At 71.6% G+C, this 57,671-nt stretch carries 52 protein-coding genes (2 of these 52 cut by a window edge); 33 read left to right on the forward strand and 19 right to left on the reverse strand.

All coding sequences use genetic code 11. The features are described from left to right. Positions 1–1,182 carry the 5' portion of an extracellular solute-binding protein gene (locus AMK18_RS04045; RefSeq protein WP_073861661.1) on the reverse strand. It extends 426 nt beyond the left edge of the window, so only the first 1,182 of its 1,608 coding nucleotides appear in the window; the start codon lies at positions 1,180–1,182; the stop codon falls past the left edge of the window. Positions 1,183–1,630: 448 nt separating this feature from the next. Between AMK18_RS04045 and AMK18_RS04050 the strand changes: the two genes are divergently transcribed. Both AMK18_RS04050 and yicI read left to right on the forward strand, forming a co-directional pair. Then, on the forward strand, positions 1,631–4,492 hold the full coding sequence (locus AMK18_RS04050) for a glycoside hydrolase family 3 C-terminal domain-containing protein (RefSeq protein WP_073861662.1): 2,862 nt from the start codon (positions 1,631–1,633) through the stop codon (positions 4,490–4,492). Between the two features lie 52 nt (positions 4,493–4,544). Beyond that, on the forward strand, positions 4,545–6,815 hold the full coding sequence (gene yicI / locus AMK18_RS04055) for an alpha-xylosidase (protein WP_073861663.1): 2,271 nt from the start codon (positions 4,545–4,547) through the stop codon (positions 6,813–6,815). A gap of 38 nt (positions 6,816–6,853) precedes the next feature. On the opposite strand, the gene AMK18_RS04060 is transcribed toward yicI, so the two are convergent. Further along, positions 6,854–7,360 carry a DUF4232 domain-containing protein gene (locus AMK18_RS04060; RefSeq protein ID WP_073861664.1) on the reverse strand — a complete coding sequence of 169 codons (507 nt, stop codon included), beginning with the start codon at positions 7,358–7,360 and terminating at the stop codon, positions 6,854–6,856. A gap of 193 nt (positions 7,361–7,553) precedes the next feature. Between AMK18_RS04060 and AMK18_RS04065 the strand changes: the two genes are divergently transcribed. Genes AMK18_RS04065 through AMK18_RS04075 form a run of 3 tightly spaced genes read left to right on the forward strand, consistent with a single transcriptional unit; the run spans position 7,554 to position 10,135 of the window. Beyond that, positions 7,554–8,132 (forward strand): TetR/AcrR family transcriptional regulator, encoded by a 579-nt coding sequence (locus AMK18_RS04065; protein WP_018100249.1) that lies wholly within the window; start codon positions 7,554–7,556, stop codon positions 8,130–8,132. Positions 8,133–8,157: 25 nt separating this feature from the next. Next, a complete protein-coding gene (locus tag AMK18_RS04070; RefSeq protein ID WP_073861665.1) occupies positions 8,158–9,345 on the forward strand; it encodes a GDSL-type esterase/lipase family protein in 1,188 nt (395 codons plus the stop codon). Between the two features lie 55 nt (positions 9,346–9,400). After that, positions 9,401–10,135: a GNAT family N-acetyltransferase gene (locus AMK18_RS04075; RefSeq protein ID WP_073861666.1), complete on the forward strand. Its 735-nt coding sequence runs from the start codon at positions 9,401–9,403 to the stop codon at positions 10,133–10,135. A 52-nt stretch (positions 10,136–10,187) separates the two neighbouring features. On the opposite strand, the gene AMK18_RS04080 is transcribed toward AMK18_RS04075, so the two are convergent. From AMK18_RS04080 to xylB, 3 genes are all read right to left on the reverse strand, one after another. Next, positions 10,188–11,027 carry a hypothetical protein gene (locus AMK18_RS04080; RefSeq protein ID WP_073861667.1) on the reverse strand — a complete coding sequence of 280 codons (840 nt, stop codon included), beginning with the start codon at positions 11,025–11,027 and terminating at the stop codon, positions 10,188–10,190. Beyond that, positions 11,027–12,292 (reverse strand): VWA domain-containing protein, encoded by a 1,266-nt coding sequence (locus AMK18_RS04085; protein ID WP_158071798.1) that lies wholly within the window; start codon positions 12,290–12,292, stop codon positions 11,027–11,029. Before AMK18_RS04085 ends, AMK18_RS04080 begins: the two co-directional genes overlap by 1 nt. A gap of 83 nt (positions 12,293–12,375) precedes the next feature. Next, entirely contained in the window at positions 12,376–13,866 is a 1,491-nt protein-coding gene (gene xylB / locus AMK18_RS04090; RefSeq protein WP_073861669.1) for a xylulokinase, read from the reverse strand. 229 nt (positions 13,867–14,095) lie between these two features. Here xylB and xylA point away from each other — a divergent pair, with 229 nt between their 5' ends. After that, on the forward strand, positions 14,096–15,265 hold the full coding sequence (xylA, locus tag AMK18_RS04095; RefSeq protein WP_018100243.1) for a xylose isomerase: 1,170 nt from the start codon (positions 14,096–14,098) through the stop codon (positions 15,263–15,265). A 64-nt stretch (positions 15,266–15,329) separates the two neighbouring features. Here the strand turns inward: xylA and AMK18_RS04100 are convergent, their stop codons facing one another. The 4 genes from AMK18_RS04100 to AMK18_RS04115 all read right to left on the reverse strand — a co-directional run bounded on the left by AMK18_RS04100 (position 15,330) and on the right by AMK18_RS04115 (position 18,460). Beyond that, the gene (locus tag AMK18_RS04100; RefSeq protein WP_018100242.1) at positions 15,330–16,571 is read right to left on the reverse strand and encodes an ROK family protein; all 1,242 of its coding nucleotides are present in this window, start codon (positions 16,569–16,571) and stop codon (positions 15,330–15,332) included. Between the two features lie 76 nt (positions 16,572–16,647). Next, a complete protein-coding gene (locus AMK18_RS04105) occupies positions 16,648–17,298 on the reverse strand; it encodes a DUF305 domain-containing protein (protein ID WP_018100241.1) in 651 nt (216 codons plus the stop codon). Further along, positions 17,295–17,945 carry a DUF3105 domain-containing protein gene (locus AMK18_RS04110; protein ID WP_073861670.1) on the reverse strand — a complete coding sequence of 217 codons (651 nt, stop codon included), beginning with the start codon at positions 17,943–17,945 and terminating at the stop codon, positions 17,295–17,297. Before AMK18_RS04110 ends, AMK18_RS04105 begins: the two co-directional genes overlap by 4 nt. 95 nt (positions 17,946–18,040) lie before the next feature. Then, on the reverse strand, positions 18,041–18,460 hold the full coding sequence (locus AMK18_RS04115) for a hypothetical protein (RefSeq protein WP_073861671.1): 420 nt from the start codon (positions 18,458–18,460) through the stop codon (positions 18,041–18,043). Positions 18,461–18,576: 116 nt separating this feature from the next. Between AMK18_RS04115 and AMK18_RS04120 the strand changes: the two genes are divergently transcribed. From AMK18_RS04120 to AMK18_RS04160, 9 genes are all read left to right on the forward strand, one after another. Further along, positions 18,577–19,425: a phospholipid scramblase-related protein gene (locus AMK18_RS04120; RefSeq protein WP_018100238.1), complete on the forward strand. Its 849-nt coding sequence runs from the start codon at positions 18,577–18,579 to the stop codon at positions 19,423–19,425. 147 nt (positions 19,426–19,572) lie between these two features. Beyond that, on the forward strand, positions 19,573–21,249 hold the full coding sequence (locus AMK18_RS04125; protein ID WP_073861672.1) for an FUSC family protein: 1,677 nt from the start codon (positions 19,573–19,575) through the stop codon (positions 21,247–21,249). After that, positions 21,246–21,752: a MarR family winged helix-turn-helix transcriptional regulator gene (locus AMK18_RS04130; protein ID WP_018100236.1), complete on the forward strand. Its 507-nt coding sequence runs from the start codon at positions 21,246–21,248 to the stop codon at positions 21,750–21,752. Before AMK18_RS04125 ends, AMK18_RS04130 begins: the two co-directional genes overlap by 4 nt. Before the next feature lie 307 nt (positions 21,753–22,059). Next, entirely contained in the window at positions 22,060–23,679 is a 1,620-nt protein-coding gene (locus AMK18_RS04135; RefSeq protein ID WP_026171154.1) for a sensor histidine kinase, read from the forward strand. Then, a complete protein-coding gene (locus tag AMK18_RS04140) occupies positions 23,676–24,083 on the forward strand; it encodes a roadblock/LC7 domain-containing protein (protein ID WP_018100234.1) in 408 nt (135 codons plus the stop codon). The genes AMK18_RS04135 and AMK18_RS04140 overlap by 4 nt, the downstream gene beginning before the upstream one ends. Beyond that, the gene (locus AMK18_RS04145; RefSeq protein WP_018100233.1) at positions 24,080–24,451 is read left to right on the forward strand and encodes a DUF742 domain-containing protein; all 372 of its coding nucleotides are present in this window, start codon (positions 24,080–24,082) and stop codon (positions 24,449–24,451) included. The genes AMK18_RS04140 and AMK18_RS04145 overlap by 4 nt, the downstream gene beginning before the upstream one ends. Further along, complete coding sequence (locus AMK18_RS04150) at positions 24,432–25,046, forward strand: GTP-binding protein (RefSeq protein WP_018100232.1); 615 nt, start codon at positions 24,432–24,434, stop codon at positions 25,044–25,046. Before AMK18_RS04145 ends, AMK18_RS04150 begins: the two co-directional genes overlap by 20 nt. Before the next feature lie 85 nt (positions 25,047–25,131). After that, positions 25,132–26,673 carry a cytochrome P450 gene (locus AMK18_RS04155; protein ID WP_018100231.1) on the forward strand — a complete coding sequence of 514 codons (1,542 nt, stop codon included), beginning with the start codon at positions 25,132–25,134 and terminating at the stop codon, positions 26,671–26,673. 84 nt (positions 26,674–26,757) lie between these two features. Further along, a complete protein-coding gene (locus AMK18_RS04160) occupies positions 26,758–28,110 on the forward strand; it encodes a 6-phospho-beta-glucosidase (RefSeq protein ID WP_073861673.1) in 1,353 nt (450 codons plus the stop codon). On the opposite strand, the gene AMK18_RS04165 is transcribed toward AMK18_RS04160, so the two are convergent. The 3 genes from AMK18_RS04165 to AMK18_RS04175 all read right to left on the reverse strand — a co-directional run bounded on the left by AMK18_RS04165 (position 28,105) and on the right by AMK18_RS04175 (position 32,504). Further along, positions 28,105–31,479 carry a DUF4132 domain-containing protein gene (locus tag AMK18_RS04165; RefSeq protein ID WP_073861674.1) on the reverse strand — a complete coding sequence of 1,125 codons (3,375 nt, stop codon included), beginning with the start codon at positions 31,477–31,479 and terminating at the stop codon, positions 28,105–28,107. The two genes, AMK18_RS04160 and AMK18_RS04165, sit on opposite strands and share 6 nt — an antisense overlap. A 135-nt stretch (positions 31,480–31,614) precedes the next feature. After that, positions 31,615–32,052: a hypothetical protein gene (locus tag AMK18_RS04170; RefSeq protein WP_026171152.1), complete on the reverse strand. Its 438-nt coding sequence runs from the start codon at positions 32,050–32,052 to the stop codon at positions 31,615–31,617. Further along, the gene (locus tag AMK18_RS04175) at positions 32,046–32,504 is read right to left on the reverse strand and encodes an ATP-binding protein (protein WP_073861675.1); all 459 of its coding nucleotides are present in this window, start codon (positions 32,502–32,504) and stop codon (positions 32,046–32,048) included. The genes AMK18_RS04170 and AMK18_RS04175 overlap by 7 nt, the downstream gene beginning before the upstream one ends. 208 nt (positions 32,505–32,712) lie before the next feature. On the opposite strand from AMK18_RS04175, the gene AMK18_RS04180 reads away from it, so the two are divergent. The 3 genes from AMK18_RS04180 to AMK18_RS04190 are packed head-to-tail and all read left to right on the forward strand — an operon-like array spanning position 32,713 to position 34,321. Further along, the gene (locus tag AMK18_RS04180; protein WP_018100226.1) at positions 32,713–33,573 is read left to right on the forward strand and encodes a helix-turn-helix domain-containing protein; all 861 of its coding nucleotides are present in this window, start codon (positions 32,713–32,715) and stop codon (positions 33,571–33,573) included. After that, the gene (locus tag AMK18_RS04185; protein ID WP_018100225.1) at positions 33,573–33,809 is read left to right on the forward strand and encodes a DUF397 domain-containing protein; all 237 of its coding nucleotides are present in this window, start codon (positions 33,573–33,575) and stop codon (positions 33,807–33,809) included. The genes AMK18_RS04180 and AMK18_RS04185 overlap by 1 nt, the downstream gene beginning before the upstream one ends. A 56-nt stretch (positions 33,810–33,865) precedes the next feature. Then, on the forward strand, positions 33,866–34,321 hold the full coding sequence (locus tag AMK18_RS04190; protein ID WP_018100224.1) for a YchJ family protein: 456 nt from the start codon (positions 33,866–33,868) through the stop codon (positions 34,319–34,321). 15 nt (positions 34,322–34,336) lie between these two features. Here the strand turns inward: AMK18_RS04190 and AMK18_RS04195 are convergent, their stop codons facing one another. The 6 genes from AMK18_RS04195 to AMK18_RS04220 form a co-directional block, all read right to left on the reverse strand. Next, a complete protein-coding gene (locus tag AMK18_RS04195; RefSeq protein ID WP_073861676.1) occupies positions 34,337–36,409 on the reverse strand; it encodes an MDR family MFS transporter in 2,073 nt (690 codons plus the stop codon). A gap of 217 nt (positions 36,410–36,626) precedes the next feature. After that, positions 36,627–37,454, reverse strand: a complete 828-nt coding sequence (locus AMK18_RS04200; RefSeq protein ID WP_073861677.1) for a hypothetical protein — start codon at positions 37,452–37,454, stop codon at positions 36,627–36,629. Between the two features lie 82 nt (positions 37,455–37,536). Next, positions 37,537–38,751: an acyl-CoA dehydrogenase family protein gene (locus AMK18_RS04205; RefSeq protein ID WP_073861678.1), complete on the reverse strand. Its 1,215-nt coding sequence runs from the start codon at positions 38,749–38,751 to the stop codon at positions 37,537–37,539. 4 nt (positions 38,752–38,755) lie between these two features. Continuing rightward, positions 38,756–39,229: an SCP2 sterol-binding domain-containing protein gene (locus AMK18_RS04210; RefSeq protein WP_073861679.1), complete on the reverse strand. Its 474-nt coding sequence runs from the start codon at positions 39,227–39,229 to the stop codon at positions 38,756–38,758. Positions 39,230–39,322: 93 nt separating this feature from the next. Then, complete coding sequence (locus tag AMK18_RS04215) at positions 39,323–39,586, reverse strand: hypothetical protein (protein ID WP_073862291.1); 264 nt, start codon at positions 39,584–39,586, stop codon at positions 39,323–39,325. A 217-nt stretch (positions 39,587–39,803) separates the two neighbouring features. Then, positions 39,804–41,018, reverse strand: a complete 1,215-nt coding sequence (locus AMK18_RS04220; RefSeq protein WP_018100218.1) for a helix-turn-helix domain-containing protein — start codon at positions 41,016–41,018, stop codon at positions 39,804–39,806. A gap of 747 nt (positions 41,019–41,765) precedes the next feature. Here AMK18_RS04220 and AMK18_RS35125 point away from each other — a divergent pair. The 3 genes from AMK18_RS35125 (at position 41,766) to AMK18_RS04240 (ending at position 44,606) form a co-directional block, all read left to right on the forward strand. Then, positions 41,766–42,383 carry a hypothetical protein gene (locus AMK18_RS35125; RefSeq protein ID WP_241836444.1) on the forward strand — a complete coding sequence of 206 codons (618 nt, stop codon included), beginning with the start codon at positions 41,766–41,768 and terminating at the stop codon, positions 42,381–42,383. A 112-nt stretch (positions 42,384–42,495) separates the two neighbouring features. After that, entirely contained in the window at positions 42,496–43,044 is a 549-nt protein-coding gene (locus AMK18_RS04235) for a hypothetical protein (protein WP_143202253.1), read from the forward strand. Between the two features lie 50 nt (positions 43,045–43,094). Next, positions 43,095–44,606: a DUF6801 domain-containing protein gene (locus AMK18_RS04240; protein WP_073861682.1), complete on the forward strand. Its 1,512-nt coding sequence runs from the start codon at positions 43,095–43,097 to the stop codon at positions 44,604–44,606. A 72-nt stretch (positions 44,607–44,678) separates the two neighbouring features. On the opposite strand, the gene AMK18_RS04245 is transcribed toward AMK18_RS04240, so the two are convergent. Then, entirely contained in the window at positions 44,679–45,590 is a 912-nt protein-coding gene (locus AMK18_RS04245; protein WP_018100213.1) for a hypothetical protein, read from the reverse strand. A gap of 801 nt (positions 45,591–46,391) precedes the next feature. Between AMK18_RS04245 and AMK18_RS04250 the strand changes: the two genes are divergently transcribed. The 12 genes from AMK18_RS04250 to AMK18_RS04305 all read left to right on the forward strand — a co-directional run. Beyond that, complete coding sequence (locus tag AMK18_RS04250; protein ID WP_026171149.1) at positions 46,392–47,387, forward strand: ABC transporter ATP-binding protein; 996 nt, start codon at positions 46,392–46,394, stop codon at positions 47,385–47,387. After that, on the forward strand, positions 47,384–48,244 hold the full coding sequence (locus AMK18_RS04255; protein ID WP_018100211.1) for an MlaE family ABC transporter permease: 861 nt from the start codon (positions 47,384–47,386) through the stop codon (positions 48,242–48,244). Before AMK18_RS04250 ends, AMK18_RS04255 begins: the two co-directional genes overlap by 4 nt. 3 nt (positions 48,245–48,247) lie before the next feature. Then, entirely contained in the window at positions 48,248–49,051 is an 804-nt protein-coding gene (locus AMK18_RS04260) for an MlaE family ABC transporter permease (protein WP_073861683.1), read from the forward strand. Beyond that, on the forward strand, positions 49,051–50,355 hold the full coding sequence (locus AMK18_RS04265) for an MCE family protein (RefSeq protein ID WP_073861684.1): 1,305 nt from the start codon (positions 49,051–49,053) through the stop codon (positions 50,353–50,355). Before AMK18_RS04260 ends, AMK18_RS04265 begins: the two co-directional genes overlap by 1 nt. Then, positions 50,352–51,383: an MCE family protein gene (locus tag AMK18_RS04270; RefSeq protein ID WP_073861685.1), complete on the forward strand. Its 1,032-nt coding sequence runs from the start codon at positions 50,352–50,354 to the stop codon at positions 51,381–51,383. Before AMK18_RS04265 ends, AMK18_RS04270 begins: the two co-directional genes overlap by 4 nt. Further along, positions 51,380–52,396, forward strand: a complete 1,017-nt coding sequence (locus AMK18_RS04275; protein WP_073861686.1) for an MCE family protein — start codon at positions 51,380–51,382, stop codon at positions 52,394–52,396. Before AMK18_RS04270 ends, AMK18_RS04275 begins: the two co-directional genes overlap by 4 nt. A gap of 1 nt (position 52,397) precedes the next feature. After that, on the forward strand, positions 52,398–53,546 hold the full coding sequence (locus tag AMK18_RS04280) for an MCE family protein (protein ID WP_073861687.1): 1,149 nt from the start codon (positions 52,398–52,400) through the stop codon (positions 53,544–53,546). Next, on the forward strand, positions 53,543–54,712 hold the full coding sequence (locus AMK18_RS04285) for an MCE family protein (protein WP_073861688.1): 1,170 nt from the start codon (positions 53,543–53,545) through the stop codon (positions 54,710–54,712). Before AMK18_RS04280 ends, AMK18_RS04285 begins: the two co-directional genes overlap by 4 nt. Next, entirely contained in the window at positions 54,712–55,974 is a 1,263-nt protein-coding gene (locus AMK18_RS04290; RefSeq protein WP_073861689.1) for an MCE family protein, read from the forward strand. Before AMK18_RS04285 ends, AMK18_RS04290 begins: the two co-directional genes overlap by 1 nt. Further along, positions 55,971–56,492, forward strand: a complete 522-nt coding sequence (locus tag AMK18_RS04295; RefSeq protein WP_018100203.1) for a hypothetical protein — start codon at positions 55,971–55,973, stop codon at positions 56,490–56,492. Before AMK18_RS04290 ends, AMK18_RS04295 begins: the two co-directional genes overlap by 4 nt. After that, positions 56,489–57,073, forward strand: coding sequence for a hypothetical protein (locus AMK18_RS04300; protein ID WP_073861690.1), 585 nt, complete (start codon positions 56,489–56,491; stop codon positions 57,071–57,073). The genes AMK18_RS04295 and AMK18_RS04300 overlap by 4 nt, the downstream gene beginning before the upstream one ends. A gap of 75 nt (positions 57,074–57,148) precedes the next feature. Beyond that, positions 57,149–57,671, forward strand: the 5' portion of a protein-coding gene (locus AMK18_RS04305) for a hypothetical protein (RefSeq protein ID WP_037785548.1). Its footprint extends 8 nt past the window's final position; the window shows 523 of its 531 coding nt (coding positions 1–523); its start codon is at positions 57,149–57,151; its stop codon lies off the right edge, out of view.

Genomic DNA, 57,671 nt, shown 5'->3' on the forward strand with positions numbered 1-57,671 from the left:
GCCGAACGGCGCGGCCGCGTAGTCGGCGATCGCGAGGAACTCCTGGATCTTGTCCTTGGAGAGGTTCTTGCTGAGGAAGGTGAAGATGCCCGCCGGGTCGTCCTGCCACAGCACCGGGTCGCCGCCGTCGTGGCCGAAGAAGTCCAGCGCCTGCATGTCGAACTTCGGGTTGGCGGCGGCCTGTTCGGTGACCATGCCCTTCCAGCCGCCGGTGCCGTCGTTGTACATGACGACGTGTCCGCTGGTGAAGCGGATCTTCGCGTCGGCGTCCTTGTTGGCCTCGGCGTCCGGGTGGACGTACCCGCCGTCGTGGAGCTTGCGGGCGAAGGCCAGCGCCTCCCGGTACGCCTGCGTCTCGATCTTGTGGACCAGCTTGCCGTTCTCCAGCTGCCAGTAGTGCGGCGCGTCCGGGAGCAGCCCGAATATCTTCTGGATGCACGTCCACAGGTCGTCGAAGGCCCACACCTTCTTCTTGGGGGCCGTGTACTCCTTGCCGAAGGCCAGCAGGTCGTCCGCGCTCGCCGGGACGGCGCCGGAGCCGATGAGGTCCTTGCGGTAGAAGATCGCGTTGCCGATGACCGGCGTCGGCATGGGCAGCCCGCGCAGCTTGCCGCCGAAGACCGAGTACTGCCAGGCACCCGTGGGGATGTTGGCGAGGTTGGGGTACTTCTTGACGGCGTCACCCGCGAGATACGGGGAGAGGTCGGCGAACTTCGCGGTGATGGCGTTGCGGATCTGCCCCTGCATGTTCCAGCCGGGGATCGTCATGACGTCCGGGATGTCCGAGCCGGCGAGGACCGCGCCGATCTTGTCCTGGTACGTGTTGCCGTCCTGCGGGTCGAAGTTGAGCGTCGCCCCGACCGCCTTGTTCACGGCCGTGTAGTACGGGTTGTTCTTCTTCGGCACCGTGCCCCACAGCGGGGTCATGACCCGGAACTGCGAGCCCTTGCCCGGCACCGACTTGACCGAGACCACCAGCGGGTCGGGGAGCTTGGTGAAGCCCGGGCTCGAACCGTTCACGCCGGGGACGTCGGGCTGGACCAGGTTCAGCGGGGCGTAGCTCGGCACGACCTTCTGCAGGGCCTTGCCCGTGGTCGTGCCCTCCTTGCTCCCGGCACCGGAGCCGGAACCGCCGCACGCGGCGAGCAGCGGCACCCCGCCGGCCACGGCGACGGCCGCCACCGCGCCCGAGGCGAGGAAGCTTCTCCGGCTCGGGGCGGAGGCGGAGGGGGAGGAATTCGGCGTCATTGCGTCAACCCTTCGAGGCGAACCAGGTGCGGCGGTTCAACGGGGAGGCGTCCTACGGTGTCGCCGTCCCGGGGAATCAGGGGCGGGGGCGCCCCTTCGCAAGTCTGTCGAAGCTCTGTCGAAGCGCTTCGATGTTGCAGCGAGGTTAAGTGAAGGGTCCCGGCCGCACAAGAGTCCGTTTCCAGATTCCTCCGACCTGTTTTCCGACGGCCCTTGGTGCAGCGAAAGCCCACAGGTGGGAGAGGTCGAGGACGCACCCTTGACACGCGCGGGGTCGGCCGTTGAGCATCGAAGCGCTTCGAAAGATCGTCCGAGGCTGCCCAGTGGCCCGCACGACGCGCCGGCACCGCCATACCTCCCACCTTTGACGAAGGACCCGCACGTGACGGAACAACCGCAGCCCTTCCGCGACCCGCGACTGCCCTTCGCGGAGCGCGTCGACGACCTGCTCCGGCGGCTGACCCCCGACGAGCGCGTCGCGATGCTGCACCAGTTCGCCCCGGCGGTCGACCGGCTCGGGCTCGCCGCCTTCCGCACCGGCCAGGAGGCCCTGCACGGCGTCGCCTGGATGGGCCGGGCCACGGTCTTCCCGCAGGCCGTCGGGCTCGGCGCCACCTGGAACGACGACCTGGTCCGCCGCGTCGGCGAGGCCGTCGGCGACGAGGTCCGCACCAAGCGCGCCCACGACGACCGGGTCGGGCTCAACGTCTGGGCCCCCACCGTCAACCTGCTGCGCCACCCGCTCTGGGGGCGCGGCGAGGAGGGGTACAGCGAGGACGCCGGGCTCACCTCCGCCATCGCCGTCGCGTACACCCGGGGCCTGCGCGGGGACCACCCGCACTACTGGCGCACCGCCCCCGTCCTCAAGCACTGGCTCGCCCACAACAACGAGACCGACCGCGACACCTCGTCCTCCTCGGTCCGCCCGAGGGTGCTGCACGAATACGACCTCAGGGCCTTCCGCGACGCCGTCCGCGCGGGCGCGGTGGCCGGGGTGATGCCCGCGTACAACCTGGTCAACGGGCGCCCCAACCATGTGTCGCCGCTGCTCTCCCGGCACCTGCGGAGCTGGACCGAGCAGCCCCTGGCCGTCTGCTCCGACGCGGGCGCACCCACCAACCTGGTCGACTCCGAGCACTACTTCGACACCCACGAGGAGGCGACCGCCGCCGCCCTGCGCGCCGGTGTCGACAGCTTCACCGACCACGGCCAGGACTCCTCCGTCATGACCGCCCGCATCCAGGGCGCCCTGAAACGCGGCCTCCTGGACGAGCAGGACATCGACACCGCCGTCCGCCGCCTGCTCCACATGCGCTTCGCCTTCGGCGAGTTCGACCCCGGGCTGGACCCGTACGCGGACACCGACGCGCTCGACACCGAGGAACACCGGGCGCTCGCCCGGGAGGCCGCCGAGCAGGCCGTGGTGCTCCTGAAGAACGACGGGCTGCTGCCGCTCGCCCCGGACGCCGGCCGGACCGTCGCCGTCGTCGGGCTCCTCGCGGACGCCTGCAAGCTCGACTGGTACAGCGGCACCCTGATCCACCGCTCCACCCCGCTCGACGGACTCCGCGAACGCTTCGGCGCCGAGCACGTGATCCACGCCGAGGGCGCCGACCTGGTCCGCGTCAAGTGCGCGGACGGCTGGCTGCACATCCCCGAGGCGGACCCGGCCGGTGACGCGGCGCCGGGCCCGGAGGGCGCCCTCGACCCGGCGCTGCTCGCGGGCCGGACCGACCTGCCCCCGCTGACCTGCGCCGACACCCCGTCCGAGCTGGCGCTCGTGGACTGGGGCGGCGGTGTGATCACCCTGCGGGAGCCGGACGGCCGCTACCTCTCGGTCGCCGAGGACGGCCGGGTACGCGCCTCCGCGGACGAGCCGGGCGGCTGGATCGTCCAGGAGACCTTCCGGTGGGAGGCGGTGGAAGGGCATGCGGGCGGTCACCGCCTTCTGCACATCGGAACGGGTGGGTATGTCTCAGTCGCCGCCGACGGCGTAAAGGTTGCCGCCCCGGACGAGAAAAATCCGGCCGCCGCCACCGTCTTCGAGACCGAGGTGACCGAGCGCGGCGAGGACGCCGTCGCCCGCGCCGCCGCTGCCGCCGACACCGTGATCGTGGTCGTCGGCAACGACCCGCACATCAACGGCCGCGAGACCGAGGACCGCGCCACGCTCGATCTGCCCGTCCAGCAGGAACGCCTCTGGCGCGCCGCCCACGCCGCCAACCCGCGCACCGTCCTGGCGGTCACCTCCGCCTACCCGTACGCCCTGGCCGAGGCCGCCGCCACGCTGCCCGCGCTGCTGTGGACCGCGCACGGCGGCCAGGCGGCGGGCACCGCGCTGGCCCGCGTCCTCGCCGGAGACGTCTCCCCGGCCGGGCGGCTCCCGCAGACCTGGTACGCCTCCGACGCGGAGCTGCCCGGCCTGCTGGACTACGACATCATCGGCTCGCGGCAGACCTACCTCTACTACGAGGGCACCCCGCTCTATCCGTTCGGCCACGGGCTCACCTACAGCGACTTCACGTACAGCGACCTGACCGCCGTACGCGAGGGCGAGCTGCTGCACGTCTCGCTGAACGTCACCAACACGGGCGCCGTCGCCTCCGACGAGGTCGCCCAGCTGTACGTACGGGCCGTGGCCCCGTCCGTACCCCGGCCGCTGCGTCAGCTCGTGGGGCACCGCAGGCTGCACCTGGCACCCGGGGCGGCCGAGCGCCTCGCGTTCACCGTGCCGGTCGAGGAGCTGGGCCACTGGGACGTGGCGCACGGCCGCTGGACCGTCGAGCCCGGCGCGTACGAGTTCCGGGCGGGCGCCTCCAGCACGGACATCCGGAGCGTCGCGGTCGTCACCGTCGACGGCGAACCGGCCGGGCCGCGCCCGGTCCTGGTCCGGGGGCTGGAGGCGGCCGACTACGACGAGCAACTGGGCACCGCGATCGTGGACCGGGCGAAGACGGACGGCGACGCGGTCACCGCCACCGCCGAGACCAACGAACTCCTGTACCACCGCTGCGACTTCGGCGCCGGTGCGAGCGGCGTCGAGGTCCTGGCCTCCGGCGAGGGGGCCGTCCTGATCACCGTCGGCGGCTCCACCGTCACCGTCCCCGTGCCCGCCACGGACGGACCGTACGACCACCGCACCCATCGCGCCGGTCTGACCGCCTCCGGCACCGGCGACCTGCGCATCTCCCTGCGCGGCACGGTCCGGCTGGCCCGGCTCGGCTTCACCGGGGGCGGCGCGTGAGACCCCGCAGCCTCCCCGTTCCCCCTCCCGATGCCCCCGGCAAGGAGTCCGCATGAAGTTCACCGACGGCTTCTGGCTCATGCGTGAGGGCGTAAGCGCCTCCTACGCGACCGAGATCCGCGATCTGCGCGTCAGAGCCGACCAGTTCACCGCGTACGCGGCGGTGAAACGGGTCGCCGCGCGCGGTGACACCCTCAACACCCCGCTCATCACCGTCGACTGCTTCTCCCCGGCCGAGGGGATCATCGGCGTCCGCACCACGCACCACGCCGGAAGGGCCCGCCGGGGACCGGACTTCGCCTTCCCCGGGCTCGACCCGGCCGGCTCCGGCGCCCGCACCCGGCAGGACGGCGGTGTCATCGAACTCACCAGCGGTCCGCTGACCCTGCGGCTGGACCGCGACGGCCCGTACGGTCCGGTCTTTCTCGACACGGACGGCCGCCGCCTGACCGGCGTCGACACCAAGGGCACCGCCTTCGCCACCACCCCCGACGGCGCGCACCACATGGTCGCCCAACTCGCCCTGGACGTCGGCGAGAACATCTACGGACTCGGTGAACGCTTCACCCCGTACGTGAAGAACGGCCAGAGCGTCGACATCTGGCAGGCGGACGGCGGCACCAGCAGCGAACTCGCCTACAAGAACATCCCGTTCTACCTCTCCTCGCGCGGCTACGGCGTCTTCGTCAACCACCCCGGCAAGGTCTCCTTCGAGGTCGGCTCGGAGTCGGTCGGCCAGGTGCAGTTCAGCGTCGAGGACCAGTCGCTGGAGTACTACATCGTCGCCGGTCCGACGCCCAAGGAGGTGCTGGCCCGCTACACCGCGCTGACCGGCCGCCCGGCGCTCCCGCCGGCCTGGTCGTTCGGCCTGTGGCTGACGACGTCCTTCTGCACCTCGTACGACGAGGAGACCGTCACCTCGTTCGTGGAGGGCATGGCCGAGCGCGACATCCCGCTCTCCGTCTTCCACTTCGACTGCTTCTGGATGCGCGAGTACCAGTGGTCGGACTTCCTCTGGGACCCGGACGTCTTCCCCGACCCGGAGGGCATGCTCGCCCGGCTCAAGGAACGCGGGCTGCGCATCAGCATGTGGATCAACCCGTACATCGCCCAGAAGTCGGCGCTGTTCGCCGAGGGCGCCGAACTCGGCCATCTGGTCCGCCGCCCCAACGGTGACGTCTGGCAGTGGGACCTGTGGCAGCCCGGCATGGCCCTGGTCGACTTCACCAGCCCCGCCGCCCGCGAGTGGTACACCGGCAAGCTGCGACTGCTGCTCGACCAAGGCGTCGACTGCTTCAAGACGGACTTCGGCGAGCGCGTTCCGACCGACGTCGTCTGGCACGACGGCTCGGACCCCGAGCGGATGCACAACTACTACGCGCAGATCTACAACAGGACGGTCTTCGAACTCCTGGAGAAGGAGCGCGGCCACGGCGAGGCGGTCCTCTTCGCCCGCTCGGCCACGGCCGGCGGCCAGCAGTTCCCCGTCCACTGGGGCGGCGACTGCTTCGCCTCGTTCACGGCCATGGCCGAGTCCCTGCGCGGCGGCCTGTCCCTGTCGCTCTCCGGCTTCGGCTTCTGGAGCCACGACATCGGCGGCTTCGAGGGCACCCCGGACCCGGCGGTCTTCAAGCGCTGGCTCGCCTTCGGCCTGCTCTCCTCGCACAGCCGGCTGCACGGCAACGTCTCCTATCGGGTGCCGTGGGAGTTCGGCGAGGAAGCGGTGGACGTCGCCCGGAAGTTCACCCTCCTCAAGCACCGCCTCATGCCGTACCTCTACGGTGCCGCCGCCACCGCCCACCGCACCGGCATCCCCGTGATGCGGCCCATGCTGCTCGAATTCCCGGACGACCCCGCCACCCGCACCCTGGACCGGCAGTACATGCTCGGCCCCGACCTGCTGGTCGCCCCGGTCTTCACGGAGGACGGGCAGGTCGAGTACTACGTCCCCGAGGGCACCTGGACCCACCTGCTCACCGGCGAGACGGTCACCGGTCCCGCCTGGCGCCACGAGACCCACGGCTTCGACAGCCTCCCGGTCCTCGTCCGCCCCGGCGCGGTCCTGCCCTGGGGCGGCGACGACCGGCGCCCGGACGGCGACTGGCTGGACGGGCTCACGCTGCGGGTGTTCGGTGAGGCGGACGGTACGGAGGTGACCGTGCCGGACCACGCGGGTGCCGCCGCCACCACCTTCCGGGTGACCCGCGACGGCGACACCCTGACCGTCACCTCCGCACGCATCGACCGCCCGTACCACGTGGTCGCCGAGGCCACGGGCGCGACGGGGGAGGGGAGGGGGACGGTGACCGTGCGGGGCGCGTGAGCGACGGCGGGGCGGTCCGCGGGGAGCGCCCCGCCTCCTCAGTCCGTGCCCGCCGACAGCGCCCGGTCCGCCGCGCCCCGCGAGGCGTGCCAGAGCGTCGTCACCGGCTCCCAGACCCGGACGCCGTCCGCCATGCCGACGGCCGACGCCGCGAACGTCACCCCGTAGTGCGCCGGGTCCGCCGCGACGGACAGGCTGCGCACGACATGGCCCTCGGTCGTCCCCGGCGCGGCCGTGCGCACGGCCGCGTACCCGCGCTCGCCCGGCGACAGCACGTACGGCCCGCTCGTCGACGGCGGTACGGGCTGCGCCGAGCCGTCCAGGCCCCGGAACGTGACCGTCGGGATGCGGTCCACGGCACAGGCCCGGCCGCCCTCGTTGACCACGGAGATCCGGGCGGTGTTCTGCGCGCCGCCGGGCCCGGCGGAGACGCGGAGGTCCTTCTCCTGGCAGGGGGCGGTCGTGGCCGAGGCCGCGGGGGCGGTCAGGGCGGTGGCGGCGGCAGCGGTGACGGCAGCGGTGGTGAGGGCGGTGCGCAGACGCATGGTGTTTCTCCCCTGGAAGCCGGTGGGCGACTGTCTCTGACAGTCTGAGCTGTTTGCCGGAATCGCGGCGATAAAACCGACATATCGATCCGGCAACGTGTCGCGAGCGAGGAGGAATGCCTTGAGGCCTTTTGCATTTGCCTAAACCCCTTAGGCAGGCGCATGATGGCCGTCCCCGGACGAGGAGGCGACCATGGTGCGCGCGGGTCTCACCGCCGAACGCCTGACCAGAGCGGGCGCCGAGCTGGCCGACGAGGTCGGCTTCGACCAGGTGACCGTCTCGGCGCTGGCGCGGCAGTTCGACGTCAAGGTGGCGAGCCTCTACTCGCACCTGAAGAACTCCCACGACCTCAAGACCCGGATCGCCCTGCTCGCCCTGGAGGAGATGGCTGACCGGGGCGCCGCCGCCCTCGTCGGGCGGGCCGGCAAGGACGCGCTGAGCGCCCTCGGCGACATGTACCGGGACTACGCCCGCGAGCACCCCGGCCGTTACGCCGCGGCCCAGATGACGCTCGACCCCGAAACGGCGGCCGCCAGTGCCGGTCTGCGGCACTCCCGGATGACCCGGGCCATCCTGCGCGGCTACGACCTGACCGAGCCGGACCAGACGCATGCCGTACGGCTCCTGGGCAGCGTGTTCCACGGATTCACCACCCTGGAGGCCCAGGGCGGGTTCAGCCACAGCGCCCCCGACTCGCAGGAGTCCTGGTCCCGCACCCTGGACGCGCTGGACGCCCTCCTGCGCAACTGGCCCGCACCCCGGGTCCCGTGACCCAGCGACCTCAGCGAGTGGAGCCATGAACACCGACGCAGCCACACCCCTCCCGTTCACCACCCCCGTCACGCCCGCCCTCCTGCGCGGCGCGCTCGACGTGGAGCGCACCGATGCCGGGCTGCTCCCGCACCGGCTGCCCGCCGCCGCCCGCGCCCAGGCCCCGGACGGCCAGATCGCCCTGGCCGAGGCCCAGCCCTCCGGCGTCCGGCTCGTCTTCCGGACCCGGGCCACGGTGGTCGAGCTGGAGGCCCGGCGCACCCGGACCGTCTACGCGGGCGTCCCGCCGAGGCCCGGTGGGGTGTACGACCTGCTGGTGGACGGCGCCCTCGCGGCGCAGGGTTCCGCGAGCGGCGGCAACGTCCTGGATGTCGACATGACGACCGGGCAGACCCGGTTCCGTGCCGGGCCGGTCGGGTCCGTGCGGTTCGACGGGCTCGCGGACCGCGAGAAGGACGTCGAGGTCTGGCTGCCGTACAACGAACGCACCGAGGTCGTCGCCCTGCACACCGACGCGCCCGTCACGCCCGCCCCGGCCTCCGGCCGCAAGGTGTGGCTGCATCACGGCAGTTCGATCAGCCACGGCTCCGACGCGGCGAGCCCCACGACCACCTGGCCCGCGCGTGCGGCGCTGCTCGGCGGCGTCGAACTGGTCAACCTCGGCCTCGGCGGCAGCGCCCTGCTCGACCCGTTCACGGCCCGCGCGATGCGGGACACCCCCGCGGACCTGATCAGCGTCAAGATCGGTATCAACCTCGTCAACGCCGACGTGATGCGGGTGCGCGCCTTCGCCCCGGCGGTGCACGGCTTCCTCGACACCCTCCGCGAGGGCCACCCGGACACCCCGCTCCTGGTGGTGTCGTCCGTGCTGTGCCCCATCCACGAGGACACCCCGGGCCCCAGCGTCCCCGACTTCAGCCGCCTCGGCGAGGGCAGGGTCCGCTTCGCGGCGATGGGCGACCCGGAAGGCCCCGCCACCGGCAAGCTGACGCTCCACGTCATCCGAGACGAACTGGCCGCCCTGGTGGACCAACGCTCCGCCGAGGACCCGCAGTTGCACTACCTGGACGGCCGTGAGCTGTACGGCGAGGCGGATGCGGAGGAGCTTCCCCTCCCCGACGCGCTCCACCCCGACGCCGCCACGCACCTGCGCATGGGCGACCGCTTCGCGGCCCTGGCCTTCGGGGAGGGCGGCGCGTTCGCCGGGACGTAACCAGCGGCCGCGAAAAGGAGTACGCCGCACCGCCCGTTCGGGGGAGGATGCGGCGATGAACGACGATCCGCTGATGGCCAGGGCCCGCCGCCTGTGGGAGACGCTGGCCGGTGTCCCCGTCCCCTCCGCCCCGGACGGCGGCCCGGTCGTCGTCACGGCGCCCGCGTCCGCGCTGTGCCCGCCGGCCTGGGTGGGCACGGTGCTCCTCGGTGACACGGCGCTCGTCACGGCGCCCACCGACGCGGCGGCGGATGTGGTGCGCCGCGCGCTGAAGGCCGTACCGACCCGGGAACTCGCCGAACCGGACGCGATCCGGAGCGAGTTGCCGGTCGCCGAGGTGCTGGGCCCGGCCACCCTCGCCTATCTGACGGCCGACGCCTTCCGGCCGTACGAGCCCCCGGACGTCACCGTCACCACCCTGCCCGCCGACGACCCGGAGCTGCTGAGGCTGCTCGCGTCGGTGAGCGAGGAGGACGCGGGGGAGTGCGGGCTGGACGAGATCACCTCCCCGGCCTTCGTCGTACGCGAGGACGCCACCGGGCTCGTCGCGGCGGCCGGGTACGAGGACTGGCCCGGGGAGACCGCCCACCTCTGTGTGCTGACCGCGCCGGGCGCCCGGGGCCGGGGCCTGGCCCGCGCGGTGGCCTCCGCCGCGACGCGCCACGCCCTCGCGGCGGACCGGCTGCCCCAGTGGCGGGCGCGGCCGGAGGCGTCACGGCGTGTGGCGAGGGCGCTCGGATACCGGGAACTGGGCAGCCAGTTGAGCGTGCGGCTGCACGGACCCGCGTAACGCCGCCGGACCGGCCCCCGGAGCAGGGACCGGTCCGGCGACGGGCACACCGTCAGGCGCCCGGCGGCACGTGGGTCGGGCGGCCCCGGCCCCGGGTCACCGTGTAGCCGAAGACGCCCGCGAGGGCGGCGAGCAGTCCGCCACCGGCCGTCCACAGCCAGCGGCTGGTCCACCAGCCGGAGGACCAGCCGTCCTCGGGCTCACCGGCCGACGCGACCGGCTGGGCGGAGGCGTCGGTGCCGTCCGCGTCGTCCGAAGCCTGCTCGGCCGAGGAGACCCCCGGGACCAGCGGCTTCGACAGGCCGCCGTCCACGTCGGCGGACCCGCCCTGGTCCTTCGAGCCGACCTTCACCTCGGTGTGCACCGGCAGACCGAGGTCCGCCTGCGCCAGGTCCACGACCGTGAGGCGGACGTAGTAGCTGCCCGGCAGCGGGTCGTTGGCCCACTGCTCGGCGTTGGCGCGGACGGTACGCAGCACACAGGTCAGCTCGACCGTGGCGGCGTCGGCCGCGGCGGTGCCGGTCTGCTTGCCGTACATGCACGCCTGGCGGCGGCGCAGCCCGTCGTACACATCGACCTGCCAGGTCTGCGCCCCGTGCCGGGCGGCGCTCTCGGGCAGCGTGACCTTCGCCGTCACCGTGGCGCGCTGCCCGGCGTCGGCCGGGAAGACCCAGTACAGGTAGTCGCCGGTCGAGGCCCCGGCGGTGGCGGTCTCGCCCTGCTGGAGGGCCGTGGCGGTCCGGAAGGTGGTGCCGGCCTCCGTGGGGCCGGAGCCGTCACCGGAGGCGCTGGGGCTCGGCGACGGGTCGTCGGCCGCGGCGGCGCCCGCCCCGGTCAGCACGGCCAGGCCGGTCAGCAGCGCGCCCGCGAGCACACGTCTCGTACGGGACATCAGCGGGTCCTCCAGACAGCGATGCGCCAGCGTGAGATCCAGCCGAAGAGCAGACCCACGATCAATCCGGTCAGGGTGAGCAGGCCCAGCAGCCACCAGCCGTGGCCCAGACCGAAGGCGGCGACGTCCGCCGCCTCGTCGGGCGCGTCCACCACGTCGACGGTCAGCTCCAGAGGCATGCCGGGGGTGGTCTTCACCGAGGCCGGGGCCGAGAACGAGTTGCTGACCTGGAGGCACACGGTCTCCGGGGTCTGCTCGTCCTCGTCCTGCTCGGGCTTCGGGTAGCGCAGCCCGGACGAGATGGCGTCGGTGCGCCCGGTCCCGGACTCGGAGCCCCGGACGATCTCACGGCCGTGCGTGGTCACCGCGCGCAGCAGCATCCCGTAGTCGTTGTTGACGGCGCGGTCGGCGAACACGCTGACCGAGGCGCGCAGTTCCTGACCGGGCTTCACCTCGACCTTGTACCAGCGGTGCTCGGCGAACTTCTCGCGGTCGGTGTAGAGGCCCGGCTTCAGCTCGGGTGCGTCCGTGCAGCTGTCGGTGCCCTTCGTGGCGACCGGGGTGACCACGGGCTCCGCCGCCCGGTCCACCAACTGCTTCACTCGGCCGGACAGTTCGTCGGTGTGCTGGACGGCCGTGTAGGTGCCGCCGGTGGCCTCGGCGATGCAGGTCAGCTGCTGGCGGATCTTCGCGTTGGGCACCAGGCCCAGCGTGTCGATGACCAGGTGGATGCCGCGCGCCGCGATGTCGCGGGCGACCTCGCACGGGTCGAGCGGGCCGCAGGTGTCCTCGCCGTCGCTGATCAGCACGATCCGGCGGGTGGAGTCGCCGCCCTCCAGATCGTCGGCGGCGCCCAGCAGCGCGGGGCCGATCGGGGTCCAGCCGGTGGGGGCGAGCGTGGCCACGGCGGTCTTCGCCTCGGTGCGGTCCAGCGGGCCGACCGGGTACAGCTGCTTGGTGTCCTTGCAGCCCACCTTGCGGTCGTCGCCCGGATAGTCGGCGCCGAGGGTGCGGATGCCGAGCTGCACCTGCTCCGGCACCGCGTCCAGCACCTCGTTGAACGCCTGCTTCGCCGCGCTCATCCGGGACTGGCCGTCGATGTCGCGGGTCCGCATGGAACCGCTGACGTCCAGGACCAGTTCGACCTTGGGGGAGGCTTGGGTGGGGGTTTCGTCGGCCGATGCGGGCAGCGCCGAGCCGAGCCCGGCGGTCAGGGTGGCGAGCAGGATGCCCACCCCGACCGTCAGCCTTCTTCTTATGATCATCGCCGGATAGTAGTGAACATCAGTTCGCTATCCAAAACGGCTGGTGGCCGCCGTGCGGGCGCACAGCGGCCCTTGACGGCCGGTCAGCCGTCGCGGTCCCCGCCGAGCAGCGGCCCGGCCGCCCTTTCCAGTACGGAGCCGACCCGCTTCCACGCCGTCAGATCCCGTTCCACCGCCTCCAGGAGCACGTCCTCACCGGTGTCCCAGCCCGCCGCGACCGCGACCGGGTCCGCCCCCGTCGCCGCCGAAGCGGCGAGCGCCGCCGCCCCGAGCGCCACCAGCTCCCCGGCCCCCGGCACGATCACCGGCCGCCCGGACAGCCGTCGTACGGTCTCCACCCACACGCGTCCCTGCGCCCCGCCGCCGATCAGCCGCAGCGGACGGGCCACCACCTCGGGGTCCGCCGGGTCGAGACCGCAGGCCCGCGACAGCTCGTCGAGCGCCCGCAGCACGGTCACCACCGCGCCCTCGTAGGCGGCGCCGAGCAGTTGCTGCGGGGTCGTGTCGTGCCGCAGTCCGGTGAGGAGACCGGCCGCCGTCGGCAGGTCCGGGGTGCGCTCCCCGTCCAGGTACGGCAGCAGCACCGCCTCGCCGCCGGGCACGGCGTCATTGCGGTCCAGGCCCAGCAGGGCGGCCACCTTGTCCACGGCGAGCGTGCAGTTGAGGGTGCAGGCCAGCGGCAGATACGTGCCGTCCGCCGCCGCGAAACCGGAGAGCGCCGCCGACCCCGGCCGGGTCCGGGACGCCGCGAAGACCGTGCCCGAGGTGCCCAGGCTCAGCACCGGGTGGTCGAGGAGCCCCGCACCGCCCAGGCCCAGCCCGACGGCGGCGCTCATGTTGTCCCCGGTGCCCGCCGCGACGGCGATCCCGGCGGGCAGCCCCAGCGCCTCGGCGGCCGCGTCCGTCAGCGAACCGACGCGTGCCCCGCCGCTCGGCGCCACCTCGGGGAGCAGCGCCGGGTCGAGGCCGATGAGCTCCAGCAGCTCCGGGTCGTAGGCGCCGGTCGCGGTGGAGTACCAGCAGGTGCCCGAGGCGTCGCCCGGGTCGGTGACGGCCCGGCCGGACAGCCGCTCGGTCAGGAAGTCGTGCGGGAGGCGCACGGCGGCGGCCGCCCCGGCGGTCTCCGGCTCGTTCTCCCGCAGCCACTGCCACTTCGACGCGGTCATCGCGGCCACCGGGACGGAACCGGTGCGCGCGGTCCAGGCGTCCGGTCCGCCGAGTGCGGCGGTGAGCGCGGCGGCCTGCGGGGCGGACCGGGTGTCGTTCCACAGCAGGGCCGGGCGCAGCGGACGGCCCTCGGCGTCCAGGACGACCATGCCGTGCTGCTGGCCGGCGACCGCGATGCCGATCACGTCCGCCGGGGCGGTCCCGGACTCCTTCAGCCCGGCCGCGACTGCGTCGCACAGGGCCTGCCACCAGACCTCGGGGTCGCTCTCGCGCGCACCGCCCTCGCCGGTGACCACGTGCGGGGCGCGGCCGACGGCGAGCAGCCGGCCGGTGGCGGTGTCGGTGAACGCCGCCTTGGTGGACTGGGTGGAGCTGTCCACACCGATGACGACGGTATGCGGCGGCATGGCTGACCTCATTCGCTGATGTATTTGATCGTACGCAAAACAAATTACGTGATCGAACCCGTCCGGAACAGGCCCCGTTCCGGGTTCGCGACGGCGGTGCGCGGACGTCTCCGCTCCAGGGGCTTTACGCCGCCCGGGCTGCCCGTGCATGATTAGTCATGACAGTGAACAAATTGAGGTTCGGCCGCCCGACCGGCTGCGGACCCACGGCCCCGAAGGCGGCACCACCATGACGGAACGCTTCGCACCGACCCCCGAGGACAAGTTCACCTTCGGCCTGTGGACCGTGGGCTGGCAGGGCCGCGACCCCTTCGGTGACGCGACGCGCGCCGCGATCGACCCGGTCGACTCCGTCCAGCGCCTCGCCGAGCTGGGCGCGTACGGCGTCACCTTCCACGACGACGACCTGATCCCCTTCGGCTCCTCGGACACCGAGCGCGAGGGCATCGTCAAGCGCTTCCGCCAGGCGCTCGACGCGGCCGGTCTCGTCGTCCCCATGGCCACGACGAACCTCTTCACGCACCCCGTCTTCAAGGACGGCGCGTTCACCGCCAACGACCGCGACGTCCGCCGCTACGCCCTGCGCAAGACCCTGCGCAACATCGACCTGGCCGTCGAGCTGGGCGCCACCACCTACGTCGCCTGGGGCGGCCGGGAGGGCTCCGAGTCCGGCGCCGCCAAGGACATCCGCGTCGCGCTCGACCGCATGAAGGAGGCCTTCGACCTCCTGGGCGACTACGTCACCGAGCAGGGCTACGACCTGAAGTTCGCCATCGAGCCCAAGCCGAACGAGCCCCGCGGCGACATCCTCCTCCCCACCATCGGCCACGCCCTCGCCTTCATCGAGCGCCTGGAGCGCCCCGAGATGGTCGGCGTCAACCCCGAGGTCGGGCACGAGCAGATGGCCGGGCTGAACTTCCCGCACGGCATCGCCCAGGCCCTGTGGGCGGGCAAGCTCTTCCACATCGACCTCAACGGCCAGTCCGGCATCAAGTACGACCAGGACCTCCGCTTCGGCGCCGGTGACCTGCGCCAGGCGTTCTGGCTGGTCGACCTCCTGGAGAACTCCGACTACGCCGGTCCGCGCCACTTCGACTTCAAGCCGCCGCGCACCGAGGACTACGACGGCGTCTGGGCGTCCGCCGCCGGCTGCATGCGCAACTACCTCATCCTCAAGGAGCGCGCCGCCGCCTTCCGCGCCGACCCGGCCGTCCAGGACGCCCTGCGCGCCTCCCGCCTGGACGAGCTGGCCCAGCGCACCGCCGAGGACGGCGTGGCCGGACTGCTCGCCGACCGTTCCGCGTTCGAGGAGTTCGACGTGGACGCGGCGGCCGAGCGCGGCATGGCCTTCGAGGCCCTGGACCAGCTGGCGATGGACCACCTGCTCGGCGTCCGCTGACACACGGGCAAGGGGAGAGGGGGCGGACGCACAGCGCGTCCGCCCCCTCTCCCTTGTGTACGTCTCAGGCCGGTGCCGGACGCGCGTACGCCACCGGGTCGGCCAGCACATCCGTCATCACCAGCGCCGCCGCACCCCGCGCCGCGTCCCCCGCGACCGACGACGCGCGCAGCCGGCCCGCACCGGGCGCCCAGAGCCCGGACACCACGCGGCCCGTCAGCTCCTCGTCCGCCGGAGCGGCCAGCCAGGGCATCAGGTTCCGGTAGATCCCGCCGAGCACCACCGCGTCCGGGTCCAGCAGATTGACCGCCCCCGACAGCACCCGGCCCAGCATCCGCCCGGCCTCCGCCACCGCGCCGACCGCCCGCTCGTCGCCCGCCCGCACCCGCTTCTCCAGCTCCGCGACCCCGAGCCCGCCACCCCCGTCGACCCCGGCCGCCCGCAGCAGCGCCGCCTGTCCCGCGTACTGCTCCAGGCAGCCGCGCGAACCGCACCGGCACTGCGGACCGCTCGGGTCCACCACCACATGGCCGATCTCCCCGGCGAAGCCGTGCGCCCCGCGCAGCAGCTCGCCGTCGATGACCAGCGCACCGCCCACGCCGATCTCGCCGGTCAGGTAGAGGAAGCTGCGGATGCGCTCCAGGCCGCCGAACCACAGCTCGGCCAGAGCCGCCAGATTCGCCTCGTTCTCCGAGCGGACCGGCAGCTCCTGGTGGCCCGGGTGCTCCGAGGCCAGCGCGGCGGCGAACAGCTCCTCGGCCGGGACCTGGTTCCAGCCCAGGTTCGGCGCCTGGCGCACCGCGCCGCCCGAGACCAGGCCCGGCAGCGCCAGGGCCACGCCGACCGGATACAGCTCCTGCTCCCGCGCCGAGTCCAGGGTGCGCGCGGCGATCCCGGCCGCCCTGGCCAGCACCTCGGCGGGCGGGGTGCCCCGGTTGTCCAGGTGCTCGGTGAGGCGGACCCGGCCGGTCCCGGCGAGGTCGACCACGCACACCGACACGTAGTCGATGTTGACCTCGACCCCGAGCCCGGCCGGCCCGGTGCGCGCCGTCTTGAGCGCGGTCCCGGGGCGGCCGGCCTGCCCGCTGAACGTCTTGCCGGACTCGGTCAGGAACCCGGTTTCGAGCAGCTGCTCGACCAGCGAGGACACGGCGGCCCGGGTCAGTCCCACGCGCGCGGCGACCCCGGCCCGGGTCGCCTCGCCCTCGCCCTCGTCGCGGACGGCCCGCAGCACGAGGCTCAGATTGCTGCGCCGGACGGTGTCCTTGTCGGCCTTGGGCCCCAGCGGTGTGAGGTTGCTCTTCATATCGGTCCCGAGCCTATGCGATTCCGTACGCCAGTACGGGCGTGCCGGGGCCGGGGTCATCCGGCCCCGGCACGCCTCAGGACGCGGACGCCCCGCGCTCCTTGAGCATGTCCGCCATGAGCGCGATCTCCGACTTCTGGGCCAGGGCCATGCCCGACGCCAGATTCCGGATCTCCTCGGTCTTCGCCGCGGAGGCCGCCGCCTGAGCCATCTCGGCGCCGGACTTGTGGTGCGCGGTCATCAGCTTCAGGAAGAGGATCTCGGCGTCCCTGCCCTTGGCCGCCCGCAGCTTGTCGAGTTCGGCGTCGGTGGCCATGCCGGGCATCAGCGCGCCGTCACCGCGCGGGGTGAAGGTGTGCCCCATCCACGCCATGGGCGGCCCGGGGGAGCTCTTCGCCCGGCCCCACATCTCCAGCCAGCCGAGCAGCATGCCGCGCTGGTTGGCCTGGGTGTTGATGATGTCGAATGCCAGCCGTCGCACCGCCTCGTCCGCGGTGCGGTCCCGGACGATGAACGCCATCTCGACCGCCTGCTGGTGGTGGACCGCCATGTCGCGCGCGAACCCCACGTCCGCCGAGGACTCGGCCGGTGCGGAGGCGGAGGCCGCCGCCGCGGGCGCCGACGTCGAAGGGCGTACGAGCGTCAGCGCGATCAGCGCGAGCGCCAGCAGCAGCACCGCGCCGCCGGCCAGCACCAGGGGCCGCGAGGTGCGCGGCGCGGCCGTCACTTGGCGATCCCGCCGGTGCAGGCGGCGCCCGGCTCCGGGGTCTGCGGGCCCTGCACGTACTTCGTGAAGAACTGCGCGACGCGGGCGTCCGTGGCGCTCTTCACCGTGAGCTGCTTCCCCCAGGCGCTGAGCATCAGCGGCGCCGCCTGGTCCTCGACCGGGCTCATCAGCGAGTACGGCGTGTCCGCCACCCGCTCGTTCAGCTTCTTGATGTCGGCGGGCTTCGCCTTGCTGGTGTACGTGACCCACACCGCGCCGTGCTCAAGGGAGTGGACGGCGTTCTCCTTCGGTATGGCCTGGGTGTAGACGTCACCGTCGCAGTTCATCCAGACCGGGTTGTGGTCGCCGCCGACCGGCGGGTTCATCGGGTAGTCGACCGACTTCTCCACATGGTTCTGCGTGAGCTTGTCCCAGCTCTTCTCGCCGGTGACGGGCGAGGTCTTGGCCTGGGCCTCGGCCTTGTCCTGCTCATCGGCCGCGTTCATCAGGTAGCCGCCCCCGACGACGAGCCCGGCGACCACCAGCACGCCGACGGAGAGCGTGATGATGCGGGAGCGGCGCTCACGGGCCCGCTCCTGGCGGCGGGCCTCCTCCAGCTTGGCGCGACGGGCGGCGGAGGCGTTGTTCTGCTTGTTGGCGGTGGCCATGAGAGGTCCTTCGGTTCAGCGGATCGTGAGGCGGAGTGCGTACGGCAGGGGGAGCCGCCGCACCCGGGAACGGGTACGGGGCATCCCCGGCCGTCCTAGGTCCGCTGAACCTGGAGGCGCAGGGGGTCGACCTGGCCGACCGCGTCGTTGGAGGGCCCCCGGATGGACGCGCCGCCGGTCAGAGGGCGGTGCGGGAGCAGCGCCACGGTCGCCGAGGGGACCGCCGCCGGGCCCGGCTGGGCGCGCAGCACGACGGGCGGCGCATGATCCGAGGCGTCGTGGCAGGAATCCCCCACGCCCCGGTCGCGGGGGGTGTCGGCCACCACGACCCGGACCACCGTGAGGTCGGTCAGCTTCGCGAGGGCCGAGGCGGGGGCGTACTCGGGGGAGGAGTGGGGGCGTACGGACTGGGGCGCACAGCACGAGACGAGCGCGACCAGGACGAACAGCCAGGCGAGCACGACCGGCGCACCGGTGCCGCGCAGCCGCTCCGCCCCCTTGCTCACCCTGTTCATCCCGCACATCGTACGCGGTGCGTTGAAGATTCAAGCAGTGCGCCGGAGGAAGCGGTGAAGCTGTGGATCCACGGGCGGCAGGACCGATTTCGGCCATGGCGAGATAGTGTGCCCCGGTGACCACGCACTCGAACGTATCTGCGGGCTGGTATCCGGATCCGCACGGCGCCCCTCAGCTGCTGCGCTACTGGGACGGTTCCCAGTGGACGGAGCACACCCACTCCGCGGACGGCCAGGCCCCGGCCCAGGCTCCCGCGCAGCAGCAGCCGACGCCGCCGCAGCAGCCGCAGGCCCAGGTGCCGCAGCAGCCCGCGGCCGTCCCGCAGCAGGGTGCCCCGCAGCACCCGCAGGGCGGCGCCCCCGGCGGCTCGCTCTTCAACCAGCAGGTCCTGGTCGTGAACCAGAAGGCCAAGCTGATCGAGGTGACGAACGAGTACAGCGTCTTCGACCAGCACGGCAACACCATCGGCTCGGTTGTTCAGGTCGGCCAGGGCGCCCTGCGCAAGGTGCTGCGGTTCCTGACCAGCATCGACCAGTACCTCACCCACCGGCTGGAGATCCGCGACGCGTACGGCCAGCCGCAGCTGCTGCTGACCCGCCCCGCGAAGTTCATCAAGTCCCGCGTCGTCGTGGAGCGCCCCGACGGTCAGCCGGTCGGCGAGATCGTCCAGCAGAACGCCATCGGCAAGATCAACTTCGCGATCATGGCCGGCGGGCAGCAGATCGGTGCGATCAAGGCCGAGAACTGGCGCGCCTGGAACTTCGCGATCGTGGACCACAACGACCAGGAGATCGCCCGGATCACCAAGACCTGGGAGGGGCTCGCGAAGACGCTGTTCACGACGGCGGACAACTACGTGCTCCAGATCCACTACCAGCTGCCCGAGCCGCTGCTGAGCCTCGTGGTGGCGACGGCCCTGACCGTGGACACCGCCCTCAAGCAGGACGCCCGCGGCCTCGGCTGAGCCCGGCCCCGTACGCCCGACCGCCCGCGCCCCTCGTTGAGGAGCGCGGGCGGTGCTGTGTCCGGGGGCTGACTCCGGGGACGCTGTGTCCCGGGACCGGTTTCGATCCAGGTGTTTTACTTGTGTAATACCTGTTAAAGTAAATGAGTGAGCGATACAACCATCAGGTCCGCCAGGCCCACCGTCCGCAGACTCCCGCTGACCGGCCCGCTGCGCCTGAACCGGCCGTCCGACATGTGGTTCAAGCCCGCCACCAGCGTCGTCGTGGCCACCGCGATACCCAACCTGGTGCTCCTCGCCCTCGGCCGGCTCGACCTGGTGATGTACACGATGGCCGGCTCGCTCTGCGCGCTGTACGGCCACAACCTCCCGTATGCCCGTCGCGCCGGCACCGTCGCCGGGGTCGTCCTCGGTATGACCGCCGGCCTCGGCACCTCCCTCGTCGTCGCCTCGCTCACCACCTCCACCGCCGTGCTCATCGCGGTCGGCGCGCTCCTGGCCGCCGGGCAGAAGCTGCTCTGCGACGCGACCCGGATCGGCCCGCCCGGACCGGTGATCTTCACCTTCGTGAGCTCCGCCGCCCTCTTCGTCCCGCAGACGCTCGCCCAGGTCCCCGGCCACCTCGCCCTCACTCTCGGCGCGGGCGCCGTCGCCTGGCTCGTCGCCGTCGTCGCCCCCGCGCTCGTCCGCCGCGACGGCCCCGAACGCCGCGCCACCGCCCGCGCCCTCAACGCCGCCGCCGCGCACGCCGCCGACCCGGGCCACGCCACCCGCCGCGCCGCCGTCGCCGCCGTGCACGCCGCCTGGCAGACCCTCCTCGCCGCCGGGCGCCCCACCCCGGCCCGCCGCGCCCTCGAACGCCTCGTCGTCCACGCGGAGACCTCGGTCCTCGCGGGCACCCCCGACCCCGCCGACGCCGCCCGGCTCCGCGAGTGGGCCCGGCTCACCCGTGCCCGGGGCCCCGTCCCCACCCCGCCGCCCGCCCCCGGCACGGGCGCCGAACTCTTCGGGCTCGACGCCGAACGCACCGCCCGCAGCGGCTCGTTCCGTACGCTGCTGCGCGGCCTCGCCCCCGGCTCCCCGCTCCTCCCGGTCGCCGCCCGCACGCTCGTCGGCTGCGCCCTGGCCGGGTACGTCTGCTCGGCGGTGGGCGTCGGCCGTCCGTACTGGGCGCTCGTCACCGCCGCCTCCCTCTACCAGGCCAACGTCACGCTCTCCTGGAACCGGACGCTCCAGCGCACCCTCGGCAACCTCATCGGCGTCCTGGTCTTCGCCGCCGTCCTCCCGGCCGCCCGCGCCACCCCGCTCGCCCTCATCGGCTTCTGCCTCCTCTTCGCCTTCGCGGCCGAGGCGCTGATCACCCGCAACTACTGGCTCGGCTCCGTCGCGGTGACGCCGATGGCCCTCCTCGTCCTGGAGTACGCGGGCAGCCACCCGGCCGGCGAGCTGATCGGCGACCGGGTCCTCGACACCGTGATCGGCGCCGCCGTCGGCTTCCTCGCCGCCGTCCTGGTCACCAACCGCCGCGCCACCGGCCGCGTCGAGCGCGCGCTGGCCGACGCCGAACGCGCCCGCGCCCACGCCGTGCGGACCCTCGCCGCGCCGGAGCCCGCGCCCGCCGCCCTGGACGCCGCCCGCCGACGGCTCACCGGCACACTGGTCGAGCTGCGCGAGGCGGACGACACCGCGGCCGGCGAGTGGTGGCAGCCCGCCCTGGCCCGGGAGGCGGTGCTCGCCGCCGAGCAGGCCGGACACCGTACGCTCGCGGCGACAGCGGAACGGCAGGGGTGGAGCGCCCCCGCCCAGGAGAACGGAGCGGTGTGACCGACGACATCGTCGCCTCGGTGGTCCGGCAGTGGCAGGCCGTGAACCCGGAACTCGACACCGGGCCCATGGAGCTCATCGGCCGGATCAACCGCTGCTCCGCGCTGCTCCAGCAGGCCGAGGACGCCCCGCTGCGGGCGGCCGGGCTGACCCGCCCGGAGTTCGACCTCCTCGGGGCCGTACGCCGTACCGACCGCGAACTGACCCCCGGCGAACTGGCCCGGGAGACCTTCTCCTCCGGTGCCGCCGTCACCAAACGGCTGCGCGTCCTCCAGGAGCGCGGCCTGATCGCCCGGCGCGGCGACGAGCGCGACCGCAGGGTCGCCTACGTCCGCCTCACCGACGAGGGCCGCGACCTGGTCGACGGGCTGCTGCCCCGGCAGCTGGCGTACGAACGCGCGGTGCTCTCCGGCCTCGACCCCGAGTCCCGCGACCGGCTGAGCGCCCAGCTCAGCGAGCTGCTCGTACAGCTGGAGGGCCGCATCGGCGGCGCCCGTCGCTAGGCATCACCCATACGAGCACCTTCGTTCATATGTGCCCCTGCATGGCTTCGCGGGGCGATTCTTCCTCATTCCTCCGCCCCGTCACTCCCCGCACACGCCTGAAGGCGGTGCGTGCAAAAACTCGTGAGCGTACTACCGCGGGAGCGCTCGCGCAGGGGGTTGGAGGAATGTGCGAAAGCGCTGATTCGATCTGACTAAGCTCACGCGCAGTGAAGCCGAGTTGAGATGAATTCGCGCGCTTGTTCTCTATGTTCAGGCAAGCGCCGAATCTCCGGAATACATCCCGAATCAACCGCCAGAGGTTCAGATGGCCCGTGTTGAATCACCGCCGGCCGGCAGGGAAGCCCCCGTCGCCCGCGCCCTGTTGCTTCCCGTCGTCCTGATGGCGGGAGCAACCGCCGCCGCGGCGGCGCTGGTTGCCGAGCCCGCGCGGATACCAGTCGTCTGGTGCGGAGCATTCGCCACCGTCGTGGTCGCCACGCTCGCCGTGGAGATCGCGCGGCGCGGCCGGACGATCCGCCGCCGCAACGCCGAGTACCAACAGCGCGTCACCGCCCTGGAACGGCGCATCGCCGACCACGACGAAGAGACCGTCCGCATCAGCAAGGAGCTGCTGCCGTCCGCGATCCACCGTCTGCGCGTGGGCAATTCGCCCGACGAGGTGCTGCGCGACGTGGTGGACTCCGACCCGGTCTACCGCCACCTGCCCGACTCCCAGCGCTCCCTCGTCTACACGGTGCTCGACATCATCGACAACGAGGAGGCGACCCGGGACTCCGCGCAGCGCGCCTTCGTCAACGTCGCCCGCCGCGTCCAGGCGATCGTCCACCGCCAGGCCAGTGAGCTGCGGGAGATGGAGGAGCACCACGGGCGCAACCCCGACGTCTTCGACGACCTGCTCCGCATCGACCACGGCACCGCCCTGATCGGCCGCCTCGCCGACTCCATCGCGGTCCTCGGCGGCGCCCGCCCCAGCCGCCAGTGGCCCAAGCCCGTACCGCTGTTCAGCGTGTTGCGCGGTGCCATGTCGCGCATCCTGGAGTACCCGCGCATCGATCTGCACTCGATCGCCAAGGTCGCCATCATCGGCACCGCGGTCGAACCGCTCATCCACGCCTGCGCCGAACTCCTCGACAACGCCACCCGCTACTCGCCGCCGCAGACCCGGGTGCACGTCACCGCGGTCGAGGTGCAGACCGGCATCGCCATCGAGATCGAGGACGGCGGAGTCAGCCTCAGCGAGGAGGCCCGCGCCCGCGCCGAGAACATGCTCGCCAGGGCCCAGGCCGGGTCCAGCATGAACGACCTCGGAGAGTCCCCGCGCCTCGGCATGGCCGTCGTCGGCCGCCTCGCCCGGATGTACGACCTCCAGGTCTCGCTGCGCCAGTCCGCGTACGGCGGCGTGCGCGCCGTGCTCATCGTGCCCCGCGCCATGATCACCACCGGCCCGGCCCCCGGCATCGCCCACGGCATCGGCGCCACCTCGCGGCCCACCAGCGACATCGACCTCGCCGACATGAAGCACGTCGTGCCGCCCCGCGGCAAGCGCCGCAAGCCCAGCCCCGTCGCCGCGCGCCCGGCGACCGGCCCGGTGGTCTCCGAGCCCCGCCCGGCCGCCCCGCCCACCCCGGCCGTAGCCATGCAGGACGACGTGCCCATCGTGACCGAGTGGACCTCCGGCGGACTCCCGCAGCGCCGCAGCCGCGGCCGCGCCCCGCTCGGCTCGCACAACCTCCCCGCACAGGCCGCCGACCCCACCGCCGGCCGCACCAACGGCCACGGCCACAGCTACGGCCAGGACAACAGCAAGGAACCGCCCCCCGGTATCTGGCTGGAGGCGTTCACCAAGGCCGCCAACGGCGTGCCCCAGGAGCCCAGGGCGGACGAAGACTCTGACGACGCGTGGGACAAGGGAGATCAACGGTGATCCAGCAGCGGGGCAACATGGACTGGATGCTCAAGGAACTCGCCGACGACGTCCCGGACATCCACCAGATCGTCGTGCTCTCCGCCGACGGACTGCGCATCGCCCAGCACGGCGGCGACCCCGACGTCGCCGACCGGCTGGCGGCGGCCTGCGCCGGTCTGCAGAGTCTGGCGGCGGCCGTCGCCTCCGAGATCCCGTACAGCGACGGCCGGATGAGGCTCGTCGTCATCGAGGTCACCGGCGGCTTCTTCTATCTGATGGCGGCGGGCGCGGGCGCCTACCTCGCGGTGCTCGCCGGAGAGACGGTGGACGCCGGGCACGTCGGGGCGCGGATGCGCGACATGGTCGTACGCATCGGCGGCCACCTCACGAGCCCGCCCCGCCACGACGGGCAGGCCGGATGAATTCTCCCCGACGAGAACGCCGCAAGGCCGACCCGGCGCTGAGCGATCCGGAGAGGCTCTACGTCATCACCGGCGATCCCGACGGCAGCGAGCGGGCAGCGCTCGACCTGGTCACGATGATTGTCTCGAAGTCGGAGCCGTCCCCGACGGTCCAGCCCGAACAGGCCGTGATCCTCCGGCTCTGCCAGGCCCCGTTATCGGTCGCCGAACTCTCCGCCTATCTCAGCCTGCCGTTCAGCGTGGTGACCTCGCTCCTCACCGAACTCCTCGCCACCGGTCTGATCGAATCGCGCGCGCCGATCGTCCGCGCGACCCTCCCGGACCGGTCCCTCCTCGAAGCGGTGATGCATGGACTTCAGAAACTCTGACACGATCACGGGCCCCCGCAGCGAGGACGTCCTGCCCACCACGGCCACCGCCGCGGTGAAGGTCGTGATCGTCGGCGGGTTCGGGGTCGGCAAGACGACCATGGTCGGCTCGGTCAGCGAGATCCGGCCCCTGACCACCGAAGAGACGATGACGCAGGACGGCGTCGGCGTGGACGACAACTACGGCGTGGAGAGCAAGACCGCCACCACCGTCGCCATGGACTTCGGCCGGATCAGCATCAGCGAGGAGCTGGTCCTCTACCTCTTCGGCACCCCCGGCCAGGAACGTTTCTGGTTCCTCTGGAACGGCCTGTTCGAGGGCGCCCTCGGCGCCGTCGTCCTCATCGACACCCGCCGCCTAGAAACCAGCTTCGACGTCATCGGGCGCCTGGAGGAGCGAGGGGTGCCGTTCGTCGTCGCCATCAACACCTTCCCCGAGGCGCCGAAGTACCCCGTCGAGGCGCTGCGCGGCGCCCTGGACCTCTCGGAGGAGGTCCCGATGATCGACTGCGACGCCCGGCTGCGCGGCTCCAGCCGCGATGTGCTGATGACCCTGATGCGCTATCTGCACGGCCTCGCCCTCCCGATCGGCTGACCCCGCACCCCTTCCGCACCCGTTCCGCGCGTCCCCACCGCGCCCCCGACCGTCCGGCCCCCGCGGCCCGACCCCTGGAGCGATCGTGACAAGCCCCTTCCCCTACGAGCACGGCCAGGTCCCGCCCCCCGAGTGCCCGGCCCACGGCATGAGCGTCGGCCCCGGCGGCCTGCGCCGGCTCTACGGCCCCGAGGCCGAGCAGGACCCGCACGGCCTGTACGAGAAACTGCGCGCCGAACACGGCACGGTGGCCCCGGTCCTGCTGCACGGCGACGTGCCCGCCTGGCTGGTCCTCGGCCACAGCGAGAACATGCACATGACCCGTACGCCCTCGCAGTTCTCCCGCGACTCGCGCCGCTGGCGGGCCCTGCAGGACGGCAGTGTCGCCCCCGACCACCCGCTGGCGCCGATCTTCACCTGGCAGCCGATCTGCGTCTTCGCCGACGGCGCCACCCACGAACGCCAGCGCGGCGCCGTCACCGACTCCATGGCCCGCATCGACACGCGCGGCGTGCGGCGCCACGTCAACCGGTACAGCAACCGGCTCGTCAACGGCTTCTGCCGGGAGGGCCGCACCGACCTCGTCGCGGAGTTCGCCGAACGGCTGCCCATGATGGTCATGTGCGCCATCCTCGGCATGCCGGAGGAGTACAACGACCGGATGGTCGAGGCGGCCCGCGACATGATCAAGGGCACCGCCACCGCCGTCCAGAGCAACGCCTACGTGGTGGGAGCGCTCACCCGCCTGGTCGAGCGCCGCCGCCGCGAACCGGCCGACGACTTCGCGACCTGGCTGGTCGAGCACCCCGCGAACATGAACGACCAGGAGGTCGCCGAGCACCTGCGGCTCATCCTGATCGCGTCCTACGAGGCCACCGCCAACCTGATCGCCAACGTGCTGCGCATGGTCCTCACCGACCCGCGCTTCCGGGCCCGGCTCAGCGGCGGCCACATGACCGTCCCCGAGGCGGTCGAGCAGACCCTGTGGGACGAGCCCCCGTTCACCGCCGTCTTCGGCCGCTGGGCCGTCGGCGACACCGAACTGGGCGGGAAGCACATCAAGGCGGGCGACGCCCTGATCGTCGGCATCGCACCGGCCAACACCGACCCCGTGGTCCGCCCCGACCTGACCGCCAACATGGAGGGCAACCGCTCGCACCTGGCGTTCAGCGGCGGCCCCCACGAGTGCCCCGGACAGGACATCGGCCGCGCCATCGCGGACGTCGGCGTGGACGCCCTCCTGATGCGGCTGCCCGACCTCGAACTCGCGGTGGACGAGCGCGAACTGCAGTGGGTCGGCAACTTCATGAGCCGTCACCTGGTGGACCTCCCCGCCGAATTCGCCCCCCGCTCCCCGCAGGACGACCGGGAGCCGCCGGCGATGGGCAGGCCCAACGCGGCCCGCCAGGACTGGGAGGTCCAGTCCGCCGTACGCCACACCGCCCCGACCCCGGTCCGGGCCCCCCTGGACGGGGCCCACGCGCCGTCGGCCGCCGCCCCGGCCGGGGCGACCGCGACGGTCGACGGATCGGCGGACGCGCTGTCCGGCCGGGTCCCGCGCCAGCGCAAGCCCGGCGGACCCGCCCGCCTCTGGCGCGTCGTGACCCGCTGGTGGAACGGCGACTGACATCGGAGCGGTCCCGGGGCGGCCCGGTGGAGCGGGGCGGCGACGCCCCTCGCCACCGGGCCGCCCCACGTACCATGCGGAAGCGTGAAGCTGACAATTCTGGGCGGCGGCGGATTCCGGGTTCCACTCGTGTACGGGGCGCTGCTCGCCGACCACGCCGAGGGCCGGGTCACGGCCGTCACCCTCTACGACACGGACTCCGACCGGCTCACCGCCGTGGCCCGGGTCCTCGCCGAGCAGGCCGGGTCCATCCCGGACGCACCCGCCGTCCGCGCCACGACGGACCTGGACGAGGCGCTGCGCGGCGCCGACTTCGTCTTCTCGGCGATCCGGGTCGGCGGCCTCGCGGGCCGGGCCGCCGACGAACGCGTCGCGCTCGACGAGGGCGTCCTCGGCCAGGAGACGGTCGGCGCCGGGGGCATCGCGTACGGGCTGCGCACCGTCCCCGTCGCCGTCGACCTGGCCCGGCGCATCGCCCGGCTGGCCCCGGACGCCTGGGTCATCAACTTCACCAACCCGGCCGGGCTCGTCACCGAGGCGATGTCCCGGCACCTCGGCGACCGCGTCATCGGCATCTGCGACTCGCCCGTCGGCCTCGGCCGCCGTATCGCCCGGGTCCTCGGCGCCGACCCGGACCTGGCCCGCGTCGACTACGTGGGGCTGAACCACCTCGGCTGGGTGCGCGGGCTGTACGTCGGCGGACGCGACGAACTCCCGCGCCTGCTGGCCGACCCCGGGCTGCTGGGCTCCTTCGAGGAGGGGCGGCTGTTCGGCGCCGACTGGCTGCGCTCGCTGGGCGCGATCCCCAACGAATACCTGCACTACTACTACTTCAACCGCGAGGCGGTCCGCGCCTACCAGGAGGCGGCACAGACCCGGGGCGCCTTCCTCCGCGAGCAGCAGGAGGGCTTCTACGGCCGGATGAAGGACCCGGCGACCCCCGCCCTGGCCACCTGGGACCGCACCCGGGCGGAGCGCGAGGCCACCTACATGTCGGAGAACCGGGACGTCGCCGGGGCAGGCGAGCGCGAGGAGAGCGACCTCGAATCCGGCGGCTACGAACAGGTCGCCCTCGCCCTGATGCGGGCCATCGCCCGCGACGAGCGCACCACCCTGATCCTCAACGTCCGCAACCGGTCCACCCTGTCGGTGCTGGACGAGGACGCCGTGATCGAGGTCCCCTGCCTGGTCGACGCCAACGGCGCCCGCCCCGTCTCCGTCGACCCCCTGCCCTACCACGCGGTGGGCCTGGTCACCTCGGTGAAGGCCGTCGAGCGCGCGGTGCTGGACGCGGCGGCGAGCGGATCCCGCGCGGACGCGGTCCGGGCCTTCGCCCTGCATCCCCTGGTCGACTCGGTCTCCGTCGCCCACCGCCTGGTGGACGGCTATGTGAAGGCGCACCCGGGACTGGCGTACCTGGGGGCCGCCGGGTCATGACACGGCGGCCCCGGTGAGCGCGGTCAGGTCGGCCAGCAGCTCGGACGCGGTCACCGGGTCCAGGCGGTCGAACCGCAGGTCGTGCGGGCGGCTGTGCCAGTAGTCGGACGGTTCGACGTCGAGCCACACGGTCTCCAGGGTCTGCTCGGGGTAGACCTCGACCGCGCCGACCGCGATGCCCCCGTCCAGGGCGACCACCAGGTGGCAGTCGTCGCCCAGCGGCTTGGAGATCCAGCGCTCCACCCCGTTGTCCTCGGGATTGCCGCGTCGCCAGCCGTACCGTTCCAGGCCGAGGACCTTGCCCGTGGGCACCTTGATCCCCTCGAAGCGCCCCAGGCGGTGACCGGCGGCCTCCTCCTCGGTCAGCGCGAACACCCGGCGACCGAGCTGGGGGAACGGCTGTACGATCGCGTGCTCCGCGAAGACCTCCGACCAGGCGGCGGTCACCGCCTCGCCCAGCCGCAGCGGGTGCGGGAGCCGCACGGTCGCTCCCTCGGGCAGGGCGAACTCCTCGCCCCCCACGGCGGCGAAACCGCGGTCGTCCGCCACCCGGAACGCCGTGGTCACCCCGTCCGCCTCGCTCAGCCACACCAGCCGGCGCACCAGGTGCCACACCAGCGGGTGGCCGACGAACAGCTCGGTGAACTCCCGTGCCGTCCAGGAGCGGTCCGCCACCATGGCGGCCTCCAGCCGGCGCACCTGGTCGGAGCCGATCGCCCGCACCTCCTTCTTCAGGGCCGAGAACCGCTTGCGCTCGGCCGGGGCCAGCTCCGCGTCGTCCCGCGCGCCCGGCTTCGGCAGGTCCTTGCGGAGCTTGCCGTCGCCGTCCCGGACGTAGGGCCGCAGCTGCTCGTCGAAGCCCACGGTGAACGTGCGGCTGCCGTAGTCCACGACCGTGGAGCCGTCCGCGTCGAGCCCGAGGTCCGGCACCAGCCGGTCCGAGAGCTGTTCGCCCGTCAGACCGAGACCTGCCGCCACCTCGGCGATCTTCTCCGTGGCCCGCGCCTTCAGGGCCTTGAACTTCACGCGCTGCGCGATGGTGTGCAGCTGGAGCAGCGCCGCGTCGCTGCCGATCGCCGCCAGGACGTCGAGCCCCTCCACCGCCCGGTGATGGGCGTTCTCGCCGGGCCAGGCGCGGATGACCGGGGTCAGCCGGAGCACCGTCCCGTCGTCGCCCAGCAGCCCCAGGGCATGCAGGGCCCAGGTCTCCTTGGCGGGCAGGAGGGCGGCGCGCCACTGCTCGAAGAGCGCCCAGGCGAAGTCGGCCGCCGAGGCCGCGTCCACGGCCCGGACCGCCTCGGCGAGCCCCGGGTACGGCTCACCGGGCGCGGACAGGGCGAGCATGGTCAGCAGATGGCGGACCGAATCCGCCGGCAGTGCCCCGCCCGACGCCACCGTGAGCTGCGGCAGCAGCACCGGGTCCGCCCACTGCGGCAGCTCCGGCATGACGGTGGGCAGGGCCCGCTCCAGCGGATCCGCGGCCAGCAGCCCGGCCAGCGCGGCCGCCGCCTTCTCGCCGTACCCCTCGGCCGCCTCGCGCACCACGGCGTCGCCGTGCACCCCGGCGATCAGCAGCAACGCCTGCTCGGCGGCGCGCCGCGCGGCCCCGGCCCTGCCGACCGCGTCCGGCACGAGCAGCGGCGCCGCCCGCACGCCGTGCCGCTCGAACCACGAACGGGCGACGGCGGCCGTGGACTTGAGGCGCACCGCCCAGTCGGCCATGAGCCGGGCGACCCGCGCGTCGACGTACGGCATCAGCAGCGGGGCGAGTGAGCTGGGGCGGCGCGGCACGACGCGCAGCAGCAGGGACAGCGCGCCGAGGCCGAAGCGGGCGGCCACCGGCTTCAGCGTGTCGGCGGCCTCCCACACATCGACCGGGTCCCAGTCGTCCAGCAGCGGCGCGACCCGCTCCTTCGGCCCGTGGACGTAGACCCAGGCGGGGCGCAGGTCCGCCGCGTCGAGCCCGTAACGCAGCGAGCCGAGCGTCTGCTCCCAGTCGTCCACCGCCTCGCGCCGGGTGTACCAGCTGCTGGTGGCCGCCCACGCCTCGCGCTCCCCGGCCTCCCACAGGACGGCCTTCCCGTCGTCCGGCTTCAGACCGGTGACGGTGACGGGGCGCGCCCTGGTGCGCTCCCGGGTCCACGGTGGCGCGGTGAGCACGGCCGGCAGGGCGTCGGCGGGTGCGTCCGCGAGGCGGCCGGCCGGGTTCAGCAGGGGCTCCACGACGGCCGCGAGGTCATCGTCCAGCGTCGGCAGCACCCGCTCCACCAGGGGGCGGTGCCCCGCGATGTGCGTGCGGAGCAGGCCGGACACCGAGGCCGCCGGGGCTCCCGTCCCGTCGCCGGCGTCCGCGGCGAGCAGCCGCAGCGCGCGGGCCGGACAGCGGTCCATCGCGTCCAGGAGGGCCGGGCGGACCTGCTTGTTTTCCGCGAGGGCGAGCAGGGCGCGGAAGGCGTCGTCCGTGGGGAACTCGGACAGCGCCTGGGCGAGCTGCCGCCGCGCCTCCCCGTAGAAGTAGCCCTTCTCCAGGTCCTCGGCGAGGAGCGGGGCCAGCATGTTGCCGATGCCCTCGGCGGCCGTGGCGATCGTGTTCATGCTCCGGTCGAAGCCGGGGACCCGGGCGAAGTGGGACGCCTGGTCCGGTGAGCCGAGGGTGCAGAGGATCAGGGAGACGAGACCGGCGTCCCGCTCGCGGGTCGCTTCCGGGTCCGCGCACAGGGCGGCGACCCAGTCCGCCTCGCTCGGCGCCAGATAGGCGGCGACGATCCTCCGGTGCGTATCCGTCCGGGAGGCCGAGAGCGCGTCGACGGTGGCCCGGTACGTCGCGTCGTCGGCGGCGGCGAGCAGGGACCGGACCCGGTCGGCGGCCTGGCGGCGGTGCTCGGTCGAGCGGGTGCCCCGGGCGCGGGAGAGCCTTTCCAGCCATGCGTCGTAGCGGCGGGCGCCGCTCTGCATCCAGTGCGGCTCGATCATGAACAGCTCCACCGCGGCGCGGGCCGCGAACGGCAGCCCGTGGAGCTGCACCCAGCTGTCCGCCCAGGCGTTCCCGGGTGGGGCGTACATCCCGACCATCGCCGCCACCGCGGCGGCCCCGGCGGGGGAGGGCTCCCCGTCCAAGTGGCGCAGGACCTCGGCGACCAGGGCGGGCTCGCTGCGCGGCGCGTCCAGATACTCCTGGATCCAGGCGTGCTCCTCGGCCGTCCGCTCCGCGACCGCCTCGACCAGCTTTCCGTTCACCCGGGCCGGTGTCCTCGGGACGCCCCCGCGCCGGGGATGGACCAGGCGCCGCCAGCCGTCCGGGAAGACGAACGTGTCCTCGGCCGTCCTGGTCTCCCCGGACTGCGACGCACCGCCTTCGAAAGGCTCCACAGCACGCACCGGCCCGCCCCCTTCACACCCGTTGACCCCGTATTCCACGGGTTTCGATCAGTGGTTCCACAGTAGAACCGACCACTGACAACGCAGGGTGACCGGGGTGGGGAGCGGACGGGGACAGGGCCCGGATCAGGGAGCGGAGACGGCCCGGGGACCGTACGCCTGGGTCCAGGAGGGCGTCACGCCCGTCACCTGGCAGACCATCAGGAACAGCGGGATGGGCGGGGTGTAGGGGGTGCGGCTGTCGGGCTGGTGGATGAGCCGGGGGCGTACCGCGGGCACGCACGCCCCGCGCGCGTACGCCACCTGCTCGGGCCAGTCCAGGTCGAGGTCGGAGCCGGCCGGCACGATCCACCACCAGCGCTCGCCGTCCGCGAAGACGCAGCCGGTGCGCGGCAGATGGGACATCAGGCGGAAGCCGTGGCGCGCGGGGACGCCGACCGCGTCGTAGCCGAGGCTCGCCGAGAGGGTGGTGGGCAGCGGCAGCTGGACCCGGCCGCCGGGGGCGCCGGCGGGCTCGCGGGAGCGGCGGTGTCCGAGGAAGTGGTTCATGGCGTTCTTCAACATGAGTGCTCCGAGCCGTGCGGCAGTTCTGCCCAGACGATGCGGCCCGAGCCGTCCCCGGCGTCGCGCGAGCCCCAGGAGCGGGCCAGTGAGTCGACGAGCAGCAGGCCGCGTCCGTGCTCGTCGTCCGCGCCTCTGCCGAGGCGTGGTCCGTCCGGCTGGTGCCCCTGGTCCTGCACGGAGACGCGCAGCCGGCCGTCCAGGCACCGCAGTTCGCACAGCACCCGTGCGCTGGTGGTGTGCACCACCGCGTTGGTGACCAGTTCGGACACGATCAGGACCGCGGCGTCGAGGGTGTCGCCGCCGGTGCGCCACTCGCCGAGCCGGGCCTTCGTCAGGCGCCGGGCGGTGGCGACCGATTCGGGATGCGCGGGCAGCGCGAAGCAGTACCGGAGCGCTTCGGTCCCCGGGCCGGTCTCCACGAGCCGGGGGATGAGCGCACTGCCAGGTGCCACGACCGAATCCTCACAGTGGGGGCTGCGTCACGCTTCGCGATCTTCGAAAAGGCCGAGGGCGCGACAGGTCAACTGGTTTCGCACCCCAACTCTCTACCTGTCACGAACACTTGGCAAGGGGCACTCTGAAAATTCCAGAGTGGCTGTGTCTTTGACAGCACACGCATGGCACACTGCACCCAAATACAGCGCGTGGGGGAGGTCTGAAGTGAGTGAACCGCGGTCCGCCCCGACCGTGGGCCAGGTCGTTCTCGGCAAGCGTCTGCAGGAACTGCGGGAGGGTGCCGGCCTGAGCCGGGACCAGGCCGCCAAGGTGCTGCGCGTGACCGCGGCGACGGTCCGCAGGATGGAGACGGCCGAGGTCGCGCTCAAGATCCCCTATGTCCAGGCACTGCTGAAGGCGTACGGGATCTCCGACGCGGAGAACGACGCGTTCGTCGAGCTCGCCGAGGAGGCCAACAGGCCGGGCTGGTGGCAGCGGTTCCACGACGTGCTGCCGGACTGGTTCAGCATGTACGTCAGCCTGGAGGGGGCCGCCAGCCTCCTGCGCATGTACGAGCCGCACTTCGTCCCCGGACTGCTCCAGACCGAGGACTACGCGCGGACGGTGATGCGCACCGGAGCCGTCGGCCAGACCCGGCCGGAGGACATCGAGCGCCATGTGGCGCTGCGGATGGAACGGCAGTCCCTGCTGACCCGACCGGACGCCCCACGCCTGTGGGTGGTGATGGACGAAACCGTTCTGCGCCGTCCGGTGGGCAGCGTCGAGATCATGCGCGCCCAGGTGGACAAGCTCCTGGAAGCGACGACGATGCCCAACGTCACCCTGCAGATCGCGGAGTTCTCCACCGGGCACCACCCGGGGACGTACGGACCGTTCGTGCTCTTCCGGTTCGCCGTCCCCGAACTGCCCGACATGGTCTACAGCGAATACCTGACCGGGGCCGTCTACTTCGACGCGCGACCGGAGGTGGCCTCCTACCTCGAGGTCATGGACCGCATGGCGGCCCAGGCCGCGACTGCACAACGCACGAAGGAACTCCTCCGGGACTTCCGCAAGGAGCTGTGATGACACCCATATACAACGGCATGCCCGCCGCTGACCTCGGCTCCGAAGGCTGGTACAAGCCCTGGAGCGGTGGCAACGGCGGCAACTGCGTCGAGGCCATGAAACTGGCCGACGGGAGAATCGCCATGCGCCAGTCCGCCGATCCCGAGGGCCCCGCCCTCATCTACACCCACCACGAGATCGCCGCCTTCATCCAGGGCGCCAAGGCCGGCCAGGCCGACTTCCTGCTGACCTGAGCCGCACCACAAGCCCTCCGTCGGGCCCGCGCATCCGCGCACGTCACAATGGACCCATGTCCCGACGCACCTCCCGCTCCCGGCGCCCGTCCGCCGCGAGCCCCCGCACCGCCCCCCTCCCGGAGATCAGCGCGGCTTCGCCGTGCCCCTGCGGGCTGCCCGCCGCCTACGCCGAGTGCTGCGGCCGGCTGCACGCGGGGGCCCCGGCGGCCACGTGCGAGGCGCTGATGCGGTCGCGGTACGCCGCCTTCGTCGTCCGGGACGCCGGGTACCTGCTGCGCACCTGGCACCCGGACCACCGCCCCGACGTCCTCGACTTCGACCCCGGGCAGCGCTGGCAGGGCCTGGAGGTCCTGGAGACCACCGAGGGCAGCGCCTTCCACACCACCGGCACGGTCACCTTCCGTGCCCACTACACGGTGGGCGGGCGCGCCGACTCCCTGCACGAGAAGAGCCGCTTCGTCCGGCACGAGGGTGCCTGGGTGTACGAGACCGCGGTCTTCGCGGACTGAGGACGGGGACCGGGCTCAGACGGGCGCGCCCGCCGGGGCCACCGGAGCCAGCTCCTGCGTCAGGTCCTCCGCCAGCAGCCGCTTCGCGATCACATCGACCGCGGCGCGCAGCCGGGCGTCGTCCGGGCGCTCGCCGTCCTCGCCGAGCTGGTCGTTGAGCCAGCGCGCCCAGGCGTCGTTGATGGTCCGGGCCTCGCGGCTGCCGGCGGCGGTGTGCTGGAACAGATGGCCGTCCCCGGTGAGGAAGCCCTCCTCGATCATGCGGTCGAAGACGGGCACCAGGACCTCCGGCGGAATCCGGTGCCGCGACGCGATCAGCCGGAGCCCCGCGTGGCCGACCATCCGCGTGAACAGCTCGACCTGCATCACCGCCCAGGCGCCCGCCATGTCGAGCCGGGTGTCCGACTCCACGACGATCCGCCGCGCCGTCTCCGGGTCCACCCGCCGCAGCACCTTGGCCACCGAGAACTCCAGCAGCCGGGCCGAGTCCTGGGTGTTCGGCGAGGCGAAGCCCTCACCCATGTCCGTCGAGCCCGCCCGCACCGTGTCCCGCAGCTTCACCTGCTTGAGGAACAGCGCGACGACGAACCCGAGCAGCGCCACGGGCACCGTCCACAGGAACACCGTGTGCAGCGTGTCCGCGTACGCCTGGGCCAGCGGCGCCGACTGGGCGCCGGGCAGCGCGTGCAGCCCCTCCGGGCTCTGCGACGCCTTCGCCAGCACGGCAGGGTCGCCGCCCGCCCGCGCGGCCTCGGTGATCCCGTCCCTGAGGTGCGGTCCGAGGGCGTTCGCGTAGATCGTGCCGAAGACGGCGGTGCCGAAGGAGCTGCCGAGCGTACGGAAGAAGGTGACGCCCGAGGTCGCCGTGCCCAGGTCCGCGTAGTCCACGGTGTTCTGCACGGCGATGGTCAGGACCTGCATGGAGAGCCCGATGCCGATGCCGAGCACCAGCATGTACAGCGATTCCAGCCAGACCCCGCTGTCCGGGCCCATCCGGGAGAGCAGGAACAGGCCCACCGCCATGACCAGCGAGCCGATGATCGGGAAGATCCGGTAGCGGCCGGTCTTGCTGACCACGTTGCCGCTGAAGATGGACGCGGCGAGCAGACCGACGACCATCGGCAGCGTCCGCACGCCCGAGAGGGTCGCCGAGTCGCCGTCCACGTACTGGAGGTACGTCGGCAGGAAGATCATCGCGCCGAGCATCGCGAACCCGACGATGAAGCTGAGGATCGAGCAGACCGTGAAGACGGGGTTGCCGAACAGCCGCATCGGCAGCATCGGCTCCTTCGCCCGGAACTCGACCAGGCAGAACAGCGCGAGCGCCACGATGCCGAGGACGAACAGGCCGATGATGACGCCGGAGCCCCAGGCGTATTCGTTGCCGCCCCAGCTGGTGGCCAGGATCAGGGCGCTGGCCCCGACCGTGACCATCGCGATGCCCAGGTAGTCGATGACCGGCCGCCCGGCCGCCTTCACGGACGGGATCGTACGGGCCGCCGCGATGACCACCACGATCGCGATCGGCACATTGACGTAGAACGCCCAGCGCCAGGTCAGATGGTCGGTGAACAGCCCGCCGAGCAGGGGACCGATCACCGTCGACACACCGAAGACGGCACCGATCGCGCCCTGGTACTTGCCCCGGTCGCGCAGTGGGATGACGTCGGCGATGAGCGCCATCGAGGTGACCATCAGACCGCCCGCGCCGATGCCCTGGAGGCCACGCCACACGATCAGCAGCGTCATGTTCGTCGCGAGCCCGCAGAGGAACGAGCCGGTGATGAAGATGACCGCGGACAGCTGGAAGACGATCTTCCGCCCGAACAGGTCGCCGAACTTGCCGACCAGCACCGTCGCCACGGTCTCCGCGAGGAGATAGGCGGTGACCACCCACGACATGTGGGCGGCGCCCCCGAGGTCCGAGACGATCGTCGGCAGCGCGGTGCCCACGATCGTCTGGTCCAGCGCGGCCAGCAGGATGCCCAGCACGATCGTGGCGAAGACGATGTTGCGGCGGCGTGGATCGAGCACGGGCGGCGCGGCGGCACTCTGCGCGGCGGGGGCGGTCTCGCTGGCAGTGGTCACCTTTGCACCCTCACATCGCGTCGTGTCACCCGCATGCGGGGCACGTCCGGACGTGTGGGGCCTCTCGTGTGGATCAGGCCGGATCAGGGAGCGGGCTCTGGTGCCGTGCATCGCAAGGCGGAGGATTGAGGCAACGCGGAGCGTTGGTGATTGACGACAACGCCGCGAGGTGCGGTGCCAGAGCCCGCGAGCCCGGCCTGATCCACACGAGAGGCCCCTAAGCGAGCAGATCCCGCAGCGAGGCCGTCATGCGGGTGGCGAATGCCTCCCGTACGGGGGCGGCTACCCGGTCCAGCGAGAGATACGGGTTGAGGTCTTCCAGTTCTACGAGGAGCAGCTCGCCGTCCGCCGTGCGGCAGGCGTCCACCCGCTGGATGCCGTGGTCCAGCGTGTTCCACTCCACGAAGGACCGGGCGAACGCCAGATCCGCCGCGCTCGCCGCGTACGGCTCCAGCACCCACCGCCGGTCCGGGTCCGGGGCGTGCAGCGCGTACTGGAAGTCGTGGTCGACGTAATAGAAGGACACCTCGTAGCGGAAGTCGATCCGGGGCTGGACGAGCAGGGTCCCGTCGGTGCCCGGGCCGAGCTCCGGCGTCGTCACGAAGCTGAGCCCGACCGAGTCCGCGCCCAGCTTCGGCTTGACGACATAGCCCTCGGCCTCCGGCAGCAGCCCGAGGTCCGCCGCCCGGTCCACGGTGGGGATGACCGGGTACCCGGCGCGGCTCAGGTCCACCAGGTACTGCTTGCCCGCCATGTCCCCGCGCCCGGTCAGCGGGTTGTACACGCGGGTGCCCAGCTCCAGGGCCCGTGCCCGGAACGCGTCGTACGCCTCCTGGTAGTGCAGGACCGGGCCGCTGTTGCGTATGACGACGGCGTCGAAGCGGTCCAGCAGGGCGGCGGCGTCGCGCGGGTGGCAGAGCGCCAGGTCGAAGCTCTCGCGCAGCCGCGCCGTCAGCCGGATGTCCTCGTCGCAGTAGCGCCGGCCGCGCGCCTCGTAGGCGAGGTCGGTGACGAAGAGGACGGACGGGCGCGGGACGGCGGGCATGGCGTTTCCCCCGGGTGCGGCGGTGGTACGGACCCGCCCATCCTCGCTGGCCCGCTCCCGCGCCCGCCCGCCGCCCCCGTGCTCAGCGGATGTGCCGCCCCGAGATCGCCCGGGCGATGACCAGGCGCTGGATCTCGCTGGTCCCCTCGAAGATCGTGTAGATCTTGGCGTCGCGGTACATCCGCTCCACCGGGTGCTCCCGGCTGTATCCGGCGCCGCCCAGGATCTGGACGGCCTTCTCCGTGGCGGCCACTGCGAGTTCGCCCGCGCGGAGCTTGGACATGGAGCCCTGTCCGGCGTCGAAGGTGCGGTCGTTGCGGGCCATCCACGCGGCCTGCCAGATCAGCAGCCGTACGGCCTCGATCTCGGTACGGATGTCGGCCAGGGCGAAGGCAATCGACTGGTTCTCGATGATCGGCCGCCCGAACGCCTCGCGGTCGCCCGCGTACTCCAGCGCGTATTCGTACGCGGCGCGCGCGATGCCCAGCGCCTGGGCGCCGACCGTGGGGCGGCTGACCTCGAAGGTGGCCATCGCGGCCTGCCCCTTGGCGGTGGAGCCCTCACGGGCGCGGGCGAGGCGGGCGTCCAGCTTCTCCTTGCCGCCGAGCAGGCAGTGCCCCGGCACCCGTACGTCGTCCAGGAAGACGTCCGCCGTGTGCGAGGCGCGCAGCCCCAGCTTCTTGATGGTGCGGCTCGCGGCCAGGCCCTCGGTGCCCGGCGGCACGATGAACGCGGCCTGCCCGCGCGCGCCGAGCGCCGGATCGACCGAGGCGACGACGACGTGGACCTCGGCGATGCCGCCGTTGGTGATCCACGCCTTCTGGCCCGAGATCACCCACTCGTCCTTCGCCTCGTCGTACCGGGCCTTCGTGGTCATCGCGGAGACGTCGGACCCGGCCTGTGGTTCGGACACGCAGAACGCCGCGACCTTCGGGTCGTCCTCGTCGCCGTAGCACTGGGGCACCCACTCGGCGAGCTGGTCCGGGGTGCCGGAGGCGAAGATCCCGGCGACGGCGAGCGAGGTGCCGAACAGGGCCATGCCGATGCCGGCGTCGCCCCAGAAGAGTTCCTCGTTGGCTATCTGGAGGGAGAGCCCCGACGGGTCGCCGTACATGTCGGCCAGCGACTCGAACCCGTAGAGACCGATCCGCGCGGCCTCCTGGATGACCGGCCAGGGCGTCTCCTCGCGGGCGTCCCACTCGGCCGCCGCCGGGCGCACCACCTGGGCGGCGAAGCCGTGCACCCAGTTGCGCAGGTCCTGCTGCTCCTCGGTGAGCGCGAGGGAGAAGTAGCTCATCGGCTCACGCCTTCGGGATGTCGAAGTAGCGCGTGAGGCCCGAGGCCAGGCCGACGTCACCGGCCACCTTCAGCTTGCGCATCATGAACATGGTGATGGGGTTGCCGTTGCCGGAGACCAGCTTCAGGAACTCCGCGTCCGCCATGACCAGCGTCGTACGCGGCTCCGCCTCCGAGCGGCCCTCGCTGACGGTGCAGGTGCCGTCCGCGATCGAGGTCTCGTAGACCACCTCCGTGTGACCGGTGATCTTCCAGCGGATCAGCGCCGTGAGCGCCCCGGCCGCCTCCGGGCGGAACTGCTGCTTCATCCGGCCGAAGACCTCGCCGAGCACCCGGGCGCGCAGCTCCCCGTGCATGACCTCGGCGAGCTGCTTGGCGGACAGCCCCTTCACGATCCGCGCGAACTCCTCGGGGGAGACGGCCGCGAAGTCGAGGGCGGCCAGTTCGCCGGTGACATTGCCGCTGCTGTTGTCGGCCACGCCAGTTCCTTACTCTGGAGTAAACTTACTTTTGAGTAAGGTAAGGGTGCGGCGGTCTCTTCGCAAGACAGGGGCACGGGCTGCCGTACGCGGTCACCAGGCGGAGCCGGGGCGCACCACGAGCCGGGGGTGGTGGGCGGCGAGCGCCTTGTTGGCGCGGGCCAGCTCCGCCAGGGCGAGCTCGCGGTCGGCCTGGTCCTCGATGCCCAGCCGGGGTCCGCGGAACCTGCGGACCTCCCGCGCGGCGCAGTCGGCATCGAACTCGGCCTGGAGGATGTGCGCGGGGGTGCAGGCGCCGATCAGCGCGGCGATGCGGTCCGGGATCGGGACGGGGACGAGCAGGTGCGAGGCGGTCATGGGGGGTTCCCTCTCGATGGTGGCCAGGAGGTCGGGCGTCGGACCGCCGGGTGGGCGGACCGACTCCACTCCATATAACGAGACGCAGTTCCTGGTTTCGCGTTGAGTACGTCTCCGTGTGGCAACCGTTTGGGAATGACCGGCTATTTCCCCTTACCTGCAAGTAGGTTGACTTCGCGTGAGGTGCTCGTCGGGCCTGAGGTGCGTCGCGCGCTGTTCAGATGGGTGTGTCGTTGCTGCGAGCCCGCAGCTGCATGGCGCGGAGCACGGTCTCCGTGGAGAACCGCGCCTCCGGATCGACCAGTTGATCGCCGAAGATCGATTCCAGATTGCGCATCCGGTAGCGGACGGTCTGGGGGTGTACGTCGAGCAGCTCGCCCATCTGGGCCGCCGTGCCCCGGGTGTCGAGCCAGATCCTGAGGGTTTCGATGAGCCGTTCGCGCCGGTTGGCGCTGATGTTGGCCATCGGGGCGAGTTCGCGGCGCGCGAGCTGGTCGAGGAGGACCGGATCGGACAGCAGCCACAGGGTGATGAGGTGGTCGTCGCAGAGGATGGCCGGCGCGTCCTCGATGACGCCCGCGTCCACGAGTTCCAGGACCCGTCGTGCCCAGCGGACCGAGTCCGAGGCCAGCGACGAGGGGACGGTCAGGCCGATGGCGGCGCGGACGCCCGGCAGGGCGTGTTCGAGCATGCGTCTTCGCATGTCGTCGAAGGGGCCCGGGATCAGTAAGTGCGGCTGCGGGTCGGTGAAGTCGACCAGTACGTCGCGGTCGATCGCCAGCCGGTCCAGGTCGGGGGAGGGGCGCACGGCGACGAGCGTCACCTCGTCCGGCAGCGTCCAACCGGTCTGCTCGCACAGCTCCGCGATGGCCACGCGCGGCACCGGCCGCCCGGCCAGGATCAGATGCAGCAGCCTGCGCCGCAAGGTGTCGGTGTGGTCGTCGGAGGCCGACCTCACCTCCAAGTACCCCTCGCGCGACAGGGCTTCCAGCTCGTCCACGTAGCTGAACAGCGCGTCCGCGAACGTCAGCATCATGGTGGGGGAGAGGTTGTAGCGCCTGCCGATCTTCTTCGCCCGGCGCAGGGCCACGCGGGCGCCCAGCCGGTACGCCCCCTGCAACTGGTCCAGGCTGCGCCCCTCGTACGCCTCGAACCGGCCGAACCTGCGGCACATCTCGTCGCGCAGCGCGGAGGGGGCGGCCGGCTCGGCGACCTGGTCCACGAACACGGAGATGCTCTGCTCGACGCCGACCCGGATGCCCTGGCCGTACGGCCCTTCGAGGAGTCGCGCGTACTCGGGATAGGCGCGGGTGACCTCAAGGCCGATCTCCTTGATGAGGCTGGGCAGTTCGGGCCGCACGATCGTGGCGAACTCCTGCGGCAGCGGTCCCAGCGGCTCTCCCAGCTCCGAGGGTTGCGCAACTCCCGGCATACCTTGACCCCTTCTTGCTCTTCGGCGCCCGATGGGGGGTGACGGACGGGAGAGCGCTCCCACCCGTCCTCAGGTGCGTACCAACATCGGCTGCCGAAGATAGTCCACGTATGTGGCTCTGAACACAGGCAGGACAAGACGAAATGTATGGGCCATGTATCGGCGGGTTTCAGCCACCCGTCCGTTCGGCCTCCGCGCTTGAGTCCGGCTCGCGGATCACTTGCGCGGTGCTGATGCGGGGGCCCGGATTCCGGTATTGCGGCGGTGGCTCCGACGCGCGCTTCCGGACTCCCCGAACAATGTCGCCTGCGCTATTCGCGGTGAATTCCACTGCGCCGGCAGGGGGAAGTCAAGAGTGCGGAGGTGCGCCGGGGTGAGGCCGTACGGCAGGGCTGTGACGTGGGGCGTTGGGCGGTGGCGGAGGCCGTACCCTCACCGGGTGAGCAGGGGCGGGGGTGTCGGCCCCGACGGAACTGCTCACTTCTCGATAAAAAATCGGCGGGCCGTACTCGCCTCGCAAGCAATTTCTGAGAGAGAACGATGATTGTGGAGATTCTTTGTTCCGGTGTGTTGCGGAGCGACATTACTCGCCCGTAGCGTCATCGCCGAACGCAAGAGGTCGAGCAGCCCGTCAGGTCGGACTGCCACATTCCTGTCTCGTGACCCCCCGCTCCGGGAGCGCCGCTCACCCGGCCGGAAGTGGCCCCCCCGGTGTAGGTCACACACCCTCGAAGGGAACCGGATTCCGTGAACACCCTTGCACGTAGAGCCGCAATCATCGTCACCGCCGGCGCCGCCGCCCTCGGTATGGCGGTGACCACCGCCTCCGCCGGCACCACGTCCTCGTGGTCGGCTACCCCGTCCGGGGCGTACACCGCCCACGCGGCCAACCCGACGCTGGACGTCCCGGCGGCCAGCCTGGAGTGTGACTCCTCCGACGTCACCTCGGGCACCGTCAACGCCAGCAGCGCCACCGGCGCCAACATGGCCACCATCGGAGCCATCGGCTTCACCGACTGCACGGTCGGCGGTCTCGACTTCGACGTCACGATGACCGCGACGCCGTGGACGATCAACGTCACCGGCGTGGACCCCTCGAACTCCAGCCGGGTCAAGGGCAACGTCACCGGCATCTCGGCCCACATCGAGGGCTTCAGCTGCTCCGCCGACTTCACCGGCAAGGTGTACGGCTACTACGACAACAGCTCCGGCAACCTGGTCATCGACGGGTCGGGCACCGAGCTGGTCGCGTCGAACGCCGACTGCCTCGGCCTGATCAACGACGACGACGTGGCGTCCTTCAACGCCTCGTACCACGTCAACGTCACCTCGACCGGCACGTCGCCGGTGATCACCACGCCGTAAGGCCGCTGGAGCACACAGGTACGGGCCGGCCGCGGAGCCTCTCCGCGGCCGGCCCGGCCTTCTCGTTGGGGGCGTCGTACGTACGGTGTCCCGATTGTGAGGACGTGAGTTCGTGAAACTTCGTGTGCGAAGATCCGCTGTCGTCGCGGCCGCCCTCGTCGCGGCCCTTGGCAGTGCGGTCTCCTCGGCCACCGCCGGGACCACCTCCGTGGAGACGCTGACCCCGCCGGGGCCCTACGCGGCGCATTCCGACGATGCGACCCTGGGGCTGCTGACGTGTGACTCCTCCGACGCGAGCGGCTGGCTCTACGACACCGGCCCGGTCGCCGCCGACGTCGCCCTCCTCTCGTTCACCAACTGCACGATGGGCGGTATGACCGTCGCGCTGACGGTCACCGGGCTCCCCTGGCAGGTCTCGGCCGGCGGTCCGAGCTCCTCGAACCCGAACGTGTACAACGTCACCGTCCCGGGCGTCGCGGTCCACGTCGAGGGCTTCGGCTGCTCCTTCGACGCAGGCGGCTCCCTCTTCGGCCCCTTCGACAACACCACCGACGAGCTCGTTCTCGACGGGGACCTGGTCGTGTCCGATGCCGCCTGCCTCGGGCTCGTCAACGACGACGACCTGGTCCACTACAGCGCCACGTACCACGTGACCGGCTAGCCGCAACCCGGTACGAACCACTGCTCGCACCCGTGGAGGGCACCCCCGATATGCACACCCAGACACCTGTGACCCGCGCGGGGCGCTCCGTGAAGGTCGCCTCCGTTGCCGGACTGGCCCTGCTCGCCGGGCTGTTGTCGGGCGGAGGCTCGGCGGCCGACGAGAGCCCGGGGCCCGTCAGCCTGGCCGCAGCCTGCGGAACCGAGAAGAGTGACGTGGCGGCCGTGGCGGCCGCCGTGGCCCTGTCGGTGGACGTCCCGGACTCGGGTGAGGTCGACCGGCCCGTACAGCCGGGGCCCGTGTCGTTCGGCCTCACGCTCTCACGCGCCGATCTCGCCGCACTGTTGCCGGAGGGGGCTGAGGCCGTCGTGAGCCGGGCCGCGCTCAAGGTGAAGGTCGCCCAGAACGGAGAGTCGGCCGAGGCTTCATGGGAGCTCAACGCGCCGAGCACTCCCCTCCCGGCCGACGGCGACGTGACGCTCGTCCATTCCGGTGAGGTCCCCTACGTGACGTTCGGGTCCGCCGGCGATGTCGACTTCTCGCTGGGGGAGTTCACGGTCGAGCTGCGCTCCGCCACGGCGGCGCCCGAGGAGAGCGCGCCGCCTCTGGCCACGGTGACGTGCCGGTTGAAGGAGGGGGAGAACGGACATGTCGCGACCACGCACGTGACCGCTCCCGGCGGCAGCGAGCCGTCCAGCTCCCCCGGGACGCCCGCCACCCCGGCAGACGGTGCCGCCGGAGGGAAGGACAAGGACATCACCGTGGAACCGGCGGCCGCCGATGAGGACGATCCCGACTGGTGCCCTGTCGAGCCACCGGTGGGGGACGTGGACGGGAGTGAGGCACCGCAACCGCCGCCGGGCGCCCCCGTCAAGGAGACGAACCTCCCCGGCGTGTTCATGTGTGCCAACGCGCTGGGCCTGGCCAACGTGCAGAAGTTGAACGGGGCCATGATCATCAACGACCCCGATGCCCCGGCGCTCATCAGCGTCATGTCGACGAAGCGCACCACGAACCGGAAGGCCAGTGAGGAGGGTGGCCTCTACACCCGGATCGACTCGATCGCCACCCTGGACCTCCCGGATGCCGAGTCCACCTTCCTCACCTTCGGGTTCCAGCCGGTGACGGCCAAGGTGTCCTTCGAGAACGGGCCCATGACCATCTCCATCGGCAGCGTCAATCCGGGCACGGGGAAAGTCGACTTCTCCACGGTCTACTTCCAGCAGTCTCTGCGCCTCCACGACGTCAGGATCAACGGTACGCCGCTGGACGTGGGAGACAACTGCAGGACGTCGAAGCCGTTCAAGGTGGTTCTGGACGGGGGAGATTCGTACAAGAACGTGGCCCTGGGCGGCGTCCTGGAAGGTGAGGTCGACATTCCGGCCTTCACCGGCTGCGGCTCGGGCGGCGAGGACCTGAACCCGCTCTTCACCGCCTCCATCTCCGGGCCCGGCAACCGGGTCTTCATGAACCAGGCCCCGACCTGCAATCCCGCCAACCCCACCCGGTCCTACTGCCCGCCCCCGCTGCCGGAACTGCCCGGCACGAAGCCGTCCACGTAATCCGCCCGGCACACCGAAGGGGCCGCCTCCGCAAGGAGGCGGCCCCTTCAGGGCTTCACGGCGCGGCAGCGGCTACCGCACCGCGGAGTGCCAGTACTGCGCCAGCAGCTTGCCCGCGTCGGGCGCCGCGTCTCGCGGCTTGTTCATCGTCGCCACGTACGTCTGCGCGCCGTCCAGCGTGACGTTGTTGTTGCCGGAGGCCGACGGCAGGCCCGTCTTCAGGTTGACCGCCCAGTTGAGCGCGCCGAGCAGGCCGCAGCCGTTGGTGCCGGGCACCGCGTACGTGGTGTCGGTCTGGGTGGCGCCCAGGAGGTTGAGCCGGTTCATCTGGCCGGCCGTGTCCGGAGTGCCGTCGCCGGCGAACTTCTCGCTGGAGATGGCCGGCTGGGTGAGGTTCTGCGGCTTGAGCAGGATCGGGTCCGAGGCGGAGCCGATGTAGCACTTGTCACCGAGGATCGGGTTCTGGAGGTGGATCCGGACCGGGAGGGTGAGGATCGGCTTGCCGGTCGTCGTGCCCGCCACGAGCTGGAAGCCGGTCGGGGTGTTGACCGACTCGATGGTCGCCGTCACCCGGTTCAGGTTCACGTCGGTGAGGGTGTTGCAGATGCCGGTGATGACGGGCACGTCGTTCGGGCACATCAGCCCGAGCAGGCCGCCCGGCACCTTCGCGGAGTCGGCGATGAGCGCGCCGCCCGCCGGGGAGACCACGGTGGACGTGCCGCCCGGGTGGTTGACCACGCCGACCTGGAGGTCGCTGACGCCGACCGGCACCTCGGTGTTGCCGAGCTTGATGGAGCCGCTCGCCGAGTGGGACGACACACAGATCGCGGTGTCCGTCGCCCCGTCGGCCGCCAGCATCGCCGGGTCGTCGACCGGGCAGCGGCTGAAGGGCGCCCAGCTTCCGTTCAGCGTCGCCGGGGCGGCCGTGGCCGTGCCCATCGACGCGACGGCGGCGAGCGCGGTGAAGGAGGCCAGCAGCCCCACACGTACCCGGTTCGAGGTTCTCATGTCTTCCCCTTGTTTCCGATGTGCGCAGCGAATTGAGCGCGGAATGCGGAATGCGGAATGCGGGTGCCGGGACGGCGTCGGACGGGGCCGGTACGAAATCCCATTCACCGAGCCGTGAGGTTACTGGCGGGAAACACCGGTACACAATCCCGCCGTATGAGATTCTGTGGACAGGTCGTGCATTTCCGTCAGGGATGAGTACGGGATCCGGCCTTCTTGTCACTTCGTGCGCAGACGCTCGCGGGCGCGGCCGCGAGTCAGGCCTGCCGGATATGCGGAATCCCGCCTGTCACTTGTGCATTCGAGCCGGTCCCGAGCGCTTCTCGATGCGCTGTGCGGCGTACGCGCCCCGGCGGCCGGCCCCGGAACTTGTCACGAGGCGACAGTTTTTCCGGCCGTTCTGCTCAGTCGATGAGAAAGAATCACCCCCTGCGCGCCCTCGCGCGAAAACTTGATGACCTGGTATTGCGGCCCAGGTTACCCACCCGTAGCGTCGCCTCCGTCAGCAACTCCTCCGGCGCGTCCGGAGGTTGCCCGCCCGTCGGCAGGGAGTCCGGACGCAGGTCCGGCCCCCTGGGCCGCGGGGTTCCGGCCTGCACCGACGGACGGCAGTGCGCAGTACTTCACAAGATCGGAACCGGAATTTGTCATCCGATGACAAACGGACCGGATCTTTGCGAATGGGCTGCTCAAGGGCTTGTCCTGGCGGTGCCGGTGAACTTAACGTGCGCCCCTCGGCGCATTTCTGTCACTTCGTGAGCGCACGCAGGAGGTGGGATGGGAATCGAAGTAGTGGTCGAAGGGCTCACCAAGTCTTTCGGCAAGCAGAACATCTGGCAGGATGTGTCGCTCACGCTTCCCGCAGGCGAGGTCAGTGTCATGCTCGGCCCGTCCGGGACGGGAAAGACGGTGTTCCTCAAATCCATCATCGGCCTCCTCAAACCTGAGCGCGGGCGCGTTCTCGTCAATGGCGTCGACATGGTGAACGGCTCCGAGCGGGACATCATGGAGACGCGCAAGCTCTTCGGTCTCATGTTCCAGGACGGCGCGCTTTTCGGTTCCATGTCGCTTTTCGACAACATCGCGTTCCCGCTCCGGGAGCACACGCGTAAGAAGGAATCCGAGATCCGCCGCATCGTCATGGAGCGGATCGACGTCGTGGGCCTCCTGGGTGCGGAGAACAAGCTCCCCGGTGAGATATCCGGCGGTATGCGCAAGCGCGCCGGCCTCGCCCGGGCCCTCGTCCTCGACCCGCAGATCATCCTCTGCGACGAACCGGACTCCGGCCTCGACCCGGTCCGCACCGCGTACATCTCGCAGCTCCTCGTCGACCTCAACGCGCAGATCGACGCGACGATGCTCATCGTCACCCACAACCTCGACATCGCCTCGACCGTGCCGGACAACATGGGGATGCTGTTCTGCCGCAACCTCGTCACCTTCGGGCCGCGCGAGGTGCTGCTCACCAGCGACCTGCCCGTCGTCAACCAGTTCCTCGCCGGCCGCTGCGAGGGGCCCATCGGCATGTCCGAGGAGAAGGACGCCGCCACCCTCGCCGCCGAGGAACTGAACGGCTACGGACAGGGCATCAGCTCGGCCAACGCCCCCCGCACCGTCGTCCCCCAGCTGGAGCCCTCGCCCGGCCTGCCGGTGCGCCAGGGCGCCCTGCGCCGCCGGGAACGCGTCATGTCGATGATCGGCGAGCTGCCGGAGGCGGCCCGTACCGCGATCCTCAACAGCTACAGCCCGGCCGTGGGCGGTGGACGCCGGTGACCGCCCCCATGCCCGTACGGCCCCCCGGCGAACCGGAGCCGGTGGACCGCGCCCCGGAGCCCGCGAAGGCGCCCGAGGCCCCGCGCCCCAGCAAGCTCGCCGCGCCCCTGCGCGAGACCGGGCGGCTGTTCGCGCTCGCCGGGACCGTGACCCGGGAGACCTTCCGACGCCCCTTCCAGGTGCGGGAGTTCATCGAGCAGTTCTGGTTCGTCGCCAGCGTCACCATCCTGCCCGCCGCCCTCGTCTCCATCCCGTTCGGCGCGGTCATCGCCCTCCAGGTCGGCTCGCTCACCCAGCAGCTCGGCGCCCAGTCCTTCACCGGCGGCGCCAGCGTCCTCGCCGTCATCCAGCAGGCCAGCCCGATCATCGTGGCCCTGCTGGTCTCCGGGGCCGCCGGGTCCGCGATCTGCGCCGACCTCGGCTCCCGGAAGATCCGCGAGGAGCTGGACGCCATGGAGGTCATGGGCGTCTCGCCCGTGCAGCGCCTGGTCGTCCCGCGCGTGCTCGCCACCATGCTCGTCGCCGTCCTGCTCAACGGCCTCGTCTCCGTCGTCGGAACCCTCGGCGGCTACTTCTTCAACGTGATCCTCCAGCACGGCACCCCGGGCGCGTACCTCTCCAGCTTCTCCGCCCTCGCCCAGCTGCCCGACCTCTACGTCAGCGAGGTCAAGGCGCTGATCTTCGGCTTCATCGCGGGCATCGTCGCCGCCTACCGCGGCCTCAACCCGCGCGGCGGTCCGAAGGGCGTGGGCGACGCGGTCAACCAGTCCGTCGTCATCACCTTCATGCTGCTGTTCTTCGTGAACATGGTCCTCACGGCGATCTACCTGCAGATCGTCCCCGCGAAGGGGAGCTGACCCATGTCAATGCTCGGCTGGCTCGACAGATCCGGTGACCAGCTCGCCTTCTACGTACGGGCACTGATCTGGATCCCGCGCACCCTGCGCCGCTACCTCAAGGAGGTCCAGCGCCTGCTGGCCGAGGTCGCCTTCGGCAGCGGCGGCCTCGGGGTCGTCGGCGGCACCATCGGCGTGATGATCGCGATGACCCTCGCCACCGGCACGGTCGTCGGACTCCAGGGCTACGCGGCCCTCAACCAGATCGGCACCGCCGCGTTCACCGGCTTCATCTCCGCGTACTTCAACACCCGCGAGATCGCCCCGCTCGTCGCCGGACTCGCCCTCTCCGCGACCGTCGGGGCCGGCTTCACCGCGCAGCTCGGCGCCATGCGCATCAACGAGGAGGTCGACGGCCTCGAATCGATGGGCGTGCGCTCCATGCCCTACCTCGTCACCACGCGCATCATCGCCGGGGTCGTCGCGATCATCCCGCTGTACGCGATCGGCCTGCTGTCCTCGTACGTCGCGTCCCGCTACGTCACCGTCCTGTTCAACGGCCAGTCGGCGGGCACGTACGACCACTACTTCAACCTCTTCCTGTCCCCGGCGGACGTGCTGCTCTCGGTGCTCAAGGTGCTGATCTTCAGCGTGATGGTGATCCTCGCCCACTGCTACTACGGCTTCCACGCCACCGGCGGGCCCGCCGGGGTGGGGGTGGCCGTCGGCCGGTCCGTGCGGAACGCGATCGTGCTGATCAGCGTCACCGACTTCTTCCTCTCGCTCGCCATCTGGGGCGCCACGACGACGGTGAAGGTGGCCGGCTGATGTCCTCACGCGCCACCCGGGCCACCGCCCGCAGAACCGCCGGAGTCGCCTTCTTCCTCGTGCCCGCCGTCCTCATCTGGGTCTCGGTCTCGGTGTACGAGAAGGACTTCACGCACGACGCGACCGTCACCGTACGCACGTCGAGCGTCGGCAACGAGATGCACGAGAACGCCGATGTGAAGCTGCGCGGCGTCGTCGTCGGCCAGGTCCGGAACATCGCGGCCGACGGCGAAGGGGCCCGGCTCACCCTCGCCATCAAGCCGGACAAGCTGGACCGCATCCCGGCCGACGTCACCGCCCAGATGCTGCCCACCACCCTCTTCGGGGAACGGTTCGTCGCCCTCGTACCGCCCCCCGTGCCCTCCACGAAGACGCTCGGCGCCGGCGACGTCATCCCGCAGGACCGGTCCAGCAACGCCATCGAGCTGGAAGAGGTCCTCGACAACGTCCTGCCGCTGCTCACCGCCGTGAAGCCGGAGAAGCTGTCCGCCACCCTCAACGCGGTCTCCACCGCGCTGGAGGGCCGGGGCGAGAAGCTGGGCGACACCCTCGTGAAGCTGGACGCCCACCTCCAGAAGTTCAACCCCCAACTCCCCACGCTCAACGAGGACATCAAGGAACTCGTCAAGGTGAGCCGGCTCTACGCGGACTCCGCCCCCGACATCCTGGACGCCCTCACCGACTTCACCACCACGAGCGGCACCCTCGCCGAACAGCAGGCGAACCTCGCCAACGTGTACGGCTCCACCACCGCGTCCGCCCGTGACGTCACCGCCTTCCTCCAGCGGAACAAGGACAACCTCATCCGGCTCGCCGCGAGCGGCAGGCCCACCCTGGAGACCCTGGCGAAGTACTCCTCGGAATTCCCCTGCACCCTGCGCACCGTGGCCAACTTCGTCCCGGCCATGGACAAGGCGCTCGGCAAGGGCACCGACCAGCCCGGGCTGCACGTCACCCTCAAGACCGTGCCGTCCAAGGGGAAGTACGTCGCGGGCAAGGACACCCCGGTCTACAACGCGACCGGCGGACCGCACTGCTACTCCATCCCGTACGTCGGCCAGACCGTGCCCACCGCCGACGCCAGGACCGCCGCCGACACCGCCCCGGCCGACCCGGACCCGGCCACGCCGGTCGAGGTCCCGGCGGCCGATCCGTCGCTGGGCATGCCCAACTCGCCGCAGGAGAGCCGGCTCGTCAACGAGCTGGTCGCTCCCTCACTGAAAGTCCGGCCGCAGGCCCTGCCCGAGTGGAGCAGCGTGCTCATCGGACCGGCCTTCCGCGGTGTGGAGGTGAAGCTCAAGTGAAGCGCCGTTCCATCGCGGGACCGCTCGCGAAATCGATCGTGTTCATCGTGGTGACGAGCCTGGCCACCACGGTCCTGGCCCTGTCCATCGCCAACACCGGTGTGGGCGACACCCGTTCGTACAAGGCCCGGTTCACCGACGCCACCGGCCTCATCGTCGGGGACAGCGTCCGCGTCGCCGGGGTCAAGGTCGGCCAGGTCGAATCGGTCAGGGTCGCCGACCGCCGGGTCGCCGAGGTCTCCTTCAGCGTCCGCAAGAGCAAGAAGCTCCCGGCCTCCGTGACCGCCTCGATCAAGTACCTCAACATGGTCGGCCAGCGCTACATCGACCTGGACCAGGGCGCGGGCCCCGTCGGCGAGAGCTTCGCCCCGGGCTCCACCATCCCGCTGTCGCGCACCACCCCGGCGCTCGACCTCACCCAGCTCTTCAACGGCTTCCAGCCCCTCTTCGAAGGGCTCTCGCCGCCCGACGTCAACGAGCTGGCCGGCTCCATCGTCCAGGTGCTCCAGGGCGAGGGCGGCACCGTCGACTCCATCCTCCAGCACGTCGGCTCGCTGACCGGCACGGTCGCCGCCAAGGACAAGGTGATCGGCGAGGTGATCAAGAACCTCAACTCGGTCCTGAAGACCGTCAACGACCGGGAAGCGGGCTTCAACGACCTGGTCGACACCCTCCAGGCCCTCGTCACCGGCTTCGCGGGCGACCGCAAGCCCCTCGGCGAGGCCGTCACCGCGATGGGCGCGCTCACCACGGTCACCGCGGACCTCTTCGAGGACGGCCGCAAACCCCTCAAGGACGACATCAAGCAGCTCGGCCGGCTCTCCGGGAACCTGGCCGACAACACCCCGAAGATCGAGAACTTCCTCCAGAAGACCCCGGCCAAGATGGAGGCCATCAGCCGCCTCACCTCGTACGGCTCCTGGCTCAACCTCTACCTCTGCGAGGCCAAGGTCAGCGGTGTGACGACGAGCGACGGCAGCACCCCGCCGACCGGCATCGAGATCACCCAGCCGAGGTGCCTGTCATGATCAAGCCGATACGCCATCGCAACCCCGTCGCCGTCGGCATCGTGGGCCTGCTCCTCCTCGCCCTGATCGGATTCGGCGCCTACCGGGCCGACTCGCTCCCCTTCATCGGCGGCGGCACCACCTACAGCGCCGACTTCACCGAGTCCGCCGGACTCGGCGAGGGCGACGAGGTCCGCATCGCCGGGGTCAAGGTCGGCAAGGTCACCGGGGTCTCCCTGGACGGCGCCAAGGTGAAGGTCACCTTCAAGGTCAAGGACGCCTGGATCGGCAACGCCAGCACCGTCGGCATCGCCATCAAGACGCTCCTCGGCGAGAAGTACCTCGCCGTCGACCCGCTCGGCGACTCCCCGCAGGACCCGGACGAGCGCATCACGGCCTCCCGCACCACCTCCCCGTACGACGTCACCCAGGCGTTCAACGGACTGGGCGAGACCATCGGCGAGATCGACACCAAGCAGCTCGCCAAGAGCTTCGAGACGATCTCCGCCACCTTCAAGGACTCCCCGCCCGACGTGAAGAGCGCCGCCAAGGGGCTCTCCGCGCTGTCGAAGACCGTCTCCGAACGCGACGCGCAGCTGGCGACCCTGCTCAAGGGCAGCAAGCAGCTCACCAAGACCCTCGCCAACAAGAAGAGCGGCTTCGAAACCCTCCTGGAGGACGGCAACCTGCTGCTCGGCGAGATCCAGGCCCGCCGCGACTCCATCCACCTGCTGCTCACCGGCACCCGCGACCTGGGCACCCAGCTCACCGGGCTCGTCTCCGACAACAACAAGCAGCTGAAGCCGACCCTCAAGGCGCTCGGCCGGGTCACCGAGGTCCTCAAGAAGAACCGCAAGAGCCTCGACCAGGTGCTCGCGCTCGCCGGCTCCTACAACCGGCTCGTCGGCAACACCCTCGGCAACGGCCGCTGGTTCGACAACTACGTCTGCGGGGTCGTCCCGAAGAACTACCTGCCCGCGAGCACACCCCCGGCGACCGGCTGCATGCCGCCGAAGCAGGAAGGCGGGCACTGAGATGAGACTCACCCGCGTCATCGGCATCGGCGCCGGCCTCGTCGTCGTGGCCGTCGCCGCCACCTCCGGGGTCTCGGCCCTGGAGGAGCAGGGCGGCACCACCGTCACCGCCTACTTCGACCAGGTCACCGGCGTCTACGCCGGGTCCGACCTGCGCATACTCGGCGTCCGCGTCGGCCGCGTCGAGTCCGTCGAACCGCGCGGCAAGGACGTCAAGGTCGTCCTGCACATCGACAAGGGCGTCCAGGTCCCCAAGGACGCGCACGCCGTCGTCGTCGCCCCCAGCCTCGTCGCCGACCGGTACGTCCAGCTCGCCCCCGCCTACACCGGGGGAGCGGCCATGGAGGACGGCGCCCAGCTGCCCGCCGCCAACAACGCGGTCCCCGTGGAGGTCGACCAGCTCTACGCCTCGATCACCGAACTCTCCACCGCGCTCGGCCCCGACGGGGCCAACGCCGAAGGGGCCTTCGCCGGGCTCCTCGACACCGGAGCCAAGAACCTCAAGGGCAACGGCAAGGACATCGGCGACTCCATCGAGCAGTTCGGCAAGGCCACCAAGACCCTGGACAAGTCGAGCAGCAACCTCTTCAGCACGCTGTCCTACCTCCAGACCTTCACCACCATGCTGAAGGACAACGACGGCAACGTCCGCGCCGCCGAGGAGCAGCTGAACTCCGTCACCGGCTTCCTCGCCGACGACAAGAAGAACCTCGGTGCCGCCCTCAAGGAACTCGGCACCGCCCTCGGCCAGGTGAAGACCTTCATCAAGGACAACCGGGGCGAGCTCAAAAAGAACGTGGACGCCCTCGTGCCGATCACCCAGGCCCTCGTCGACCAGCGCGCCTCGCTGGCCGAGTCGATGGACGTCCTGCCGCTCTCGGCGGGCAACGTCCTCAACGCGTACGACCCCGAGCACCGCACGCTCAACGGCCGGACCAACCTCAACGAGCTCAGCATGGGCGGCCCGCTCCTCGAATCCTCCCTCGCCCTCCAGGGGCTCTCCCCGGTGGACGCCGAACGGCAACAGGCGCTGCCCGCGCTGCCGCTCCCGGCCGTGGGCACGGTCTACGGCACCCCGAAGCAAGCCAAGGACGCCAAGGACGCCAAGGACGCCAAGGACGCCAAGGACACGAAGGGGGCGAACCGATGAACCGGCGACCGCGCAGACCCGCGGCCCTCGGCACCACGGGCGGACCGGCACTCGTCGCGCTCGGCCTGTGCTGCACCCTCTTCGTCACCGGATGCGGAGCCCCGCACTTCTCCGGCATCGAGGACCTGCCGCTGCCCGGCGGCGCCGACCTCGGCGACCACCCGTACGAGATCACCGCGGACTTCGGGGATGTGCTCAGCCTCTCCCCGCAGTCCTCGGTCAAGGTCAACGACGTCGCGGTCGGCCGGGTCACCAAGATTTCGCTGGCGCCCGACGGCTGGCAGGCCCGGGTCACCATGAAGGTGAACGGGAAGATCGACCTGCCCGCCAACGCCTACGCCCACCTGGAACAGTCCAGCCTGCTCGGCGAGAAGTACGTCCAGCTCCAGCCGCCCGCCAAGGGCAAGGAGCAGGGCACCCTCGCCGACGGCGACCGCATCCCGCTCAGCCGCACCAACCGCAACCCCGAGGTCGAAGAGGTCTTCGGCGCCCTGTCCATGCTCCTCAACGGCGGCGGCGTCCAGCAGCTCAAGACCATCACCACCGAACTCAACAAGGCCCTGAGCGGGCAGGAACCCCAGGTCAAGTCCATGCTCCACCGGGTCGACAAGCTCGTCACCAACCTGGACGACCACCGCGGCGACATCACCGCCGCGCTCGACGGAGTCAACCGGCTCTCCAGCACCCTCGCCGGCCGCAAGGAGCAGGTCGGCACCGTCCTCACCAAGCTCAGCCCCGGCATGAAGGTCCTGGAGAAGCAGCGCGGATCGCTCATGACGATGCTCCGCTCCCTGGACACCCTCTCCGACGTCGCCGTCACCACCATCAACCGGAGCAAGGCGGACACCATCGCCGACCTCAAGGCCCTCGCCCCGACCCTGCGGGCCCTGGCCGACTCCGGCAACGACCTGCCCGACTCCCTCCAGGTGCTGCTCACCTACCCGTTCACGGACGAGGTGCTGCGCGGCGTGAAGGGCGACTACCTCAACGTGTACCTGGACCTGACGGCCGAACCCGGCACCCAGATCATTCCCGCCTACAACCCGGACCCGGAGACCCCGCCCGCCCAGTCCCCGTCGGTCGCCGGCGCCGGACTGCCGCTGCCCCTTCCCGCGACCTCGGCGCCGACGACGAGCCGGCCCACGGATTCGAAGGGGAGCAACTGATGATCACCCTCGCCATCCGGCTCAAGAACATCGCCTTCCTCATCATCTCCGTGCTGGTGCTCGCCTACCTCGGTATCCGTTACGCCGACCTCGGCCATTACGTCGGCATGCGCGACTACTACACGGTCAAGATGCAACTCCCGCGTACCGGAGGCCTCTTCACGCACTCCAACGTCACCTACCGAGGGGTCTCGGTCGGCCGGGTCGGGCCCATCGAACTCACCGACGACGGCGTCGAGGCCGAGCTGCGGATCAACAAGTCCGCGCCCAGCATCCCGGACGACCTCAAGGCCGTCGTGGCGAACCTCTCGGCCGTCGGCGAGCAGTACGTCGACCTGCGGCCGACCCGCACCGAGGGCCCCTACCTCGCGAACGGCTCGGTCATCGACCAGGCCGAGACCACCGTCCCGGCGCCCGTGACCAACGTCCTCACCAGCGTCAACGACCTCACCTCCTCGGTCGACCTGGAGTCGCTGCGCACCGTCGTGGACGAGTTCGGCACCGCGTTCAGCGGGCGCGGCGACGACCTCCAGGTCCTCCTGGACACCGGCAGCGAGTTCGTGGACGCCGCCGACGACGCGCTGCCCGTCAACACCCGGCTGATGGAGGACGGCAAGACCGTCCTGCGCACCCAGGTCGAACAGGGCGAAGCGCTCAAGGGGTTCGCCTCCGGAGCGAAGGAACTCGCCGCCCAGCTCAAGGGGTCCGACACCGATCTGCGCAAGCTGATCGCCGCCGCCCCCGACGCGACGAACCAGATCAGCGGACTGCTCCGGGACGTCGAACCCAGCTTCGGGGTCGTCGTCGCCAACCTCCTCACCACGTCCGACGTCGCCGTCACCCGCCAGCGCGGCCTGGAGGAACTGCTCGTGAAACTCCCCGCTGTCGCGGCCGCCGGGTCCAGCGCGGTGGACGAGGACGGTGCCCGGTTCGGCATGTCGATCACCTTCTTCGAGCCGCTGCCCTGCACCGCCGGATACGAGGGCACGACCTACCGCAACGGCCTCGACGTCTCGCCCGCCCCGGCCGTCAACACCAAGGCCCGCTGCGCCGCCTCGCCCGGCACCGGCATCGACGTCCGGGGCAGCGCCAACGCCCCGACGGGCGGCCCGCTGCCACCTCCGGCGAAGGCCGGCGCGCTGCTCCTCGGGGACACCGGGGAGGACCGGCTGCCCGGCGTGCTCGGCGCCGCGACCGACGCGGCACCGGAGGCCCGGGGCATGGCCGGGCTGCTCGGCCTGGGACAGGAGGACGGCGAGTGAACCCCCGTACGCGAAGCCTCGGCGGCTGGGCCGTCCTGCTGATCGCGGCCCTCGTCTGCGCCCTGGGCGGCTGGTCGTACGCCCAGGCCCGGGGTGACGACGACCTGGCCTACGCCAAGAGCCGGGACGCCGCCCTCGCGGACGGCCGGCAGGCGCTGGCCCGGCTCAACACGCTGGACGGCAAGGACGCGACGAGCGTGGACGCGGGCCTGGCCGGCTGGCTGGAGTCCGCCACGGGCCCGTTGCACGACCAGCTGAAGCGGACCCGGAAGAAGGACGCCGCCGACCTCAAGGCGTCCGGCGCCACCGCGCGCGGCAAGGTGACCGACGCCGCGCTCACGGAGCTGGACGAGCGGACCGGCACCGCGCTGATGATCGCGACCGTCGACGTCGAGGTCACCCCGCGCAGCGGCAAGGCGGGCACGGAGCGCAAACGCTTCGAGGCCACGCTCGCCCGGACCGGGGACGGCTGGAAGATCAAGGCGCTCACGGCACTCGGCATAGGGAGCGGCGCATGAACACCGACGTGGACGTCGAGGAGAGGCCGGAGGCGGCGGTCGAGCCGCCCGAGCCGACCGACGACACCGGCACCCGCCCCGCCCGCGGCCGGCCGCGCGTCCTCGCCGCGGTCCTCGTCGTCGCCCTGCTCGCCGCCGGAGCCGTCATGTACGTGGCGGGCAGGCAGCTGCGGGACACGCCCGCCACGTCCAACCTGGCGCTGACCGACAGCGCGGCGACCGCCCAGGTGGCCGGCGAGGTCACCAACGCGCTCGGCAAGGTCTTCTCGTACAGCCCCGACGGCACCGCCGCCACCAAGGCGTCCGCGCAGAAGCTCCTCGCGGGCAAGGCGCTCCAGCAGTACGCGGCGCTGTTCGGCCAGGTCGAGAAGCAGTCGGCCGACCAGAAGCTCACCCTCACCACTCATGTCGTGCGCGCCGGAGTGACCAGGCTGACGCCCGACAGCGCCCACCTGCTCGTCTTCCTCGACCAGGTCTACGAGCGCAAGGGCAAGGCGGCGAGCAAGGCGGCCGCGCAGCTCTCCGTCACGGCCCAACTGCGCGAAGGGCACTGGACGATCGTGGAGATCACCTCCCGGTAGCCCGCGAGAAGCACCACCGCACCACCGAGCACGGACAGCACAGCACGGCGGGACCGCCGGCAGGGAGAGGCAGCGATGGCACGGGTAGCGATGACGAGGAATCCGCTGGTGGCGGCGGCGATCGTGCTGACGGTCGCGGCGGCGGCCGCCGCGGGCTGGGGCGGGGTGTCCCGGTACCAGGCGGGGCACGACAGCTCGGCCGCGTACGCCCAGACCCGCGACGAGGTGCTGGCGGCGGGAGAGCAGGCCGTGCAGAACATGAACACGCTCGACCACGCCCAGCTGGAGAAGGGGCTCGACAGCTGGGAGGACTCCACCACCGGGGACCTGCACCAGCAACTGGTGGACGGGCGGGCCGGGTTCGTGAAGCAGATCCAGGAGGCGAAGACCGTCAGCACCGCGAAGGTGCTGGCCGGCGCGGTCACCGAGCTGGACGACCGGGCCGGGAAGGCCGGGGTCATGGTGGCGCTCCGGGTGACCGTGACCGCGCCCAAGGGCAAGCCCGCGGTGAAGGAGAGCCGGATGCTCGGCCAGCTCACCCACACCCCCGACGGGTGGAAGCTCAGCGCCCTCGGACAGGCGCCCGTCGGCAACACCG

The sequence above is a fragment of the Streptomyces sp. CB01249 genome (assembly GCF_001905735.1).
In the GTDB taxonomy this organism is placed as follows: Bacteria; Actinomycetota; Actinomycetes; order Streptomycetales; family Streptomycetaceae; genus Streptomyces.

Bases quoted from the DNA above. Each gene is read 5' to 3' on its own strand.
- yicI (WP_073861663.1), top strand. From the start codon at position 4,545: ATGAAGTTCACCGACGGCTTCTGGCTCATGCGTGAGGGCGTAAGCGCC.
- AMK18_RS04060 (WP_073861664.1), bottom strand. From the start codon at position 7,360: ATGCGTCTGCGCACCGCCCTCACCACCGCTGCCGTCACCGCTGCCGCC.
- AMK18_RS04065 (WP_018100249.1), top strand. From the start codon at position 7,554: ATGGTGCGCGCGGGTCTCACCGCCGAACGCCTGACCAGAGCGGGCGCC.
- AMK18_RS04070 (WP_073861665.1), top strand. From the start codon at position 8,158: ATGAACACCGACGCAGCCACACCCCTCCCGTTCACCACCCCCGTCACG.
- AMK18_RS04075 (WP_073861666.1), top strand. From the start codon at position 9,401: ATGAACGACGATCCGCTGATGGCCAGGGCCCGCCGCCTGTGGGAGACG.
- AMK18_RS04080 (WP_073861667.1), bottom strand. From the start codon at position 11,027: ATGTCCCGTACGAGACGTGTGCTCGCGGGCGCGCTGCTGACCGGCCTG.
- AMK18_RS04085 (WP_158071798.1), bottom strand. From the start codon at position 12,292: ATGATCATAAGAAGAAGGCTGACGGTCGGGGTGGGCATCCTGCTCGCC.
- xylB (WP_073861669.1), bottom strand. From the start codon at position 13,866: ATGCCGCCGCATACCGTCGTCATCGGTGTGGACAGCTCCACCCAGTCC.
- xylA (WP_018100243.1), top strand. From the start codon at position 14,096: ATGACGGAACGCTTCGCACCGACCCCCGAGGACAAGTTCACCTTCGGC.
- AMK18_RS04100 (WP_018100242.1), bottom strand. From the start codon at position 16,571: ATGAAGAGCAACCTCACACCGCTGGGGCCCAAGGCCGACAAGGACACC.
- AMK18_RS04110 (WP_073861670.1), bottom strand. From the start codon at position 17,945: ATGGCCACCGCCAACAAGCAGAACAACGCCTCCGCCGCCCGTCGCGCC.
- AMK18_RS04115 (WP_073861671.1), bottom strand. From the start codon at position 18,460: ATGAACAGGGTGAGCAAGGGGGCGGAGCGGCTGCGCGGCACCGGTGCG.
- AMK18_RS04135 (WP_026171154.1), top strand. From the start codon at position 22,060: ATGGCCCGTGTTGAATCACCGCCGGCCGGCAGGGAAGCCCCCGTCGCC.
- AMK18_RS04145 (WP_018100233.1), top strand. From the start codon at position 24,080: ATGAATTCTCCCCGACGAGAACGCCGCAAGGCCGACCCGGCGCTGAGC.
- AMK18_RS04150 (WP_018100232.1), top strand. From the start codon at position 24,432: ATGGACTTCAGAAACTCTGACACGATCACGGGCCCCCGCAGCGAGGAC.
- AMK18_RS04170 (WP_026171152.1), bottom strand. From the start codon at position 32,052: ATGTTGAAGAACGCCATGAACCACTTCCTCGGACACCGCCGCTCCCGC.
- AMK18_RS04185 (WP_018100225.1), top strand. From the start codon at position 33,573: ATGACACCCATATACAACGGCATGCCCGCCGCTGACCTCGGCTCCGAA.
- AMK18_RS04190 (WP_018100224.1), top strand. From the start codon at position 33,866: ATGTCCCGACGCACCTCCCGCTCCCGGCGCCCGTCCGCCGCGAGCCCC.
- AMK18_RS04200 (WP_073861677.1), bottom strand. From the start codon at position 37,454: ATGCCCGCCGTCCCGCGCCCGTCCGTCCTCTTCGTCACCGACCTCGCC.
- AMK18_RS04205 (WP_073861678.1), bottom strand. From the start codon at position 38,751: ATGAGCTACTTCTCCCTCGCGCTCACCGAGGAGCAGCAGGACCTGCGC.
- AMK18_RS04215 (WP_073862291.1), bottom strand. From the start codon at position 39,586: ATGACCGCCTCGCACCTGCTCGTCCCCGTCCCGATCCCGGACCGCATC.
- AMK18_RS04220 (WP_018100218.1), bottom strand. From the start codon at position 41,018: ATGCCGGGAGTTGCGCAACCCTCGGAGCTGGGAGAGCCGCTGGGACCG.
- AMK18_RS04240 (WP_073861682.1), top strand. From the start codon at position 43,095: ATGCACACCCAGACACCTGTGACCCGCGCGGGGCGCTCCGTGAAGGTC.
- AMK18_RS04250 (WP_026171149.1), top strand. From the start codon at position 46,392: ATGGGAATCGAAGTAGTGGTCGAAGGGCTCACCAAGTCTTTCGGCAAG.
- AMK18_RS04260 (WP_073861683.1), top strand. From the start codon at position 48,248: ATGTCAATGCTCGGCTGGCTCGACAGATCCGGTGACCAGCTCGCCTTC.
- AMK18_RS04265 (WP_073861684.1), top strand. From the start codon at position 49,051: ATGTCCTCACGCGCCACCCGGGCCACCGCCCGCAGAACCGCCGGAGTC.
- AMK18_RS04275 (WP_073861686.1), top strand. From the start codon at position 51,380: ATGATCAAGCCGATACGCCATCGCAACCCCGTCGCCGTCGGCATCGTG.
- AMK18_RS04280 (WP_073861687.1), top strand. From the start codon at position 52,398: ATGAGACTCACCCGCGTCATCGGCATCGGCGCCGGCCTCGTCGTCGTG.
- AMK18_RS04285 (WP_073861688.1), top strand. From the start codon at position 53,543: ATGAACCGGCGACCGCGCAGACCCGCGGCCCTCGGCACCACGGGCGGA.
- AMK18_RS04290 (WP_073861689.1), top strand. From the start codon at position 54,712: ATGATCACCCTCGCCATCCGGCTCAAGAACATCGCCTTCCTCATCATC.
- AMK18_RS04300 (WP_073861690.1), top strand. From the start codon at position 56,489: ATGAACACCGACGTGGACGTCGAGGAGAGGCCGGAGGCGGCGGTCGAG.